This window comes from Enterobacter cloacae complex sp. 2022EL-00788, assembly GCF_026627565.1.
GTDB lineage: Bacteria > Pseudomonadota > Gammaproteobacteria > Enterobacterales > Enterobacteriaceae > Enterobacter > Enterobacter pasteurii.
Genome location: NZ_JAPNMC010000014.1, coordinates 1 through 57671, shown reverse-complemented (window position 1 = coordinate 57671; position 57671 = coordinate 1). Strand labels below are relative to the sequence as shown.

General features: G+C 57.5%; 46 protein-coding genes and 1 pseudogene (1 of these 47 running past the window's edge). 26 read left to right on the top strand and 21 right to left on the bottom strand.

Features of this window, described 5'->3' with window-relative positions:
- The 3 genes in view from OWK27_RS19365 to OWK27_RS19355 are tightly spaced (at most 4 nt apart) and all read right to left on the bottom strand, a layout consistent with a single transcriptional unit that may run on beyond the window.
- A protein-coding gene (locus OWK27_RS19365) for a virulence factor SrfC family protein (RefSeq protein WP_252003779.1) crosses the window boundary here: on the bottom strand, nucleotides 1-1670 show its 5' portion. Its footprint begins 505 nt before the window's first position; only the first 1670 of its 2175 coding nucleotides appear in the window; the start codon lies at nucleotides 1668-1670; its stop codon lies beyond the left edge, outside the window.
- Entirely contained in the window at nucleotides 1667-4648 is a 2982-nt protein-coding gene (locus tag OWK27_RS19360) for a virulence factor SrfB (protein WP_252003778.1), read from the bottom strand. Before OWK27_RS19360 ends, OWK27_RS19365 begins: the two co-directional genes overlap by 4 nt.
- 4 nt (nucleotides 4649-4652) lie before the next feature.
- Nucleotides 4653-5978, bottom strand: coding sequence for an SrfA family protein (locus tag OWK27_RS19355; protein WP_267591013.1), 1326 nt, complete (start codon nucleotides 5976-5978; stop codon nucleotides 4653-4655).
- Nucleotides 5979-6260: 282 nt separating this feature from the next.
- Here OWK27_RS19355 and OWK27_RS19350 point away from each other — a divergent pair, with 282 nt between their 5' ends.
- Both OWK27_RS19350 and OWK27_RS19345 read left to right on the top strand, forming a co-directional pair.
- Entirely contained in the window at nucleotides 6261-7859 is a 1599-nt protein-coding gene (locus OWK27_RS19350) for an ABC transporter substrate-binding protein (protein WP_148419760.1), read from the top strand.
- 50 nt (nucleotides 7860-7909) lie between these two features.
- Nucleotides 7910-8143, top strand: a complete 234-nt coding sequence (locus OWK27_RS19345) for a YdcY family protein (RefSeq protein WP_148419761.1) — start codon at nucleotides 7910-7912, stop codon at nucleotides 8141-8143.
- A gap of 2 nt (nucleotides 8144-8145) precedes the next feature.
- Here the strand turns inward: OWK27_RS19345 and OWK27_RS19340 are convergent, their stop codons facing one another.
- Nucleotides 8146-8595 (bottom strand): DMT family transporter, encoded by a 450-nt coding sequence (locus tag OWK27_RS19340; RefSeq protein ID WP_148419762.1) that lies wholly within the window; start codon nucleotides 8593-8595, stop codon nucleotides 8146-8148.
- A complete protein-coding gene (locus OWK27_RS19335) occupies nucleotides 8592-9110 on the bottom strand; it encodes a GNAT family N-acetyltransferase (RefSeq protein ID WP_267591012.1) in 519 nt (172 codons plus the stop codon). The genes OWK27_RS19340 and OWK27_RS19335 overlap by 4 nt, the downstream gene beginning before the upstream one ends.
- A 150-nt stretch (nucleotides 9111-9260) precedes the next feature.
- Here OWK27_RS19335 and OWK27_RS19330 point away from each other — a divergent pair, with 150 nt between their 5' ends.
- The 3 genes from OWK27_RS19330 to OWK27_RS19320 all read left to right on the top strand — a co-directional run bounded on the left by OWK27_RS19330 (nucleotide 9261) and on the right by OWK27_RS19320 (nucleotide 11865).
- The gene (locus tag OWK27_RS19330) at nucleotides 9261-9836 is read left to right on the top strand and encodes a helix-turn-helix domain-containing protein (protein WP_148419764.1); all 576 of its coding nucleotides are present in this window, start codon (nucleotides 9261-9263) and stop codon (nucleotides 9834-9836) included.
- A gap of 66 nt (nucleotides 9837-9902) precedes the next feature.
- Nucleotides 9903-10937: an NADP-dependent oxidoreductase gene (locus OWK27_RS19325; protein ID WP_267591011.1), complete on the top strand. Its 1035-nt coding sequence runs from the start codon at nucleotides 9903-9905 to the stop codon at nucleotides 10935-10937.
- A 259-nt stretch (nucleotides 10938-11196) separates the two neighbouring features.
- Nucleotides 11197-11865, top strand: a complete 669-nt coding sequence (locus tag OWK27_RS19320; protein WP_267591010.1) for a GntR family transcriptional regulator — start codon at nucleotides 11197-11199, stop codon at nucleotides 11863-11865.
- A gap of 130 nt (nucleotides 11866-11995) precedes the next feature.
- Here OWK27_RS19320 and pqqU read toward each other — a convergent pair whose 3' ends face one another.
- Nucleotides 11996-14113, bottom strand: coding sequence for a TonB-dependent receptor PqqU (pqqU, locus tag OWK27_RS19315; protein ID WP_267591009.1), 2118 nt, complete (start codon nucleotides 14111-14113; stop codon nucleotides 11996-11998).
- 246 nt (nucleotides 14114-14359) lie between these two features.
- Here pqqU and OWK27_RS19310 point away from each other — a divergent pair, with 246 nt between their 5' ends.
- Nucleotides 14360-15421, top strand: coding sequence for a YncE family protein (locus OWK27_RS19310; protein ID WP_148419768.1), 1062 nt, complete (start codon nucleotides 14360-14362; stop codon nucleotides 15419-15421).
- Between the two features lie 85 nt (nucleotides 15422-15506).
- Here OWK27_RS19310 and ansP read toward each other — a convergent pair whose 3' ends face one another.
- Nucleotides 15507-17003 (bottom strand): L-asparagine permease, encoded by a 1497-nt coding sequence (ansP, locus tag OWK27_RS19305; protein WP_176610247.1) that lies wholly within the window; start codon nucleotides 17001-17003, stop codon nucleotides 15507-15509.
- Between the two features lie 497 nt (nucleotides 17004-17500).
- Between ansP and OWK27_RS19300 the strand changes: the two genes are divergently transcribed.
- From OWK27_RS19300 to OWK27_RS19245, 12 genes and pseudogenes are all read left to right on the top strand, one after another.
- Nucleotides 17501-18040: a shikimate kinase gene (locus tag OWK27_RS19300; RefSeq protein WP_267591008.1), complete on the top strand. Its 540-nt coding sequence runs from the start codon at nucleotides 17501-17503 to the stop codon at nucleotides 18038-18040.
- 109 nt (nucleotides 18041-18149) lie between these two features.
- Entirely contained in the window at nucleotides 18150-19151 is a 1002-nt protein-coding gene (locus OWK27_RS19295; protein WP_176610249.1) for an LLM class flavin-dependent oxidoreductase, read from the top strand.
- Nucleotides 19148-20269, top strand: coding sequence for an amidohydrolase (locus OWK27_RS19290; protein WP_267591007.1), 1122 nt, complete (start codon nucleotides 19148-19150; stop codon nucleotides 20267-20269). The genes OWK27_RS19295 and OWK27_RS19290 overlap by 4 nt, the downstream gene beginning before the upstream one ends.
- Nucleotides 20270-20285: 16 nt before the next feature.
- Nucleotides 20286-22549: pseudogene (locus OWK27_RS19285) on the top strand (NtaA/DmoA family FMN-dependent monooxygenase).
- A 9-nt stretch (nucleotides 22550-22558) separates the two neighbouring features.
- A complete protein-coding gene (locus OWK27_RS19280) occupies nucleotides 22559-23068 on the top strand; it encodes a GNAT family N-acetyltransferase (protein ID WP_267591006.1) in 510 nt (169 codons plus the stop codon).
- A gap of 9 nt (nucleotides 23069-23077) precedes the next feature.
- The gene (locus tag OWK27_RS19275) at nucleotides 23078-24004 is read left to right on the top strand and encodes an amino acid ABC transporter permease (RefSeq protein ID WP_267591005.1); all 927 of its coding nucleotides are present in this window, start codon (nucleotides 23078-23080) and stop codon (nucleotides 24002-24004) included.
- Nucleotides 23988-24761, top strand: coding sequence for an amino acid ABC transporter ATP-binding protein (locus tag OWK27_RS19270; RefSeq protein WP_267591004.1), 774 nt, complete (start codon nucleotides 23988-23990; stop codon nucleotides 24759-24761). The genes OWK27_RS19275 and OWK27_RS19270 overlap by 17 nt, the downstream gene beginning before the upstream one ends.
- A 9-nt stretch (nucleotides 24762-24770) precedes the next feature.
- Nucleotides 24771-25658: a transporter substrate-binding domain-containing protein gene (locus tag OWK27_RS19265; protein WP_267591003.1), complete on the top strand. Its 888-nt coding sequence runs from the start codon at nucleotides 24771-24773 to the stop codon at nucleotides 25656-25658.
- A 166-nt stretch (nucleotides 25659-25824) separates the two neighbouring features.
- The gene (locus OWK27_RS19260) at nucleotides 25825-26442 is read left to right on the top strand and encodes a glutathione S-transferase family protein (RefSeq protein WP_267591002.1); all 618 of its coding nucleotides are present in this window, start codon (nucleotides 25825-25827) and stop codon (nucleotides 26440-26442) included.
- A gap of 38 nt (nucleotides 26443-26480) precedes the next feature.
- Nucleotides 26481-26711, top strand: coding sequence for a tautomerase PptA (gene pptA, locus OWK27_RS19255; protein WP_148419782.1), 231 nt, complete (start codon nucleotides 26481-26483; stop codon nucleotides 26709-26711).
- A 183-nt stretch (nucleotides 26712-26894) separates the two neighbouring features.
- Nucleotides 26895-27896 (top strand): Kdo(2)-lipid IV(A) acyltransferase, encoded by a 1002-nt coding sequence (locus tag OWK27_RS19250; RefSeq protein WP_267591001.1) that lies wholly within the window; start codon nucleotides 26895-26897, stop codon nucleotides 27894-27896.
- A gap of 90 nt (nucleotides 27897-27986) precedes the next feature.
- Nucleotides 27987-28622 (top strand): helix-turn-helix domain-containing protein, encoded by a 636-nt coding sequence (locus OWK27_RS19245; RefSeq protein WP_267591000.1) that lies wholly within the window; start codon nucleotides 27987-27989, stop codon nucleotides 28620-28622.
- 139 nt (nucleotides 28623-28761) lie between these two features.
- On the opposite strand, the gene OWK27_RS19240 is transcribed toward OWK27_RS19245, so the two are convergent.
- Nucleotides 28762-29238, bottom strand: coding sequence for a GNAT family N-acetyltransferase (locus OWK27_RS19240; RefSeq protein WP_267590999.1), 477 nt, complete (start codon nucleotides 29236-29238; stop codon nucleotides 28762-28764).
- Between the two features lie 85 nt (nucleotides 29239-29323).
- Here OWK27_RS19240 and OWK27_RS19235 point away from each other — a divergent pair, with 85 nt between their 5' ends.
- The gene (locus OWK27_RS19235; RefSeq protein ID WP_176610260.1) at nucleotides 29324-30256 is read left to right on the top strand and encodes a LysR family transcriptional regulator; all 933 of its coding nucleotides are present in this window, start codon (nucleotides 29324-29326) and stop codon (nucleotides 30254-30256) included.
- On the opposite strand, the gene OWK27_RS19230 is transcribed toward OWK27_RS19235, so the two are convergent.
- Nucleotides 30245-30556 (bottom strand): ArsR/SmtB family transcription factor, encoded by a 312-nt coding sequence (locus tag OWK27_RS19230; protein WP_148419787.1) that lies wholly within the window; start codon nucleotides 30554-30556, stop codon nucleotides 30245-30247. The two genes, OWK27_RS19235 and OWK27_RS19230, sit on opposite strands and share 12 nt — an antisense overlap.
- A 161-nt stretch (nucleotides 30557-30717) precedes the next feature.
- Here OWK27_RS19230 and fusA point away from each other — a divergent pair, with 161 nt between their 5' ends.
- The gene (gene fusA, locus OWK27_RS19225; protein WP_267590998.1) at nucleotides 30718-32817 is read left to right on the top strand and encodes an elongation factor G; all 2100 of its coding nucleotides are present in this window, start codon (nucleotides 30718-30720) and stop codon (nucleotides 32815-32817) included.
- A 50-nt stretch (nucleotides 32818-32867) separates the two neighbouring features.
- On the opposite strand, the gene OWK27_RS19220 is transcribed toward fusA, so the two are convergent.
- Nucleotides 32868-33440 (bottom strand): flavin reductase family protein, encoded by a 573-nt coding sequence (locus tag OWK27_RS19220; RefSeq protein ID WP_267590997.1) that lies wholly within the window; start codon nucleotides 33438-33440, stop codon nucleotides 32868-32870.
- Between the two features lie 108 nt (nucleotides 33441-33548).
- Here OWK27_RS19220 and nhoA point away from each other — a divergent pair, with 108 nt between their 5' ends.
- Nucleotides 33549-34394, top strand: a complete 846-nt coding sequence (nhoA, locus tag OWK27_RS19215; RefSeq protein ID WP_267590996.1) for an N-hydroxyarylamine O-acetyltransferase — start codon at nucleotides 33549-33551, stop codon at nucleotides 34392-34394.
- A gap of 87 nt (nucleotides 34395-34481) precedes the next feature.
- Here nhoA and narI read toward each other — a convergent pair whose 3' ends face one another.
- From narI to OWK27_RS19185, 6 genes are all read right to left on the bottom strand, one after another.
- Nucleotides 34482-35162: a respiratory nitrate reductase subunit gamma gene (narI, locus tag OWK27_RS19210; protein ID WP_148419791.1), complete on the bottom strand. Its 681-nt coding sequence runs from the start codon at nucleotides 35160-35162 to the stop codon at nucleotides 34482-34484.
- Nucleotides 35159-35854 (bottom strand): nitrate reductase molybdenum cofactor assembly chaperone, encoded by a 696-nt coding sequence (narW, locus tag OWK27_RS19205; RefSeq protein ID WP_267590995.1) that lies wholly within the window; start codon nucleotides 35852-35854, stop codon nucleotides 35159-35161. Before narW ends, narI begins: the two co-directional genes overlap by 4 nt.
- A complete protein-coding gene (narH, locus tag OWK27_RS19200; RefSeq protein WP_193355176.1) occupies nucleotides 35854-37398 on the bottom strand; it encodes a nitrate reductase subunit beta in 1545 nt (514 codons plus the stop codon). Before narH ends, narW begins: the two co-directional genes overlap by 1 nt.
- On the bottom strand, nucleotides 37395-41135 hold the full coding sequence (locus tag OWK27_RS19195; RefSeq protein ID WP_267590994.1) for a nitrate reductase subunit alpha: 3741 nt from the start codon (nucleotides 41133-41135) through the stop codon (nucleotides 37395-37397). Before OWK27_RS19195 ends, narH begins: the two co-directional genes overlap by 4 nt.
- 66 nt (nucleotides 41136-41201) lie before the next feature.
- Nucleotides 41202-42587 (bottom strand): NarK family nitrate/nitrite MFS transporter, encoded by a 1386-nt coding sequence (locus OWK27_RS19190; RefSeq protein ID WP_267590993.1) that lies wholly within the window; start codon nucleotides 42585-42587, stop codon nucleotides 41202-41204.
- 210 nt (nucleotides 42588-42797) lie between these two features.
- Complete coding sequence (locus tag OWK27_RS19185) at nucleotides 42798-43373, bottom strand: TetR family transcriptional regulator (RefSeq protein WP_148419796.1); 576 nt, start codon at nucleotides 43371-43373, stop codon at nucleotides 42798-42800.
- Nucleotides 43374-43489: 116 nt separating this feature from the next.
- Between OWK27_RS19185 and OWK27_RS19180 the strand changes: the two genes are divergently transcribed.
- Entirely contained in the window at nucleotides 43490-44977 is a 1488-nt protein-coding gene (locus tag OWK27_RS19180) for an MFS transporter (protein WP_267590992.1), read from the top strand.
- A gap of 46 nt (nucleotides 44978-45023) precedes the next feature.
- Here OWK27_RS19180 and ompC read toward each other — a convergent pair whose 3' ends face one another.
- Together ompC and yddG are read right to left on the bottom strand one after the other, a co-directional pair.
- Complete coding sequence (gene ompC, locus OWK27_RS19175) at nucleotides 45024-46097, bottom strand: porin OmpC (protein ID WP_267590991.1); 1074 nt, start codon at nucleotides 46095-46097, stop codon at nucleotides 45024-45026.
- A 626-nt stretch (nucleotides 46098-46723) separates the two neighbouring features.
- The gene (yddG, locus tag OWK27_RS19170) at nucleotides 46724-47602 is read right to left on the bottom strand and encodes an aromatic amino acid DMT transporter YddG (protein WP_267590990.1); all 879 of its coding nucleotides are present in this window, start codon (nucleotides 47600-47602) and stop codon (nucleotides 46724-46726) included.
- A gap of 220 nt (nucleotides 47603-47822) precedes the next feature.
- Here yddG and fdnG point away from each other — a divergent pair, with 220 nt between their 5' ends.
- The 3 genes from fdnG to fdnI are packed head-to-tail and all read left to right on the top strand — an operon-like array spanning nucleotide 47823 to nucleotide 52415.
- Nucleotides 47823-50870, top strand: a complete 3048-nt coding sequence (fdnG, locus tag OWK27_RS19165) for a formate dehydrogenase-N subunit alpha (protein WP_267590989.1) — start codon at nucleotides 47823-47825, stop codon at nucleotides 50868-50870.
- 11 nt (nucleotides 50871-50881) lie between these two features.
- Nucleotides 50882-51766, top strand: coding sequence for a formate dehydrogenase subunit beta (gene fdxH / locus OWK27_RS19160; RefSeq protein ID WP_148419801.1), 885 nt, complete (start codon nucleotides 50882-50884; stop codon nucleotides 51764-51766).
- The gene (gene fdnI / locus OWK27_RS19155) at nucleotides 51759-52415 is read left to right on the top strand and encodes a formate dehydrogenase-N subunit gamma (RefSeq protein ID WP_176610272.1); all 657 of its coding nucleotides are present in this window, start codon (nucleotides 51759-51761) and stop codon (nucleotides 52413-52415) included. Before fdxH ends, fdnI begins: the two co-directional genes overlap by 8 nt.
- A 69-nt stretch (nucleotides 52416-52484) precedes the next feature.
- On the opposite strand, the gene OWK27_RS19150 is transcribed toward fdnI, so the two are convergent.
- A complete protein-coding gene (locus tag OWK27_RS19150; RefSeq protein WP_267590988.1) occupies nucleotides 52485-52673 on the bottom strand; it encodes a hypothetical protein in 189 nt (62 codons plus the stop codon).
- Nucleotides 52674-53068: 395 nt separating this feature from the next.
- Between OWK27_RS19150 and araJ the strand changes: the two genes are divergently transcribed.
- On the top strand, nucleotides 53069-54244 hold the full coding sequence (gene araJ / locus OWK27_RS19145) for an MFS transporter AraJ (protein ID WP_267590987.1): 1176 nt from the start codon (nucleotides 53069-53071) through the stop codon (nucleotides 54242-54244).
- A 51-nt stretch (nucleotides 54245-54295) separates the two neighbouring features.
- Here the strand turns inward: araJ and adhP are convergent, their stop codons facing one another.
- Together adhP and OWK27_RS19135 are read right to left on the bottom strand one after the other, a co-directional pair.
- Nucleotides 54296-55306, bottom strand: a complete 1011-nt coding sequence (gene adhP, locus OWK27_RS19140) for an alcohol dehydrogenase AdhP (protein WP_267590986.1) — start codon at nucleotides 55304-55306, stop codon at nucleotides 54296-54298.
- Nucleotides 55307-55522: 216 nt separating this feature from the next.
- Entirely contained in the window at nucleotides 55523-57232 is a 1710-nt protein-coding gene (locus OWK27_RS19135) for an ABC-F family ATP-binding cassette domain-containing protein (RefSeq protein WP_267590985.1), read from the bottom strand.
- Between the last annotated feature and the right edge of the window lie 439 nt (nucleotides 57233-57671).

Here is a 57671-nt window from a genome sequence, read left to right as displayed (position 1 = left end):
GTCGCACCCGTGCTTTCGTGCGTCTCTTCTGCGAACAGGTCGATAACATCATTAAACAGGCCGTTGACCTGCTCCTCGCGCGGCTGGTGCACCGTCAGCAGCGTTTCAAATGCCTTTAACGGCGGAAGAAGGCCGTTAAGCAGCTCACCGTGGCGGGCAGCGCTGCCTTGCAGCGTTCGCACCATTTTTTCGGCCTGAGAGCGTCTTTGATCCGGCGTCTGCGTAAGAGGCGCGAGGTACGGCTGCATCAGCGCAGACAGCTCCTGTCGCAGCAGCGCTTTCAGCGCATGGAGTCGCTTCTGCCGCTGCGCCGGCAGGGTAGCCTGCGATAGCCATTCAATCACTCTTTGCATGCTGTGGTTATCCAGCGCCTGCAGCGTCCCCCAGCGCAGTCCCGGCTGACCCAGCAGCTGCTGAACGGCTTCGTCAAGATTCTGCTTTGTGGTGAATCGCGCATCGTGAGGGGTAATGGCCCACACCAGGCCCGGCAGCGCGGACTCCTCGCCAGGCTGCGTCTCTTTTACCCAGTTATGCAGGATCCTGGCCGTCTTCGCCGTCTGCTGATGGCGCGCCGTCGCGTTGCAGATAACCAGGACGTCCGGCTGGAGCTGCTGGCGATAATGCTCCAGCAGCCACAGGGATTTAGCCTGGTGCATCAGCGGCGTGTTGTCGTCAGAAATGGCCGGGATATCAATAATATCCACGCCGTCCAGCACGGTACCCTCAACGGGCAGCACCAGTTCGCGGGTGAGAAACGCCAGCACGTCGACAGGAAGGCTGATGGCATTGAGCATCTCGCCATTTTCCAGCGGGTGAAGGAGCGTTTCCTGCGCTTCCGGTGCGCTAAACGCCCCAGGGGTCAGGAATCCTTCACACGGCAGACCGAAGCTGTCCATCAGCAGACTCAACGGCGCAGCAAGCGTGCCGGCATGGCTGGTTTGATGAAGCACATGGGCGAGCTTAAGCCACTGCTGGGTTAGCTCCTGTTGCTCACCCCACAGCAGAGACCAGACGCTGGCGCGGGTGCTGAGATCGAGCGACGGCACGAGCAGCGCAAACTGATACCACAGGGCATCGTCAATATGCTGTTTTGCACCCGGTACCATGCTCTGCCAGAAACGGGCGACGGCCGCGACGTCCTGCGCCGTCATTCCCGGCACGCTCTGCGGCTGGCGCAGGGCACGCCACTGTTCAAGGCGGGCTTCGATAACGGATTTTTCAACCGGACGGATCTGCGGGTGCAGAGTGGTTCGCGCAATGAAAAGCTGAACCAGCTCGGCTTCCGTCACCAGTGCGATCCGCAGCGGAAACGCCTCATCGACGATCTCACTGGCCGTTCTGCTGAAACGAACGGCCATATTGGTCGGCGCGTTTCCGGGATTAATATGCGAGAAGTAGTCAAACGTGCGTTGACCCGGCATAACGTTCAGCCGTTCGTTGCCGCTGCCGCACAGGGACGCGAGCAGGTGCGCTTTCGCCGCCTGAGAGTGACCGTATAAGCCCACGGTGCTCTGGCTGACAAGCGCGCGATCGAGCGCCTCCTCACGCGCGCGCGCAGCGTTGAGACGCGCAAGCAGGGCATCGGCTTCGTTATCCAGCATCGGGGCGTGCTGTCGCGTCTCATTGATCCACCCGATTAAGGCCTGAGTGGTGGCAGTCGTCGCAGTCATTTCAGGTATACGCTCCCGCTGTCGATCCAGTAGTGGCTGCCGCTGTGTCGGCGGTCGGCCAGAGTATTCAGTTTAAAGGTCAGAGCATCCGGCGGCACCGGCGTACCGTCCTGTAGCCAGGCTTCGCTCAGCTCGAAGGATTCCGGACCTTCCTGCTTGTTACCACCCCGCAGCTTCAGGCGCACGTTCAGCACGCCGTCACCCGCAATGGTTTTCGCCAGCTCGGCCGAGTTAATGCTCAGGGTATAGAGCGGCGTCGCGGGCCAGCGGGCGTTTGCCAGCTGCCGAAAGCCGAGCGTGACGTTGCCGCGCAGCGGGAAGTGCAGGCGGGCATCCAGTTTCGCGCCGGGCTTATCGAGGTCGATATCGTGATACCAGACATTCTCTTCCCGCAGGGTATTAACGGTGTTATCCAGCACCCCCAGATAGCGCACCGTGGAGTACGCGCCGATATCCGCCGCCTTAAAGTTAAAGCGCGGCAGGCGCAGATCCAGCGCAAGGCTACAGAGCATCGCGCCGACGGCGGCAGTCGATTTCGGGTTGCCGATCCGTCCCTGCTGGCTGAACGGATACCATTCATGAACCTGATACTTATCCAGCCAGACGATGCGGTTGACCGGCACCGGCTGCAGATGGCGAATCAGTGCCTGAACGCCCGGCAGGCAGCCCGGGCGTCCGGTGATCAGCAAAATATCGCAACCGTAATGCGAGATGGCCTCACATACCGCATGAAGCGGAGCGGCAAGCGTGAACTGGCCCGCCAGCATGGCATCCTGCATCTCGCGGAAGTTGACGTGCAGCGGCACGCTGAACAGGTCGAATGCTTCCGAGCCAGCCGGCAACGCGTGGTCGATGGCCTGCTGGAGATAATTCATCACGTTACGCGTTGGTTTTTGCGTAAGCAGATCGCCAAAGGTGGCGTGCAGCCCGGCCAGCGGATCGTCAACGTCGCTCGTTTCCCACGCCGCAAGGATCGCGTGACCGATCGGCATAAAGAGCTGAAGCGCGGTTTGCTGACGCAGTACCGCCTGAGTATCGATCCGACCGGAGTCACCGAACAGGGATGCCATCAGCAGAGAGGCGTCGGCTATGCCGGATTTCTGAAGCTGGGTTTGCAAGGCGGGCAGCACGTAGCGCTGGATCACGTCGAGCAGGGTATCGTCACCGGCAACCTTGAATCCTTCGCGGAACAACAGCTGCGGGGTAATTTTGACGTTATTCCCGGAGCCATCGTCCAGCTGATAGTGCGTGATGGCCATATCCGTCGTGCCGCCGCCGATATCAATCGAGGCTACGCGCAGCGCGCGTCCCGGCTGGACCCCCGGCTCTGGCGCGCGGTCCGGACGGGCGAGGGAGGCAAAAAACGCCTCGGTCTGTCCGCCGAAGCGGGAAATGGCTTCGTTATACAGCCACACCAGCTGGCCGCAGCTGGCCTCGTCCCACTCCATCTGGATCTCAGGTACCGGAACCACGCTTTTTTCCTGCTGCCTGCGGCTGGCAAAATCTTCATCCTGCGGATGCCAGCCCATCGCTTTCCAGACGATGGCGATGGCTTCGAACATGCGGCGGCGGAAGATCTCGCGCTCCTGTTTCGGCATCGCCGAAGGCAGGGTCAGGATCAGGGTGCGCAGCTGGCGGGGTGACGCCGGAAAACCGAGCCGCAAACGCGTAGCCACGCTGTTAATCTGCCCCAGCGCCTGAGCCAGCAGCTCGCAGAGCATGTGCGTCATCAGGGTGCTGCGGCTGTACTGCGGCGAGAAGACCGGCAGGCGCTCATCCGGCGGCAGGGTAAAAAGCGGTTCCCCGTCATCGTTCATCAGGTTCATCAGCGGGAACGCGGTGGCCAGCGGTTCGCGCTGGGTTTTGCCGTTCATCTGGCTGAAGCGCCAGTCCTGCACCACCGGGGTCTCATCCCACAGATAACGACGCGGGCTGGAAATTCCGCTGTTGCCTTCGGTGCCCAGACGCTGCATTGCCAGCTTACGCGCCTCATCACCCACGCGGACAATCGACGGCCAGACGAACGCATCCTCCCGGCCGCTTTCCACGGAGTAGTGCTGCTTGCCAAAACGCGCCTCCGAAAATTCGAGGCGGCTGGTAAACAGCGGCTCGTTCAGGAACTGCGGCTCGCTCAGGGAACGTACCTGGAGTTCAGCCGTCTGACGCAGGCCGTCGTTAGCGTCTCCGTGATCTTCAATAATCACGCCGCAGGTATGGGTGTTCCCCACGTCGAGGATCAGATCGACAGGAATGGCCGGGGTGCTCAGGGTGTGCGTGACAAACTTCACCTCCGGCACGGTGAGCTGTTCACCGAGCATGGAGATCAGGTTGAGCCAGTGCGCCTGATACTCGAAGCTGCGCATGGCCTGATGCAGCTCGCGCTCGGCGCGTTTTTCAACCCCGTCAGCATACTGTGTGAAGGCTTCACGCAGCCAGCCGTCAATCCAGGTCTGGTCCAGGAAACTCTCAACTTCACTATCGCGCCAGGCGAGGGCGAAACGCGTGCCGTTCAGGATATCGTTTTCAACCGGCGACAGGGCGGAGGTTGCATGTTCCGCGATCTGGCTGTCGAGCGCGACGGTGACGCGGTGCGTATTGCCTGCGGCGTCGGGCGCGGACAGTTTGCGCACCTGCACGCGGGCCCAGTTATCCGGACCATCTACAAACGTTCTCGGCGGGTTAAAGCGCAGGAAAGGGAGCGGCAGCCAGACGCCGTCCAGCACGGTGAGGGAATCATGCAGCGGAATCGTGCTTTCAGGCTTAACCACTTCCGGCTGTCCGCCATCGGCGGCGGGCAGGGTGTAGCGGCCATTTACCAGATCAAAATTCAGGCGCAGCAGCGGGCCATTTGCCGTTTTACGCACGAACCGCCCGTTGCTGGCGGTGTCCTGCGGGGTCAGGCCAAAATCAAGAAACTGCACGCCGCTGTTAGCGATAAGCGTAACGCTCTGTTTGTAGTCGCAAAGATTAACCAGCATAGGATCAGGCACCTGCTTTCTTAAACGTCAAAGGAACGACGGTGTTGGCATCATAACGTGCCGTGCATTCCGCCACGTCGCTGGTTCCCGCCTTGCAGGCTACTTCCGGCATCGGGTAACGCGAGCCGTCGGTGCAGCGTGCGTTACCGCGCGTTTTGATCAGCAGCTCGCCGTTGCTGTGTAAACCGGAGAAGACCTCTACGCGGCACACGATGTTGTCGCCATGCACCACCCGGGCGAACCCTTTGTTGTTCTGGATCTGGTAGCGCAGCGACGGCGGCTTACCGGTGAGCGGATCCTGCACATCCAGGAACGCGCGCCAGGTGCCGTTCAGGAAGCGCGTTAACCCGGCCTTGACCTGGTTTGCCTCCATTACCATGGCATCTTTCGGGATAGCGGTAATCACCACCGGCTCCGCAGCGGGAGCCGGGGTTTTAACCTTTGGCTCCACCACCTCGGCCTGGTGCAGCGGGAGCGTCAGCTCAAGCGGCTTCACCGTTTTCACGGGCGCTGGCGCAATGGCGACCGGGGCTGGCGCGGGCGCTGCGGTCGGGACCTGTTTCGGCCAGAGCAGCGGGGCGGCAATGGCCGCGATAGCGACGGCAGCAACCGGCAGCAGCCAGAGGGGTGAGCGACGTTTTTTTTGCGCGAGAGCAGGGGCTGGCTCTGGTGGCTCAACGTTCACGCGGGCAGGCTCTGGCGTATACAGATCATCTTCGGTGATACGTACGGCGGTGGCTTGCGCGATAAGCGGCGCATCGGCCTGCTCAAAGGTGACTACCGGCGCAGGCTCGGGTTCCGGCTCCGGCTCCGGTTCCTCGATTATCACCGGTGCAGGTTCAGGGATAAGCGATTCTCGCAGGCAGTCGAGCACGTCGTCTCGGGCGCTCTCGTTGAGGTTCACAAAGCCCCAGAAGCAGATCACCGGCCTGCCGTTCACCAGAAACACGAAGTTTTCACCGGGGAACTGGAAGGCTTTTGAAAGCAGAGAGCCAAACAGCTGCTGGGCGGTTTTAGGCGACTGGAGGCATTTTTTACTCAGCGATTCCACGCTGGCGAGCGTATTTTCAAGGTAGCGCAGGGCACGATAGCGGTCATCTTCGTCCGCGGCCTTCCAGCCTGAAACGGTTCCCTCTATCGGCGAGTACCAGTCAACGCGGTCGCCGCCGTCATTGACCTGCGGGATAGCCAGGCAGTCAACGATGGCCTGCTGTTTGCGTAACCGGAGCGCTTCGCGGATTTGCAGCGCTGATTCAAAAACGGCCTGTCCGCCGCCGCCAACGGCCTGAAAATCATCCAGATTACCGCTGCGTAAAAGTGTTTTTGCCACGATTTGGTCCTGTAGACTTCTTCACGCCGTTACTTTAGCTAAACGAGAAAGCAAACAAACGGCTGAGGAGACGGCAAAAGGGACGATTTCTTGCGGCATTGATCGTGGCGGTTGTGCTTGACGAATAACGAACCTTAAGGCAAATCGCTTTCGTCATGCTGGTGCTAAAACCGGCGAAATGTGCACCTTTAGAATAACCTGATAGTGATTCGTTATTTGTCAGGTTAAAACGGCTGTGCTGTTATTACGGTTCACTATAATAAAACCGAAAGGGTAATAACTATGTCTACAGGGAAAACATTGCTCGCGCTGGCGCTGAGCGCGCTGCTGCCGGCAAGCGCCGCATGGGCTGCAAATAATGACACCATTATCTACTGCTCCGAGGCGTCGCCGGAGTCGTTTAACCCGCAGATCGCCAGCTCAGGCCCGTCGTTTGTCGCCAGCTCGCAAACGCTGTATAACCGCCTGATAAATTTCGATCCGGTGAAAAATACGCCGGTTCCCTCGCTGGCAGAATCATGGACTATTTCACCTGACGGCAAAACCTATACCTTTACGCTGCGTAAAGGGGTGAAGTTCAACAGCAATAAGTACTTTAAGCCTACGCGTGATTTTAATGCTGATGACGTTATTTTCTCCGTTATGCGTCAGAAAGACCCTAAGCATCCGTATCACAATGTTTCGCAGGGCAATTACGAATACTTTAACGACGTGGGCCTCGACAAGCTGATTCAGGAGGTGAAAAAGCTCGATGATTATCACGTCCAGTTCACGCTGAGCGAACCCAATGCGGCTTTCCTGGCCGACTGGGGGATGGACTTCGCCTCGATCCTCTCCGCCGAATACGCGGACGCCATGCTGAAAAAGGGCACGCCTGAAAACGTGGACACCTGGCCAATCGGCACCGGGCCGTACGTGCTTCAGCAATACAAGGTGGACTCGCTGATCCGCTACGTTGCCAACCCGAACTACTGGGACGGTGAGGTGCCGACTAAACACCTTATCTTCTCCATTACCCCTAACGTCGAAACGCGCCTGGCGAAGCTGCAGACTAACGAATGTCAGATTATCCCCGCGCCGTCGCCGGTGCAGTTTGATGTGATTAAGAAAAATAAAGACCTGGCGCTGCACTCGGTGGAGGCGCTGAACGTGGGTTACCTGGCGTTTAATACCGAGAAAAAGCCGTTTGATAACGTGCTTGTGCGCCAGGCGCTGAACTACGCGACCGATAAAAAAGCCATCGTCAATGCGGTCTTTATGGGGTCTGGCACGGTAGCCAAATCGCCGATCCCGCCGAACATGCTCGGCTTCAATAAAGACCTTCAGGATTACGGCTACGATCCCGAGAAAGCAAAAGCGCTGCTGAAGCAGGCTGGGCTTGAAAAGGGCGCAGAAGTGACCCTGTGGTCCATGCCGGTTCAGCGCCCGTATAACCCAAATTCCCGACGCATTGCGGAGATGATCCAGGCCGACTGGGCGAAGGTGGGGGTGAAGGCAAAAATTGTGTCATACGAGTGGGGGGAATACCTCTCCGGCATGCGTAAAGGCGAGCATGACTCCGCGCTGTTCGGCTGGATGTCTGACAACGGCGACCCGGACAACTTCGCCGACGTGCTGCTGGGCTGCAACAGCATAAAAACCGGATCCAACGCCGCACGCTGGTGTGATAAGGGGTATGATGATCTGGTGCAAAAGGCCAAACTGACGAGCTCCGCGGACGAGCGCGCGAAGCTGTACGGTCAGGCCCAGGAAATTTTCTACCAGCAGGCGCCGTGGATCGCGTTAGCTAACGGCAAAACTTTCTACGCGACCCGCAGCAACGTCACGGGCTACAGCGTGAGCCTGATGGGCAGTGATTTCTCAAAGGCGAAGATAAACTGAGGTCTTGCCCGGTGGCGCTACGCTTGCCGGGCATTAACGGAGGAGTGACAATGTCACATTTAAGCGACGTGATGGCCCGCGTTGATGCTGCCATCGAAGAGAGCGTTATCGCGCACATGAATGAACTACTGATTGAACTCAGCGACGATACCGCGCTTAGCCGTGAAGAACGTTACACCCAGCAGCAGCGCCTGCGCACGGCAATTGCGCATCATGGCAGGCAGCATAAAGAAGAGGCGGAAGCGCGCCTTGCCCACCTCACGCAGGGCGGTACTATTCTGTAGGGTTAAAACTGGCGCCGCGCCACCAGCCAGGCGCCGACCACCAGCATCACCGCGCCGCACGCCGGGCCCACCAGCGCCCGCAGCGGTACGCCGCTGCTTCTGAGGACGTCCAGCACCAGGCCACCTATCAGCTGGCTTGCCACCAGCACGGCGATTGTCGTCGCCGCGCCCACGTTCTGGTAGCCGCTAATGCTGGCAAAGACAAAGAACGACCCGAGCAGGCCGGGGATCAGCGTCCACCAGCGCACCGTCGACGCCAGTTCGCTAAACCCCGCCATGCCATTCTTAATCAGCAGAATGCTGACAAACAGCACAATCCCTACCAGCGAGTTAAGCAGCATGGCGATAAGAATGGTGGAGGAGGACTGCGTAATGCGTACCATTAAGGTGTTTTGCACGACCAGCCCGATGCCGGCAGCCACCAGGAACGCCAGGGTCAGCGACTGGTTCATGGGAGCACATCCGGATCGCTGCGCTCGTCGAGCTGAAGCTGCATAAAGGTTAAATCCAGCCAGCGGCCAAATTTGGTGCCCACCTGCGGCATCCTTCCGGTGGTGACGAAGCCCAGGGTTTCATGCAGATGAATCGACGCCTGATTTTGCGCCTCAATACCTGCCACCATCACATGCTTGCCGATCTGACGGGCTTCGTCGATCAGGGCCTTCATCAGCAGCCGCCCAATGCCTTTGCCCTGATGGTCGGGGTGAACGTACACCGAGTGCTCAACCGTATGGCGAAAACCGTCGAACGCCCGCCAGTCGCCGAACGAGGCATAACCCGTCACCACGCCGTCTTCTTCACTGACCAGCACCGGATAGCCCATCAGCTTGCGCGCTTCGAACCAGGCGATACGGTTATCGGTATCAACGGTCGTATCGTTCCAGATGGCGGCAGTATGCAGCACCGCATGGTTGTAAATCTCTCTGATAGCGGCGCAATCTTCTTTTAGGGCATGACGAACGATCATGGCGGGTCCTCTGGCTGTGTTGTTCACTATAGTAGTATGCATTAATTACAATATTACACATTTACCGGATTGCATCGCCATGGCTAAGTCCCTATTTTTTTGTCATTAAAACTGCACCGGAAAACCATTCATACACTATAGTATGACGTCATGAACACGATGACAGACACTATGAATCAACGGATTAGCGCCCGGCTTCGCATTGAGCGTGAATCGCGAGGCTGGTCTTTGAGCGAGCTGGCCGAGCGGGCAGGTATTTCGCGCGCCATGATCCACAAGATTGAACGGGGCGACAGCAGCCCAACCGCAACCCTGCTTGCGCGTTTTTCGGGTGCCTTTGGTATCAGCATGTCGACGCTGATTGCGCGTGCGGAAATGCAGGAGGGGAAACTGCTGCGCCTGGCTAACCAGCCCGTCTGGCGCGATCCGCAAACGCACTATCTGCGCCGGCATGTGTCCCCACGCACCGACCTGCCCATCGATCTCGTTCAGGTGGAGCTGCCCGCGGGCAGCGATGTGCCAATGCCCGCCTCCTCTTATGCCCTGGCGCGCCAGCTTATCTGGCTACAGTCCGGCGAGCTGGTGTTTCAGGAAGGGGATACCCGCCATGAAATGAAGGCCGGAGATTGCCTGGAGCTGGGGCCACCGAATGACTGCCGCTTTATCAACGAAACGGATCGGCCGTGCCTTTATCTGGTCGTACGGCTGAACCAGTCTGCCTCATAATGGTAAGGCGATCCTCAGGATAAAGTGCCAGGCTTGAATGACATTTTCAGCAGTAAGGAGCGATTAATGAGTCAATCTACCACGCAAAACCGACGCTGGGTTCTGGCTTCCCGCCCGCACGGCGCGCCGGTCGCCGATAATTTTCGCCTGGAAGAACAGCCGATCCCGACGCCCGCAGACGGGCAGGTATTGTTACGCACGGTATGGCTTTCGCTGGATCCGTACATGCGGGGGCGTATGAGCGATGCGCCGTCCTACTCTCCACCGGTTGAGATTGGCGCGGTGATGGTAGGCGGTACGGTAAGCCGCGTTGAGACGTCCCGTCATCCTGATTATAAAGAGGGTGAATGGGTATTGGGCTACAGCGGCTGGCAGGAGTATGCGCTGTCCGACGCACAAGGACTGGTGAAGCTGGGCGATAGCCCGTCGCATCCGTCCTGGGCGCTGGGCGTTCTGGGTATGCCTGGCTTTACCGCCTACATGGGGCTGCTTGATATCGGCCAGCCACGGGAGGGGGAAACTCTGGTGGTGGCCGCCGCTACCGGGCCGGTCGGCGCAACGGTCGGGCAAATCGGTAAAATCAAAGGCTGCCGGGTCGTTGGCGTGGCCGGTGGTGAAGAGAAATGCCGTCATGCGGTCGAGGTACTGGGTTTCGACGCCTGTATCGATCACCATGCGGATGATTTTGCTGAACAGCTGGCAAGCGCCTGCCCGCAGGGCATTGACGTCTATTATGAAAACGTCGGCGGCAAGGTTTTTGACGCCGTGCTGCCGCTGCTGAATACCTCCGCACGCGTGCCGGTATGCGGTCTGGTGAGCGGGTACAACGCAACCAACCTGCCGGACGGCCCGGATCGGCTGCCGCTGTTGATGGGCACCATTCTGAAAAAACGCATCCGCATGCAGGGCTTTATCATCGCGCAGGACTACGGGCATCGTATTGACGAGTTCCAGCAGGAGATGGGGCGCTGGGTGAAGGAAGGCAAAATTCACTATCGCGAACAGGTCATCGAAGGGCTGGAAGCGGCTCCGGACGCGCTGATTGGCCTGCTTGAAGGGAAAAACTTCGGCAAGGTCGTAATACGCGTGGCGGCAGACTAAACGGTGCGTCGGTTATGGCGGGCGTGGCCCGCCATAATTATTTGTGAAGATACGATATATTGTCTTTAATTAACCCATAAGCTTTGCGCGCCATCGGCCCAGCTGAGCCAGAAGTGATAAACGCAATTTTAATTGTCCTATTTATATTTTAACGCGCGCCCCTAATACCAGGCATGACGATACAGGATATATCGAACCGGTGCTGTTTTTTTAAACAGGCACTGAGAATGGCATTTTGTTTTGGCTACGGGAATTAAACATGCTTGATTTGGATCATTTAGAAAAAGCACAAAGAATCAGTCTGACTATGCAAGTTGAGATCAGTTTAAAAGGAGCGTTAATCACGGGGTCTTTAAAGCCCGGGGCTCGGCTGATCACCAAAGAGATTGCGGATAAATTAGGTACCAGCATCACACCGGTACGTGAAGCGCTGCTGCGACTGGTTTCTGCAGGAGCGTTGCAGGCCACGCCGGCGCAGGCTTTTCTGGTGCCGGAAGTCACGCTGGAACGCTATAACGAAATTAATGCCATTCGAAAACAGCTTGAACCGATGGCGGTTGCGGCGGCGTGCCAGAATATGACCGAGGCTAAGCTTGACACGCTGCGCGCGCTCTCGGACAACTTCAGCACCGCGATGTATCAGGGTAACGTCCAGAAGGCGCTGCATGCTAACCGCATCTTCCGCTTTACGCTCTATCAGTATGCCGAGATGCCGACCTTAAATTCGCTGATCGAGCAGCTCTGGGTGCGGATTGGCCCGTGCATAAACTATCTGCATGGAGAGATGAAGGAGATGCCGGCTGAGACCTATCATTATGCCGATCTGCTTTCGGCGCTTGAGAACAGGGACGTGGAGGCCAGCCGGGAAGCCATTGACCGGGCAAATGATGAAGCCAACGTCCTGCTGCAACGGCAATACTTTAGTTAAGGACCCCCGCGCGCACTTATTTCTTTATTCGAGCAGTAATATGACAAATAAATTCCCGGCGCATCAGGCAACCGGGAATAGCGTTATTGAGCGCGTTTATTACCGGCAACGCCCGTTGCCGGATAAAGTTTTACTCAAAGCGATAAGAAACTGACAGCCCTACGCCGTAATTACGGCCTGGCGCTGGCTCGTAATAGCGGCTGTAGCCAGCATTAACGATTTCGGACCCCGCGTACGCTTTATCGAACAGGTTATCGACGCGGCCAAAGATATCCATTCCCCATTTGCCATAGTTGAGCTTACAGCCGGTGTTCAGGCCGACCACGGTATAGGAGGGCGCTTTCGCGGTATTGGCATCGTTTGCCATCACATCGCTCATGTAGCGTGCATCCGCGCCGGCATACCAGCCTTCCTCCGGCTCCCAGCCAAGCGACGCGTATCCCATGTTTCGGGCAATGCCCGGCATCCGGTTGCCGCTACAGTCTGCATTGTTACAGACGTTGGTACGGTAGGTCGCGTCAAGGTAGGTCCACGCCATCTTTAGCTTCCAGTTCTCTGCAAACTGCTGGTCGAGCGCGATCTCCACGCCCTGACGGCGCGTTTTACCGGCGTTTTTATAGCTGGTACGGCGTTCATTGTTGGTGTCTACCACAATCTCGTTATCGGTATCCGTGCGGAACAGCGCCGCCGTCAGAATACCGTTGCCGATGCGGGTTTTACTGCCAACCTCGTACGTATTGTTGGTTGACGGTTGCAGGTTAATGTTGAGCCCGCCTTTGTCGTCAGGGCGGTAGGAAAGTTCATTGATCGTCGGGGTCTCGAACCCGCGTCCCGCCGCAGCGTACAGATTCCATGCATCGGTCACGGAGTATTTCACCGCACCCGCCGGAAGCCATTTGTGGTAGCTGGCATCGCCGCTGTCATCGCCATTCTGCGGGGTAATGTAGCGATCGTTAGAATCGAACCAGACGGAGCTGTAACGCACGCCTGCCTCCACGGACAGCTTTTGCGTAAGCTGCCACTGGGTTTGCAGGTAAGGATCGAGGTTCCACATCAGGTTACGCTCGTCACGGCGCTTGTCGCCCTTGACGCCGTAGTCCGGCGCGCCGTTGTTCATTACAAAGTTTTCATACCCGCGGCGATTTTCACTCATGTTTTCGTAGTTCAGGCCGGTGGTGAACGTCACCGGCACCAGCAGCTCGCCGCGGTGGGTCCAGCGCGTATCGATGCCCTGATAGTGGCGCTGCATGTCAATTACACCGCCAGAATGTGCACGATTTACAGTTTGCGCGGTATCAGGAATAGACTGGTACTGGGTCATTTCACGCTCGCCGGCGTACATCATCACGCTGAGGTCGTCCTGCGCACTCAGCTGACGGTCGTAGCGGATACCGGCCTGGGTCTGCTTAATGGTTTTACGCGTGTTGTACTGATCCCCGCGCGGGGACTGGCGCGGGTTGTTCTGCCACTCCTGATAGCTCAGCCCGCCCGGATCGTTGGCTTTCATGTCCACGCTGTTAAAAATCAGCGTCAGCTTGCTGGCATCATCAATGCGCACGCCTAACTTCGCGTTGGCGAGGTTTTTTCTCGCGCCGCTGTGGTCGCGATAGCCATGGGTGGTAAAGCGGGTGGTGGATACCGCATAGTCAACATCTCCCGCCTGCGTACCGTCGCCGACCGCGCCGGTGGCCTTCATGCCGTAACGCCAGGTGCCGTAGCTGCCGTAATAGCTGCTGGCTTCGACGACGGGCGGCTGCTGGCCGGTCTGGGTATTGATGTTAATGACGCCGCCGGAGGCATTGCCGTACAGGGCGGAGAAGGGACCACGCAGCACGTCGATGCTCTCTACGCTGCTGAGATCGATGTTTGACGTCTGCCCCTGGCCGTCGGGCATGGTCGCCGGAATGCCGTCCACGTACATGCGGATCCCGCGTACGCCAAAGGTCGAGCGCGCGCCAAAGCCGCGCACCGACAGCTGCAAATCCTGGGCATAGTTCTGGCGGTTCTGGATTTGCAGGCCAGGCACGCTGCCGAGAGATTCAGAGAGATTGATGCGCGGGGCGGCATGGCGCATATCCTCGCCCCTTACCACGCTGACCGCGGCTGGCGTATCCAGCTCGGAGACGGCCTGCGGCGTAGCGCTGACGATCAGGGTTTGTTCTTCTGCGGCCATCGCGCTCAGCGGGCCAAATACGACGGGAACGAACAGCAGCGGTAGCGATGCCCTGCGGGCAGAAATGATTTTCATGAAGTAACCGATTAAGAAAAGATTCGAACCAAATCAACTGGAACCTGTGTATATATGTTAAATCCTTTGTAAATGTTATGAAAACTATAACCGCACATTTCGTGAATGTAAGGGCCGGAAGGAAAGAAAAACTCCACATTCAACTCAATAATGATTACTATTCTCATTAAAATAACGGCAAAGCGATGACTTTGCCCGCCGGAAGCGATGTCAGCGGTAAATCTCCTCATTTAAAAAGGAATTGTTATGTCTTTACGTCATCTGTGCTCGCCGCGCCTGCGTGGGTCTCTGCTGTTGGGTTCTTTACTGATTGCCGGTACGTTCCAGGCTCATGCTGCTGAAGAGATGCTGCGCAAAGCGGTAGGCAAGGGCGCGTATGAAATGGCCGTCAGCCAGCAGGAAAACGCGCTGTGGGTTGCGACGACTCAAAGCCGCAAAACCGATAAAGGCGGCGTGGTATATCGCCTGGATCCGGTCACGCTGGACGTGACGCAGGCGATTCATAACGATCTCAAGCCGTTTGGCGCAACGATCGATAACGCCACCCAGACGCTGTGGTTTGGAAACACCGTCAACAGCGCGGTAACGGCCATTGACGCGAAAACGGGCGAGGTGAAAGGGCGCCTGGTGCTGGACGATCGCAAGCGTAGCGACACGGTGAAGCCCCTCCAGCCGCGCCAGCTGGTGGCCGATGACGCCACCAATACCGTCTACATTACCGGCATCGGCAAAGAGAGCGTGATTTGGGTGGTTGACGGCGCAACGCTGAAGCTGAAAGACACCATCACGAACACCGGCACGTTCAGTACCGGCCTGGCGCTGGATGCGCAGGCAAAACGCCTGTACACCACCAATGCGGACGGCGAGCTGGTAACCATTGATACCGCAACCAACAAAATCCTCAGCCGTAAGAAGGTGCAGGACGACGGGAAAGAGCACTTCTACCTGAACCTGAGCCTGGACACTGCCGGTCAGCGCGCGTTCCTGACGGATTCTAAACAGCCAGAGGTGCTGGTGGTGAGCCTGAAAGACGGCAGCGTAATCGGGAAAGTTTCTGCGCCGGAATCGCTGGCGGTGCTGTTTAACCCGGCACGCAATGAAGCCTACGTGACGCACCGCGAGGCGGGTAAGGTGAGCGTGATTGACGCCAAAACCTACAAAGTGACCAAAACCTACGATACGCCGGTTTACCCGAACAGCCTGGCGCTGTCAGCGGATGGCAAGACGCTGTACGTGACGGTGAAGCAGAAATCTACCCGTCAGCAGGAAGCGACCCAGCCTGACGACGTCATTCGTATCGCGCTGTAATGTCGTAGCGTGAGCGGCAGGCTGCCGTCCTACGATACAAAATAAAAAGGGAAGGCTAAATGCCTTCCCTTTTTTTGTCGCCGTATTAGCGCGACGTCTCTTCAACCAGCGGAGCGTCCTTTGTTTCATCGTCAGGATGAACCGGCGCGGTGCTGTGAATTTCATACACGCGTTTACGTACGCCAAACCAGCCGGCAATCAGCAACACCGCCAGCAGCGGAATAGTCGCGATGGTGTAGGTACCGTTCGGGTAGTCGAACGCCATCAGCACCAGCACGCTCAGCAGGAACAGCAGGGTGAGCCAGGAGGTCACCGGCGCGCCCGGCAGCTTAAAGCTGACGTCAGCCGCCTTACCTTCTTTGATCGCTTTGCGCAGACGCATCTGGCACACCACGATGAAGGCCCAGGAGGCGATGATGCCAAGCGCCGCCACGTTCAGTACAATCTCAAACACCTGAGACGGCACCAGATAGTTCAGGAATACCCCGAAGACGTACACCACCAGCGTGGCCAGAATACCCGCGTAAGGTACCTGCTGCTTGCTCATCTTCGACATAAACTTCGGTGCCGAGCCGCCCATGGACATGGAACGCAGAATACGACCCGTCGAGTACAGGCCAGAGTTCAGGCTGGAGAGCGCGGCGGTCAATACCACGATGTTCATGATGCTGCCCACGTAAGGCACGCCCAGCTTAGAGAAGAAGGTGACAAACGGGCTTTGACCCGCCTGATAGGCGTTCCACGGCAGCAGCAGCACCAGGAGCACTACGGAGCCCACGTAGAACAGGCCGATACGCCAGATCACGCTGTTAATGGCTTTAGGCACCATGGTCTGCGGATCTTTACATTCACCCGCCGCCGTACCCACCAGTTCGATGGAGGCAAAGGCAAACACCACCCCCTGAACCAGCACCAGCGCTGGCAGCAGGCCGTGCGGGAAGAAGCCGCCGTTATCGGTAATCAGATGGAAGCCCGTCGCATTGCCGTCCAGCGGTTTACCGCTGCCGAGGAAGACGGTACCGACGACCAGGAAGATGACAATGGCCAGCACTTTTACCAGCGCGAACCAGAACTCCATCTCGGCGAACCATTTCACGCCGATCATGTTCATGGTGCCGACGATCGCCAGCGCGCCAAGGGCAAACACCCACTGTGGCACATCGCCAAACGCGCCCCAGTAGTGCATGTACAGCGCGACGGCGGTGATATCAACGATACCGGTCATTGCCCAGTTAACGAAGTACATCCAGCCGGCGACGTAAGCGGCTTTTTCACCGAGAAATTCACGGGCGTAAGAGACAAAGCTGCCGCTGGAGGGACGATGGAGAACCAGCTCGCCCAGGGCACGAAGGATGAAGAAAGAGAAGATCCCGCACACCAGATAGACCAGGGCGAGGGCGGGGCCAGCCATCTGCAGACGCGCGCCTGCACCTAAAAACAGACCAGTACCGATAGCGCCGCCGATGGCGATCATCTGCACCTGACGGTTGCCCATCGCCTTGTGATAGCCCTCTTCGTGAGAGTTCAACCAGCGACGTTTCGCAGCATGATGATCGGCTGCGCTTTTATTGCTTGTTTTCATTGAGTTACCTGTTTGCCTGTCTGAACCATTAACGTGATAGTCCTGCCTGCCCGTCGCCCGACCAAACGATTGCTTCTGCGCAGACACATGCTGCCTTTCCAGTCATTCTGTGTATGGATAAGGCAAAACATGGCGAGGCATCCTACCCGCAATTGATAAGCGACGCAAAATATAACCGTGCCGAAAGTGATGCGCGTCGAAGGAAATCGTGTGGTCAGAGCAGACGGGGATCGCAACGCGCTGAATCGTGGCGTTTTTTTAGGCAAAAAGGCCGCCAAATGCCAGTTTATACATCAGGTTTACTTGATAATTACCGCCAGGTAGAGATTATGAATGCCGCAGGGCTGCAATCAGTAAGGCAAAAGCGGTAGTGTGCTGGCGGCGTAGCTGGAGAAGGTTACCGACGAGCAGTATCCGCATGCGTAGGCTGGCGTTTCGTAAACAAATTTTTAACGCTATGATTCGATCCGTTTACTTCAGCATTTGCAGGTGGAACGGTGAAAATCAATATCATAGGCACCAGCGGAAGTGGGAAAAGTACGCTTGGCAGGCGAATCGCTGAGGCGCTGGCCATCCCTTACATTGAGATGGACAGGCTTTACTGGCGAGCGAACTGGCAGGGAACTCCGGATGATGAGTTTCTCGCAGCGCTGGAAAAGGCGCTCGCCGCCTCGCCTGACTGGGTCCTGGACGGGAATTACAACCGCACGCGCGACGTAAAGTGGTGCGACGTTGATCTGGTGGTGTGGATAGATCGTGGGTTTAGCCGCACGCTCTGGCAGGCGGTGACGCGCGCCTTCAGACGCGCCTGGCACAAACAGGAGCTCTGGCCCGGCACGGGGAACCGCGAAAGCTTTCGTCGATCGTTCTTTAGCAAGGACTCGATTATCATCTGGACGATCAAAACCTGGCGCAGCAACCGCAAACGCTATGAAGCGGATATGCAAAACCCGCAGTACGCGCACATTCGCTTTCTCCGCATTACCCGACGGCGGGAAGCCGAAGCACTCATTACTTCGCTCCTGTCAGGCCGATGACGGATCGGCTATTCCCGTTTTCCGGCAATTCAAATGTAAATTAATTGTTTCTCAGAGGTGAAATCCGCCTTTAATAATGACGACATGTTAAGTCAAACGAGAACGCAACATGTCATGGCGAATCAGCATTCTGGATAAAAGCCCCGTCGCAGAACACGAAACCGCCGCCGATGCGCTGGCGCGTACCTTAACGCTGGCGCAGCTGGCGGAGACTCTGGGTTACCACCGCTTCTGGATTGCCGAACACCACAATACCCCGGCGCTTGCCAGCCCCTCGCCGGAGCTGCTGATTGCCTGGATCCTCGGGCAAACAAAGCGTATTCGCGTGGGCTCAGGCGGCGTCATGCTGCAACATTACAGCCCCTATAAAGTCGCCGAAAATTTTAACGTACTGGCCGCCCTTGCGCCGGGCCGGGTTGATCTGGGGGTTGGTAAAGCGCCCGGCGGTCTGCCGCTCTCAACCCGCGCCTTGCAGCACGGCCTTAATCCGCAGGAGAAAGGCAGCTTCGCGGAACAACTGACGCAGCTCGAACGGTGGATCCGCCCTGAAAATCAGGCAGCGGAGGAGACGGTTCGCGCCACGCCTCTGCCTCCGGTGCCTGCGCAAGGCTTTCTGCTGGGCGCCAGCACCGAAAGCGCGCTGCTGGCGGCCTCGCTCGACTGGCATTTTGTCTTTGCCGCCCACCTGAACGGTGACCCGGAACTGCTGCGCGAGGTCGTCACGGCCTGGCGTCAACACAGCGTCCGGGAGGTGATGGTGGCCGTGCAGGTCATTGTTGCCCCAACCCAGTCAGAGGCCGACGCTCTGGCGCAGAAGGTTGAAGTGTGGGGCGTGGAGCTGGCAAACGGGCAACGCGTCACCGTGGCCAGCGAAGAACAGGCCTACGCCTTTGCGCGGCAGGCGGGCAGCGAACCGGTGCGCATCGCGCGTCGGGCGCAGTCTCTGCTGGCCGGAACGGCGGCATCGGTGCTTGAACGGCTCAACGCGCTGCATCAGCAGTGGGGGATTGACGAATTTATCATCGACACGCCGGTAGCTGATGGCGCAACGCGCGTGCAGTCCCTGCGGCTGCTGGCCGAGGCGCGTCTTAACAGGGAGGTTACCGTATGAGCTTTAGCGAACAGCTGATTGCCTGGCGCCGTGAGCTGCACCAGAACCCTGAACTGTCCGGTCAGGAGGTCGAAACAACGGCTCGCCTGCGCGAGTGGCTGACGGCGGCCGGGATTGCCCCGCTGGATTACGATCTTCAGACCGGGCTGGTTGCGGAGATCGGCACGGGCAATGCACTGGTTGCGCTGCGCGCCGATATCGACGCGTTACCCATCGATGAGCGCAGCGGGGTGCCGTTTACCTCCAGACGTGCGGGAGTGATGCACGCCTGCGGTCACGACGTCCACACCAGCGTAATCCTCGGCGCCGCGTTACGGCTGAAGGAGCGGGAAACCTCGCTCAACGGCCGCGTGCGGATCCTGTTCCAGCCTGCGGAAGAAAATTTCGGCGGAGCGAAAAGCATGGTGCGTGCCGGGGCATTACGCGACGTGCGCGCGATTTTCGGGATGCATAACGAGCCTTCACTGCCGGTTGGTGAATTTGCTACGCGCGGCGGTCCGTTTTATGCCAACGTCGATCGCTTCGTTATTCATATTACCGGTAAAGGCGCGCATGCCGCTCGCCCCCATGAAGGCAACGACGCCATCGTGCTGGCAAGCCAGCTGGTGACCGCGCTGCAAAGCGTGGCCAGCCGTAACGTCAACACGCTGGATTCGGTCGTACTAAGCGTGACGCGCATCGCCGGGGGGAATACCTGGAACGTGCTGCCGGAAAGCGTTGAGCTGGAGGGCACGTTGCGCACGCACCGCACGGAAGTGCAGCAGAACGTGAAGGCGCGCGTCGGTGAAATCGCCGCCGGATTTGCCAGCGCCTTTAGCGCGCAGATCAACATCACCTGGTACGCAGGGCCAGCCGCGCTGGTTAATGACGAGCGCTGGGCCGCGTTTGCCGCCTCGGTCGCGCGCGAGGCGGGGTATGAGACCCGGCATGCTGAACTGCACATGGGTGGAGAAGATTTTGCGGTCTATCTGCAAAACATTCCCGGCGCGTTTGTCAGCATTGGCAGCAACAGCCCGTTTGGTTTACATCATCCGGCATTTAACCCGGACGAAGCACTAATCGAACCCGCTGCCCGCTATTTTGCACAGCTCGCGGAAAAAGCCCTGCAACACGTTTAATTTATTTGAGGTGAATATGTCTGCAAATCGTCAATTGCGGCTGGGTACCATTTTGCATGGAGCATCCGGAAATATGTCCGCCTGGCGTCATCCGGCGGCGGTCGCGGATGCCAGCATTAATTTTGATTTCGTTAAAGAAACGGCATTAAAAGCGGAAGAGGGCAAGCTCGACTTTATTTTTGTGGCCGACGGTCTTTATATTAACGAGAAATCCATTCCGCATTTTTTAAACCGCTTTGAGCCGCTGACGGTTCTGTCCGCGCTGGCAAGCGTCACCACGCGCCTGGGGCTGGTCGGCACGTTGTCCACCTCCTACAGCGAGCCCTTCACCGTGGCGCGCCAGTTTGCCAGCCTCGATCACCTGAGCAACGGCCGCGCGGGCTGGAACGTTGTGACCTCACCGCTGGAAGGGTCAGCGAAAAACTTCTCCCGCGACAAACATCCTGAGCATGCGCTGCGCTACCGCATTGCCGATGAGTATCTCGACGTGGTCAAAGGGTTATGGGATTCCTGGGAAGGGGATGCCTTTATCCGCAATAAAGAGAGCGGACAGTTTTTCGACGCGTCAAAACTGCATACCCTGGATCACCACGGTGATTTCTTCCGGGTTTCCGGCCCGCTGAACATTGGCCGCACGCCGCAGGGGCGTCCGATTGTCTTTCAGGCCGGCGCGTCGGATGACGGTAAAAAGCTGGCTGCGAAACACGCCGACGCCATCTTTACCCACCATGAAACGCTGGAAGAAGCCCGGGCCTTTTACCGCGATGTCAAACAGCAGCTGGAAAGTCACGGTCGCCGCGCAGGGGATTTACATATATTCCAGGGCGTCAGCGTGATTGTCGGAAACGACGCCGATGACGTTGAAAACCAGTATCAAACCACGGCGGCGCTGGTCTCCATTCATGATGCGCTGAACTATCTCGGACGTTATTTCGAGCATCACGACTTCAGCCAGTATCCCCTCGACGCGCCGTTCCCGGATATTGGCGATTTAGGCAAAAACAGCTTCCGCAGCACCACCGATGAAATCAAGCGTAACGCCCGTGAGCGCAACTTAACTCTGCGTCAGGTTGCGCTGGAAGCCGCATCGCCGCGCCCGCGTTTTTCCGGCACGCCGGAGCAGGTGGCCGATGGATTACAGGCCTGGTTCGAGGAGAAGGCGGCTGACGGCTTCATTATTCAGGGCGGTACGCCGGACACCTTTGCGCGCTTTGTCGACCAGGTGGTGCCCGTGTTACAGGCGCGCGGCCTTTTCCGCAGCGAGTATTCCGGCACCACGCTGCGCGAAAGTCTGGGCTTAGACGAACCCAAAAATCAGTTCACACAATAATAAAAGAGAAAAACGCTATGCAGAAATCATCGCTTATTCTGGCGCTTGCGCTGGCCTTTACCCCTGCCGTCTGGGCAGAGAACGTCAATATTAACGGCACCGGCGTGAGCATTGAGGTGAATAAAACGCCGATCCATACCGCTAAAAACAGCGATGCGATCGCGCAGTTGCCGAAAGACTACCGCTTTGCCGTGCCGGGGAAATTTACCGTGGCGGTGGCGGGACTGAATCAGCCGCCGCTGACGGTCTTTTCCGACGACAACAAAACTCTGCTTGGGAGTGAGGTCGATATTGCGCGACTGGTGGCGGACAGCCTCGGGCTCGAGCTCAACGTCGTGCCCACCTCCTGGGAGGACTGGCCGCTGGGGGTTGCATCCGGGAAATACGACGCGGCGATCAGCAATATCACCGTTACCAAAGCGCGCAAGGAGAAGTTCGACTTCGCCACCTACCGCAAGGATTCCCTTGGCTTTTACGTGAAATCCACCAGCCCGATCGCGTCGCTGCAGAAGGCGGAAGATATCGCCGGGCTGCGCATCATCGTCGGCTCCGGCACCAACCAGGAGGCGATCCTGCTGGCGTGGAATGAAGCGAACCTGAAAAAAGGGCTTAAGCCGTTTATCCCGGTCTACACCAAAGACGATGCGGCGCAAACCCTCGCGCTACAGTCAGGCCGCGCTGACGCCTATTTTGGCCCGAACGTGATCGGCGCCTGGAAAGCGGCGCTGAACGGTAAAACCAGGCTGGTCGGCAGCGTCGACGGCGGCTGGCCGAAGGCGGCGCATATCGCAGTGACGCTGAAAAAAGGGAGCGGCCTGGTTGAACCGGTTCAAACGGCGCTTAACGGCGTAATTAAGAACGGAGATTACGACAACGTGCTGAACCGCTGGGGGGAAGGCGTTGAGCGTATTCCCCATTCCGAAGTTAACCCGGCTGGTCTGGGCGATTAAGGAGGCGCTATGCGGGAACAATTTCGTGACGTTTCGCCGGAAGACGCCGATCTTCAGCCCATTATCGTCGGGCTGTTCGGTGAATACGCCGCTCGTTACGGCGACTACTTTTCAAAAGATGCAGAAGTCGAGCTGACGGAGTGGTACCTGGCGCCGCAGGGGCTGTTTATCGTGCTGGAGCGCGATGGCGAAATCATCGCTACCGGCGCTTATAAACCCTTCGACGAACGCACGGCAGAAATCAAGCGTATCTGGACGAATAAAACGCTGCGCCAGCAGGGGCTGGCCGCGCGCGTGGTACAGGAGCTGGAGCGCAGGGCGATACTGGCGGGCTACAGCCACATTTACCTGACTACCGGGTTTCGTCAGCCGGAGGCGGTACGGCTTTATCTGAGTCAGGGGTATCAGCCGCAGTTCGATCTCAACCGCGATCCGGAAGAGTACGGCCAGCCGCCGTTCGATGGTCGGCTGCGCTTCACCAAGACGCTGATCCGCGAAGCGCTCAGCAAAACCGCATAAGGAGCGACGATGAGCAAGGTTGAAACCATAAAAGTGATCCCGGCACGTTATCCGCTGCGCACGGTCGGCGCTGCGGTGGCGCTGTTTGTGCTGGCGGTCGTGATTCAGTCCGTAGCCTTTAATCCACGCTGGGAGTGGGCCGTATTTGCCCGCTGGTTCTTTGACCCGGTGATCCTTGAAGGTGTCGGACAGACGCTGCTGCTCACGTTGATAGGCACCGTGCTGAGCGTGATGATTGGCGGCATGCTGGCGCTGGCGCGGCTCTCGTCATCCTGGCTGTTGAGCAGCCTGGCGTGGGGATATATCTGGCTTTTTCGCTCTCTGCCGCTGATCGTGGTGCTGATCGTTCTTTATAACTTTTCCTATCTCTACGACACGCTCTCTCTCGGCGTGCCTTTTACCGGCATTACCTGGGGCAGCTTTGAAACCATCAACGTTCTCGGGCAATTTTCTACCGCCGTTGTGGGACTGACGCTGGTGCAGAGCGCCTATACGGCGGAAATTATCCGCGGGGGCTTCCTTGGGGTCGATCATGGTCAGTATGAGGCGGCGGCTGCGCTGGGTCTGCCGGCGTGGCGCCGCACCGTGCGGATTATTCTTCCGCAGGCGCTGCGCACCATTTTGCCGTCCGGGTTCAATGAAATCATCAGCCTCGCCAAAGGTACGGCGATGGTTTACGTGCTGGCGATGCCGGAGCTTTTCTACACGATCCAGATGATCTACAACCGCACGCAGGAGGTCATTCCGCTGTTGATGGTGGGTGCCGTCTGGTACCTGGTGATTACCACCGTCCTGTCTGCCATCCAGCACGTCGTTGAGCGCGGGCTCGCCCGCAGCGAGCGCCGCTCCGCCGTAAACCACAACCGGACATCCAGCCGGACGCGTTCCGTTACCACCTCGCCAGCACAGGAGCCTGTTCATGCAAGCCTCTCCTGAAGGACACATTGCTATTACCGGCGTCAGCAAGTTTTTTGGCCGTCATAAAGCGCTCGATAACGTTACGCTTGAGATCCCGCCGGGTTCCGTCACGGTGATCCTCGGCCCATCCGGCTCGGGAAAATCGACGCTGCTGCGCACCATTAACCATCTGGAACGCGTGGATGAAGGCTTTATTCAGATTGACGGAGAGTACATTGGCTACCGCCGCCAGGGCGACAAACTTTACGAGCTAAAGGAGAAAGAGATCCTCAAACAGCGCGTTAACGTGGGCTACGTGTTTCAGAACTTCAACCTTTTTCCGCATCTCACGGTGCTGGAAAACCTGATTGAGGCGCCCATCGCGCACAAGAAGCTCAACAGAAAGGCGGCTATAGCGCGCGCATACGGCCTGCTGGATGTAGTAGGGCTGCGCGATAAGGCCGATGCCTGGTCGCGTCACCTCTCCGGCGGCCAGCAGCAACGCATTGCCATTGCCCGCGCGCGGGCGTTATGCCCCCGCGTGATGCTGTTTGATGAGCCCACCTCGGCGCTTGACCCGGAACTGGTTGGCGAAGTGCTGGACGTGATTAAAAAGCTGGCCCGTTCCGGCACTACGCTGGTGGTGGTCACCCATGAGATCGGCTTCGCCCGGGAAGTGGCGGATCAGGTGGTGTTTATGGTCGACGGAAAAATTGTGGAGCAGGGCAGCAGCGACGAGGTGTTGAACCGTCCGTCGCATCCGCGAACGCGCCAGTTTCTCTCAAAAGTGCTGTAAGGAGCGCAGATGAAATATGGACTTCTGGCGGGGCTGATCTTTACGACGGCGAGCCATGCCAGCATTGATGTAAAAGCCAATGAACAGCCGCTTCCGGTGGCGGTTGATCCGCAGGCGGTGGCGAAAATTCCGGCGAACTATAAATTCGTTGAGCCAGGTACCCTCACGGTGGCAATTTCCGCCCTGAATTCACCGCCGCTGGCGCTGTTGGCCAGCGATAACCGCACCCGGATTGGCAGCGACCCGGATATAGCCCGGTTGCTGGCGGGCAGCCTGGGGCTGAAACTGAAGCTGGTGCCAACGGCGTGGGAAGACTGGCCGCTGGGGATCGCCTCCGGGCGCTATGACGTAGCGTTGGTGAATATCGCAGTCACCGAACAGCGCAAGGAGAAGTTCGATTTTGCGACCTATCGCGTCGATTCGCTGGCTTTTTCGGTGAAATCCACCAGTAACGTACGGTCGATTTCCAGTGCGAAAGATCTGGCCGGTAAAAAGGTGATTGTCGGATCGGGCACCAATCAGGAACGTATTCTGCTCGGCTGGAACGAGGAGAATAAAAAGGCCGGACGCGAGCCTGCATTACCGGTTTATCTGACCGACGATGCCTCAGGCAATCTCTATATTCAGTCCGGCAGGGCGGACGTGTTCTTTGGACCGCAATCCGTATCGGCCTACAAAGCGGCGTTAACCGGCAAAACCCGCGTCGTGGGATTAGGGCCGAAGAAAGCCTACGTCGCTACCACCACCAAAAAAGGGACCGGGCTGGTGTACGCGCTGCAGGCTGCGCTGGACGGTGCGATTAAGCGCGGGGACTATCAAAACGTGCTGGCGCGCTGGGGGGAGGCGGGCGAAGCGGTGACCAGCTCGGAGGTTAACCCGCCCGGGATAAACTACTAATGGTGCTCTATACCCTAAATAATTCGAGTTGCAGGAAGGCGGCAAGGGAACGAATCCCCGGGAGCGTACATAAGTACGTGACTGAGGTGAGTGAATGCAGCCAACGCATCTGCAACTTGAAGTATGACGGGTATACACTTAGGGTTTTCATCCCTGAGGAGGCAACATGATTAAACTCTATGGCGTACCCGGCTGGGGCTCGGCAATCAGTGAAGTGATGCTGACCCTGGCAGACATCCCTTATCAGTTTATCAACGTGGACGGGTTTGACCGGCCCGGCCCGCAGCGCGAGCTGCTGATAAAACTCAACCCGCTGTGCCAGGTGCCGACGCTGGAGCTGGAAAACGGTACGATCGTGACGGAAACCGCGGCGATCGCCCTGATGGTGCTCGACCGATGCCCCGACCTGGCGCCGCCCGTGGGGCAGGCCGAGCGCCAGCAGTTTCAGCGCCTGCTTATCTGGTTTGTTGCCAACGTCTATCCCACGTTTACCTACGCAGATTATCCGGAGCGCTGGGTGCCTGACGCGCCGGAACAGCTGAAGAAAAACTGCATCGAGTACCGCAAATCTCTCTATCTGTGGTTCGACGCTCAGCTCAGCGCCTCGCCCTTTGCCCTTGGCGAACGGCTGACGCTGCTTGACGTGTATATTGCCGTCGCGCGCACCTGGGGGCCGCGTCATGAGTGGTTCGCTGCCAACACGCCCGCTATCACGTCAGTTGCGGATGCGGTCTGTGCGTTACCTCAACTGCACAAGGTGCTAAAAGCTAACGACATTATCTGATAACGTTGAAAGCTCACATCATAAAAGGAAGCCTGCACATGCCACACGTTGATATCAAATGTTTTCCACGCGATCTGAATGACGAACAAAAAACGGCGCTGGCGGCGGATATCGCCGAAGCGATCGCCCGTCATCTGAACAGCAAAGATCGCTCAATCTCCGTGGCGCTTCAGGAAGTTCAGGAAGCTGACTGGAAGGCGCAGGTCTGGGATACCGAGATCGGCCCGAAACTGGATCAACTGATTAAGAAGCCCGGCTATTCTATGTAACTTGATTGCCGGGCGGTTCAATATCACCCGGCGATACCCGCCTTAATTTCCTATCGCAAAAATCGATAATAAAAACCATAACGATTCCGCTACAATCCCCCACCCGAACAATATCCGTTAAATCAGCAGGTAAGCACTGCAACAGCACTACGATAAGTACATTAGTAAAAGGATAATTTTCACATGACAAAATTACCTGAGTTTTCACTCGCCTTTTTGCATCCTCGTTACTGGCTCAGCTGGGCCGGCATTGCAGCGCTCTGGTGCACGGTACAGCTACCGTATCCGCTACTGTTAAAAACGGGTCACGGACTTGGCCGGCTGGCCATGCGCCTGCTTCCACGCCGCGTGGAGATAGCCAGACGTAATCTGGAGCTTTGCTTTCCGGACATGAACGACGAGGCGCGCGCGCGTTTACTTGAGCGTAATTTTGAATCGGTCGGGATGGGCGTCATCGAAACGGGTATCGCCTGGTTCTGGCCAGACCGGCGCGTACGCAAATACTTTAGCGTGACCGGCTACGAGCACATGGAACAGGCGAGGGCGCAAGGCAGGGGCGTGGTGCTTATTGGCATGCATTTTCTGACGCTTGAGCTGGGCGCGCGCATTTTTGGCATGCTCAATGCGGGAATTGGTGTATATCGTCCCAACAATAATGCGCTGCTCGACTGGCTACAGACGCGCGGTCGCCTGCGCTCCAATAAAACCATGCTCGACCGCTACGATCTGAAGGGCATGATCCGCGCGCTTAAGCAAAATGAGATCCTGTGGTATGCCCCGGATCACGACTATGGCAAAACCAACAGCGTGTTCGTGCCGTTTTTTGCCGTCCCGGACGCCGCGACAACCGCCGGTAGCTATATGCTGGTCAAAAGCGCCAGACCGGCCGTGATCCCGTTCGTACCGCGCAGAAAAGCAGATGGCACAGGGTACGAGCTGATTATTCTGGACGATATCAGCGGTGACTTGCAGGGAGGCGATAAGGCGGCCGTGGCTACGCAGATGAACAGGGCGATTGAGCGTGCGGTGATGATGGCGCCCGAGCAATATATGTGGCTGCACCGTCGCTTCAAAACGCGTCCAGAAGGGCAGCCGGACCGGTATGCGCGAAAAAAACAGGTCCAGTCCACAGCCAGAACCTTCTCTGCCGGCGATATGTCGGATCGGTCGAGTATCCAGCAGTAGCAAAGGGGGCGGATGCCGTTGCGCTCCGCCCTTTATAAAACCGGCGGCGCTGGATAGAATTACCGCATCCACCTTGTCGGGATGCAAAATATGACCGGAAGAGTCGACTATCACCTTGAAAAATATCTCCTCACCGAAGCGGCAGAGCCGGAGCGTCTGACCCGCCAGTGGGCGGAAGTGATGCGCGAGTGTCGCGAGCAGAAGTCCGGTGCGGAAGAGCGTTTGCGTCTCGCGCTGCTGAATGTGGATTATGTAACCAGCTTTGAGCTTCCTTTCCGGTTACTCCTCACCCGCGCCCCGCAGCTGATTGACGGGATAAGAAATGAGTTTCAGCTCAGCCAAAAAAATGTCCTGTTCAACGGCAGGCGGTTTGGCTGCGTCTACAGCCTTAAAAAAGACCTTGAAGGCGTTCCTGACGAATTTACCTATCACCTGAAAACGCGGATCCAGCGAAGCGATAGCGCAGGCGGAAGTGAGGTACCTTACCGGCAAATCGCCCAGCAGGTGAAAGCCCCCAGGGAACGACTCAGGCTGGCACTCGAAAATGGGCTATCCGTAACGGCGCTCGACGGGCTTTTCTGGTTTGGCATTCAGCGCATCGCGGCCGACGTGCAGAGGCTAAGGAAAACGGGCGTGAGGATAGTGACGTCGGAGACGGAGGTGTTCGATACGCTGACGATGACAACCCGGCGGATCCCGGTCTATAGTCAGAGTCCTGCGGAATGAGCCTCAGTCGATGACCCGTCGCGGTCCTATGAGAAGACAAAAATAGCGGCAATCTTTTTCTCAGATATACCGTGCTTCAGTAACGCTTTCACTGACATTATGCCCCTAAAAAGAGGGGCGTTTTCATGCGACGACGACGCTATTCAGCAAATGTCCGCAACGCGTCGCCATCAAGACGATAGCGTACCCATTCGGACTGCGGTACAGCGCCGATGCTCAGATAAAAATCAATGGCAGACTGGTTCCAGTCAAGCACGCTCCACTCCAGGCGGCCGCAGTGACGTTCCACCGCGCATTGCGCGATCTTTTTCAGCAGTGCTTTCCCCGCGCCCCTGCTGCGGTATTCCGGAGAGACGTACAAATCTTCCATATAGATGCCGTTACGGCCAAGCCAGGTGGAATAGCTGGTGAAGAAAACGGCATACCCGACGGCGTGTCCTGCGTATTCGGCGATCAGCGCTTCGGTTTTACCGTCCGCGCCAAACAGCGTTTTGCGGATCTCGTCCGGCGTGGTGACAACTTCTTCCGGCGTTTTTTCATAGACCGCGAGTTCGTAAATCATATCGTAAATTGCCGCTGCATCTTCAGGCCGCGCCTGACGGATCGTGACGCTCATTGGTGTCCCTTTATCTTTGTATGTGGTTGATGAGGGTAAGCATAAAGGGTAATGTCAGAAGAATTAAGTGCAATGAAATCAACGAATGATGAATATTATGCATCCGGCCTTACGTCGCCTTGATTTAAACCTCCTGCCGGTTTTTGACGCAATTTATCGCCACAGCTCCGTTCGTCTGGCGGCGGACGAGCTGGCGATGAGCACCTCGGCGCTCAGCCATGCCCTGTCACGGCTGCGCGTTTCACTCAACGATCCGCTGTTCTACCGGGAGGGGCATCGGATGTGTCCCAGCGTCTATGCCACGCAGCTTGCGCCCGTAATTGCATCGGCCCTGAAATATCTCGACCAGGAGCTGTCGCCGCAGCCGGAGTTTGATCCTGCCGTGAGTACGGCGTGTTTACAGATCGCGATAACGGACTTTACCGCGTTCTGCATCTTCCCTGCGCTTATGAATACGCTTCAGCATGCGGCGCCTGGCCTGCGTCTGGAATTACGTTATCTGCCGCACAGCCCGGCGTTGACGGAATTACTGGCAGGAGAGGTGGATCTGGCCCTGGGATTCAGCACCACCGGAGATCTCCGGTATCCGGAGCTGGAAGAGATTAGCTGGTTCGCGGATGAGTATGTCGTGATTAGCAACGCGAGCCGGAGCGCGCTGACGCTGGAGGATTATCTCGCCGCACGGCATCTTGTGGTTACGCCATGGAACGAGAAGCAGGGGGTGCTGGATTTACAGCTTGAACGCATGGGCTATACCCGACACATTGCGATCAAAACCCCGTCCATGCTCAGCGCCCCGTTTGTGATTGCAGAAAGCGATCTGCTGATGGCATTGCCTCGATTCGCCGCTGAAAAGCTGCTGCCAGCGACAAACATCAAGATTTTTCCCTTGCCGTTCCACATCAGCCCGTTTGAAGTGAAGATTTATTCGCACAAGCGCAGCGGTAAGCGAGGCGTCACGAACTGGCTAAAAGCCACGCTGCGCGCGCTGGGCGAAGGACTTCGGTCAGCGCGCTGATGATTCCGACTGTAACAGGATTGCCATCAGCCCCGGAAAGCGGGCATCCAGATCTTCTCTTCGCAGTGAAATCATATTCTCGCGCCCCTGTGGGCGCTGCCAGATCACGCCGCTGTCGCGCAGCACGCGCCAGTGGTGGGTCATGGTGGATTTCACCACATCTTCCGGCCGCAGGGCGTTGCAGCTCAGTTCGCGGCCGTCGGCCAGCCGACGGATAATCGCCAGCCGCAGCGGATTGCCGAGGGCAAACAGCACATTTTCCAGCAGTATTTGTTCAGGTTCGGGGTGGTTTGGAATCATCGTTTTCCTGCGTCTCACGTCAGATTGAGCTATATCAACAATAGGTCAACCGTTAAAAAATAGTTCGATAATACTCGTACAATAGGACTATTATAACAAACGAACGAACACGCGACCATCCCGGTCATCACACATCAGTCATTAAGACTTAAGGAAATATCATGCCCCGACCCATCCCCCTCGAACGTTATCGCAACATCGGTATCTCCGCGCATATCGATGCCGGTAAAACAACCACCACCGAGCGCATCCTGTTTTATACCGGGATGAGCCACAAGCTGGGTGAAGTACACGATGGCGCGGCAACTACCGACTGGATGGCGCAGGAGCAGGAGCGCGGGATCACCATTACGTCGGCAGCGGTGAGCTGTTTCTGGCCCGGCATGGACCGGAGCTTTGAGCCGCACCGGATCAACATCATCGACACCCCGGGCCACGTGGATTTCACCATTGAGGTGGAACGTTCCATGCGCGTGCTCGACGGTGCCGTAATGGTGTATGACTCCGTCGGCGGCGTACAGCCGCAGTCGGAAACCGTCTGGCGCCAGGCGAACAAATACCACGTCCCGCGGCTGGCGTTCGTCAATAAAATGGACCGCCCGGGCGCGGATTTCTTCCGCGTGGTGCGGATGATGCAGGAGCGTCTGAAGGCCAACCCGGTCCCGATTGTGATCCCAGTTGGCGCAGAAGAGCATTTCACCGGCGTGGTGGATCTCATCAAGATGCGCACCATCCTCTGGGACGATGCGACGCAGGGGATGGCGTTTAGCTACGCGCCGGTGCCTGACGACCTGCTGAGTACCGCTCAGGAGTGGCGTGAAAAGATGGTTTCTGCCGCAGCGGAAGCAAGCGACGCGCTGATGGACAAGTACCTTGAGACGGGCGATCTGGACGAGGCTGAAATCATCCAGGGGCTGCGTAGCCGCACCATCTCCGGTGAAATTCAGCCGATGCTGTGCGGCAGCGCCTTTAAGAACAAGGGCGTGCAGCGCATGCTCGACGCGGTTATTGAGCTGATGCCGTCCCCGCTGGACGTGCCCGCCATTGATGGCGTTGATGAAAACGGTCAGCACGCTGAGCGTCACCCCAGCGATGATGAACCGTTCTCGGCGCTGGCCTTCAAGCTGATGAGCGATCCGTACGTCGGCCAGCTGACCTTTATTCGCGTCTACTCCGGCATACTGCGCAAAGGCGACGCGGTCTATAACCCGGTGAAGGGCAAGAAAGAGCGTATCGGGCGCATCGTGCTGATGCATGCCAACGATCGCCACGAGGTGGACGAGCTGCGTACGGGCGATATCGCGGCCTGCGTCGGGCTGAAAGACGTTACCACCGGCGATACGCTCACCGATCCGAATGCGGTAATCACGCTTGAACGCATGGAGTTTCCGGATCCGGTTATTTCGCTGGCGATCGAGCCAAAAACCAAGGCCGACCAGGAGAAAATGGGGATCGCGCTGCAGCGCCTGGCGGCGGAAGATCCGTCGTTCCGCCTGCACACGGACGAGGAGTCCGGCCAGACGATTATCTCCGGCATGGGCGAGCTGCACCTGGAAATCATCGTCGACCGCATGAAGCGGGAGTTTGGCGTCGAGGCGAACATCGGCCGTCCACAGGTCACCTACCGCGAAACCCTGCGTAAGGCGGTGAAGGATATCGAAGGCAAATTTGTCCGGCAGTCCGGCGGTAAAGGGCAGTACGGCCACGTAGTCCTGAGCCTGGAGCCGCTAGCCGCCGGAAGCGGTTTTGTCTTTGAAGACGCCACCAAAGGCGGCGTGGTGCCGCGCGAGTACATCCCCTCCGTGGAAAAAGGGCTGCGCGAGGCCATGAATACCGGGGTGCTGGCGGGTTATCCGGTGGTCGACGTGAAGGCGACCCTGACGTTCGGTTCGTACCATGACGTCGACTCGTCGGAAATGGCCTTCCGCATGGCGGCGATCCTCGGCTTTAAGGAGGGCGCACGGCGCGCGGAACCGGTTATTCTTGAGCCGGTCATGCACGTCGAGGTAGAAACGCCGGAAGAGTATGCCGGTAATATTATGGGCGATCTCTCCTCCCGTCGCGGCATGGTGCAGGGGATGGCAGAGCAGTACGGCAGCCAGATTATCCGTGCTGACGTGCCGCTGGCCGAAATGTTTGGCTACGCCACCACGCTGCGCTCGATGTCCCAGGGGCGCGCGACGTATACGATGGAGTTCCATCATTTCGCAGAAGCTCCGCGGAACGTAGCGGATGAGATCATTGCGAAGCGTGTGAAGTAACAAAAAAGCCCTCTTCCTCAGGAAGGGGGCTTTTCTCTTTTGAGGTTGCGCTACTCCGGCGCCTTAACCATTTTCCCGCTGGCGACAAACGTTCCGGCGCCAAGATGATGCAGCGTATTCAGCCTATCCCCGTCAAACTGCCAGCGTCCGGCAACGAACGCGCGTTCGTCCGCGGCGGCGGAAACGACCTCACCAAACAGGGTGTCATATTTCTCTGCCGCAGAGGTCGCGGGCAATAGCCGGCACTCCATCCACGCCAGACATTTCTCTTCAATGACCGGCAGGCCAAGCTCGGGGCCATGAATAACCGGGATCCCGTAGCAGTTAAATTTATCCTCGTCGCGCCCGCTGACGCTGCCGACGGCGTAGGTCCAGTTCGCTGCCGCCACGCCGGGTATCACAATGCCGAATTTTCCGCTGCGCTCGATCAGCTCCCGTGACCACGCGCTTTTGTCCACCACTATCGCGATACGCGGGGGTTCAAACTCTACCGGCGTAGACCACGCGGCGGCCATGACGTTGCGACGATCGATGACGTCATCCCGGCTGGTGATGAGCACGGTCGGACCGTGATTCAAAAGGCGGCTGGCATGACGTAGTTCAATAGGGCGAAAGTGGCTCATGGTGGCTCCTTGTTTTTAGTGATGAGTATGGCGAAAAAGCACGGAAATCAAAGTGGGTGCGCGAAATTAGTTTATAAACTCAACATCACTCTCAAAGGAAACTGAAGCATGTCCCCATTTCTGACTGCCTACTTCGCCCGCATCGGCTGGACCCTGCCGACGTCTGTTGATATCGACACCCTGCGCGCGCTGCATTTACACCACAACTGCGCGATCCCTTTCGAGAATATCGACGTCGTTTTGCCGCGGGAGATCCATCTGGACGACGGGTGTCTGGTCGACAAACTGGTTACCGCCCGGCGCGGGGGATACTGCTTCGAGCAAAACGGCCTGTTCGAGCGCGTGCTACGCGAAGTGGGGTTTGCGGTACGCAGCGTGCTGGGGCGGGTCGTGCTGGCAAATCCGTCCCAGATGCCGCCGCGCACGCACCGGCTGCTGCTGGTGGAGCTGAACGGCGAGCGCTGGATCGCCGATGTGGGGTTTGGCGGACAAACGCTGACGGCGCCGATTCGGTTACTCGCCAACGAGGAGCAGGAGACCCCGCACGGCATGTACCGCCTGCTGAGCGAGGGCAACGACTGGGTGCTGCAGTTCCGCCATCACGAGCACTGGCAGTCGATGTACCACTTTGACCTGACGACCCAGTATTTCAGTGATTACGTGATGGGAAACTTCTGGTCCGCGCACTGGCCGCAGTCCCATTTCCGCCATCATCTGCTGATGTGCCGCCACCTGCCGGACGGCGGCAAGCTGACGCTGACCAACTTTAACTTTACCCACTGGCAGAACGGCCACGTGGAGGAGCAGATCGCGCTGGCGGATGCGCAAGCACTGTATCAGCTGATGCAGGAACGCTTTGGGCTGGGTGTTGACGATCCGAAGCACGGTTTTTCCCTGGCAGAGTTGACGGCGGTGATGGCGGGGTTTGATACGCATCCGCAGGCCGGGAAATAGGGATTAACGTACCGCGCGCTGAGGGCGAAAGCATAAAAAACGGCAACCAGGGTTGCCGTTCTGCTTTTATCTCGCCAGCCGAGGCACTCAGCGGCGCGATCTCACCACCTGATACCGGCGGGTAAAATACTCAAACGGCGCGCTCCACACGTGTACCAGACGGGTGAACGGGAAGAGCAGGAAGATCGTCATACCCAGCACCAGGTGAACGCGGAAGATAAAGTCCACCCCGTTCAGCATCTCCGAAGAGCCGCCGCGGAAGGTGACGATACCCTGCGCCCAGCCAACCAGCTTCATCATCTCGCTGCCGTCCGGGTAGCGGGCAGAGAAGGGGATTGTGCTCAGGCCAAGGATGCACTGGAATAACAGGATGCTCATAATAATGATATCCGGCGTGGTCGAGGTGGCGCGCACCCGCTGGTTAAACAGGCGGCGATAGAGCAGCATCGCGCCGCCTACCAGCGTCAATATTCCGCAAACGCCACCGAGCACCATCGCCAGCTGCTGCTTAACGGCGATCGGTAAAAACCAGGCGTACATCCAGTGCGGGGTTAACATGCCGAACAGGTGCCCGAAAAAGATCCCCAGAATCCCGACGTGAAACAGGTTTGAGGCCCAGTTCATTCCGCGCTTGCTGAGCATCTGGCTCGATGAGGCGCGCCATGTGTATTGCCCGTAGTCGTAGCGCAGCCAGCTGCCGAGGAAAAACACGGTGGCGCAGATGTACGGATAAATGTCGTAGAAAAACACGTTCAGGTAATGTGTCATTTTGGGCCTCCGGCGCTGACGTCTACGTACTGCGGTGCAACGTCCTGGCTAAAGCGTCGTTGATATTGCTGCATCGGCGAGCTGTCGCACGATGTCGCGTTGTCTTCGATAAACTTCACCTGTTCCTCTTCCCACACGGCGTCCAGCGCCTGACGGGTATCATCCCGTTTTTCACCGGACACCTGTTTTGCCACGCTGTCGCTGGAAAGCCGCGTTCCCGCCAGCGCCAGCAGGGCGTCAAACAGCTGGTAATGCGCGACGTCGCGCTGCTTGAGGCGCCCACCAATCAGCGCCAGGATCGGCGCGACGTTTTGCAGCCCTTCACGCGCCTCGTCGTCGCTGACCAGGCTGAGATACTCCAGGTAGAGGGGCAGGTAGTCCGGCAGCTCGCGGCAGTCCAGCTCCAGCCCGGCTTTCTCATACTGCCCCATGAGATCGACCATTGCCTGACCGCGATCGCGGGACTCGGCGTGAACATGCTCGAATAGCAGCAGCGAGGTCGCGCGGCCGCGTTCAAACACTTCACACCACTCGGCCTGCTTATCCAGCAGCGGGGCGCTCAGGTGCTGCTGCGCAAACGGCAGCAGCACGGGCGCGTCCTGGTCTATCAGGGATAGCGCTTCTTCGCGGTTTTCCCACAGCAGCTCATCGGGATACTCAATCAGCAGCGCGATGATTTTGAGGATCTGCATTACTCACCCTCCCCATGTTCGCGCACCTCGGTGATGTTGATCGCGTCGATGCGGCTGCTGTTGAAGAGGTTGAATTTGGTGTCGGAGCCGTGGCAGCCGTCGCCAAAGGTGAAGCCGCAGCCGTTTTTCTCCGGGAAGGCGTCGCGCGCCATTTCACGGTGGCTGGTCGGGATCACGAAGCGGTCTTCGTAGTTGGCAATGGCCAGATAGCGGTACATCTCCTCGACCTGCGCTTCGGTCAGGCCCACCTCTTCGATGGCGCGGGTATCGGTTACGCCTTCTACGGTCTGGGAGCGCTTGTAGTGGCGCATCGCCATCATGCGCTTCAGGGCGCGCAGCACCGGGCCGGTATCGCCGGCGCTGAGCATGTTCGCCAGGTACTGCACCGGGATGCGCAGGCTTTCAACCGCAGGCAGAACGCCGTCGCTCTGGGGCAGGCCGCCCGCGTCCGCGTAAGACTGAATCGGCGACAGCGGCGGCACGTACCAGACCATCGGCAGGGTGCGGTATTCCGGGTGCAGCGGCAGGGCGAGCTTCCAGTCCATCGCCATCTTGTAGACCGGAGATCGCTGGGCGGCGTCGATTACGTTTTGCGGAATGCCCTGCTTCAGCGCTTCTTCAATCACCGCCGGATCGTTCGGGTTGAGGAACACGTCGCACTGGCGCTCGTACAGATCGGTTTCATGCTCGGTGCTGGCCGCTTCTTCTATACGGTCAGCGTCATACAGAAGCACGCCGAGATAGCGGATGCGCCCGACGCAGGTTTCCGAGCACACGGTCGGCTGGCCGGACTCGATGCGCGGATAGCAGAAGATGCATTTTTCTGACTTGCCGCTTTTCCAGTTGAAGTAGATTTTCTTGTACGGGCAGCCGCTGATGCACAGACGCCAGCCGCGGCATTTGTCCTGGTCAATCAGCACAATGCCGTCCTCTTCGCGCTTGTATATCGCACCGCTCGGGCAGGTGGCGACGCAGCTCGGGTTCAGGCAGTGCTCGCACAGGCGCGGCAGGTACATCATGAAGGTGTTTTCAAACTGGCCGTACATCTCTTTCTGGATCTTCTGGAAGTTGCGGTCGCGGGCGCGTTTTTCGAACTCGCCGCCCAGCAGCTCCTCCCAGTTTGGACCCCAGACGATCTTGTCCATCCGCTTGCCGTCAATCAGCGAGCGGGGGCGGGCGGTAGGGAGGTGATCCCCCTCCGGCGCGCGGTGCAGATCCTGATAATCAAAGGTAAAAGGTTCATAATAATCATCAATCTGCGGCAGGACGGGGTTAGAAAATATTTTCGACAGCACCCCCATTTTGCCGCCGAGGCGCGGCGTCAGCTTGCCGTGAATGCCGCGGATCCAGCCGCCTTGCCACTCCTCCTGATCTTCCCAGTTTTTGGGATAGCCGATGCCCGGTTTGGTCTCCACGTTGTTAAACCACGCATATTCCATCCCTTCGCGCCCGGTCCAGACGTTCTTGCAGGTGACCGAGCAGGTGTGGCAGCCGATGCATTTATCGAGATTCAGTACCATGCCAACCTGTGAGCGTATTTTCATTTTTTCGCCTCCTGTACCTGATCCCGACCTTCGCCGTCCAGCCAGTTAATGTTTTTCATTTTGCGGATCATGATGAACTCGTCGCGGTTCGAGCCGACGGTGCCGTAATAGTTGAAGCCGTACGCCAGCTGCGCGTAGCCGCCAATCATGTGGGTCGGTTTCGGGCAGACGCGGGTTACCGAGTTGTGGATCCCGCCGCGCCGTCCGGTCACTTCCGAGCCCGGAATGTTCAGAATGCGCTCCTGGGCGTGGTACATCATGGTCATACCCGGCGGCACGCGCTGGCTGACCACCGCGCGGGCGGTGAGGGCGCCGTTGGCGTTGAAGGCTTCGATCCAGTCGTTGTCTTCAATGCCCAGCTCGCGGGCATCGGTTTCGCTGATCCAGACGATTGGCCCCCCGCGCGACAGGGTCTGCATCAGCAGGTTTTCGCTGTAGGTGGAGTGAATGCCCCATTTCTGGTGCGGCGTAAGGAAGTTCAGCGCTTTTTCCGGGAAGCCGTTCGGCGGGATCTCGCGCATATGGGTGACGCTGCGGGTGTCAATCGGCGGACGATAGGCCACCAGGCTCTCCCCGAAGGCGCGCATCCAGGCATGGTCCTGATACAGCTGCTGGCGGCCCGAAATCGTGCGCCACGGGATCAGCTCGTGAACGTTGGTATAGCCCGCGTTATACGACACGTGCTCGCTCTCAAGGCCGGACCACGTCGGGCTGGAGATAATTTTACGCGGCTGCGCCTGGATGTCGCGGAAGCGAATTTTCTCGTCTTCCTTATTCAGCGCAAGATGGGTGTGATCGCGCCCGGTCAGTTCGCCCAGCGCTTCCCACGCTTTTACCGCTACCTGACCGTTGGTTTCCGGCGCGAGGGAGAGGATCACCTCAGAAGCGTCAATGGCGGTTTCAATGCGCGGACGGCCTTTTGCCGGGCCGTCGAGCTTGACGTAATTGAGCTTGCCGAGGAAATCGACCTCCTTCTGTGTGTTCCAGGAAATGCCTTTCCCGCCGTTGCCGAGCTTGTCCAGCAGCGGCCCAAGCGCCGTAAAGCGCTCGTAGGTTTCCGGATAGTTGCGCTCGACGACCGCAATGGTTGGCGCGGTTTTGCCGGGGATCAAATCGCATTCGCCTTTGCGCCAGTCGAGAATATCGAACGGCTGCGACAGTTCCCCCGGCGAGTCGTGCTGTAGCGGCTGTAGCACCACGTCGGTTTCGGTCCCCAGGTGGCCGACGCAGACCTCGGAAAAGACTTTGGCGATGCCCTTGTAGATCTCCCAGTCGCTGCGGGACTCCCACGCCGGATCAACGGCGGCGGAAAGCGGATGAATAAACGGATGCATGTCCGAGGTGTTCATGTCGTCTTTTTCATACCAGGTGGCGGTCGGCAGCACGATGTCGGAGAACAGGCAGGTGCTGGACATGCGGAAATCGAGCGTCACCAGCAGGTCGAGCTTGCCCTCGATGGCGGCGGTCTGCCACTCCACTTCCTCTGGCTTCACGTCGTCCGTTGAGCCTAAATCTTCACCCTGAATACCGCTCTCGGTGCCGAGCAGATATTTCAGCATGTACTCATGGCCTTTACCGGACGAGCCGAGCAGGTTAGAGCGCCAGACGAACAGGTTGCGCGGGTGGTTCTTGCCGCTGTCGGGCTGTTCGCAGGCGAAGCGGATATCGCCCGATTTTAACGCCTGAACGGTGTAATCCTGCGGCGACATCCCGGCGGCGTCGGCGCGCGCCTTCACGTGCAGCGGGTTAAGGTTGAGCTGAGGCGCGGACGGCAGCCAGCCCATGCGCTCGGCGCGAACGTTAAAATCAATCAGGTGGCCGGTGAACTTCGACGCGTCCGCCAGCGGTGAGAGCAGCTCCTGCGCGGTCAGCTTCTCATAGCGCCACTGGCTGGCGTGATTATAGAAGTACGAGGTGCTGTTCATCTGGCGCGGCGGGCGGTTCCAGTCCAGCGCGAAGGCCAGCGGCAGCCAGCCGGTTTGCGGGCGCAGCTTTTCCTGCCCGACATAGTGCGACCAGCCGCCGCCGCTCTGCCCGACGCAGCCGCAGAAGACCAGCATGTTGATCATCCCGCGGTAGTTCATGTCCATGTGGTACCAGTGGTTCACACCGGCACCGAGGATGATCATCGAACGGCCGTGGGTTTTATGCGCGGTGTCGGCAAACTCGCGGGCGATTTTTTCGATGAGGTATGCGGGTACGCCGGTAATTTGCTCGCCCCAGGCTGGAGTGTAGGCTTTAACCTCGGCGTAGCTGGTTGCCGCGTTGCCGTCTTCGAGGCCGCGATCGAGGCCGTAGTTCGCCAGCACCAGATCGTAAACGCTGACCACGCGTTTCTCGCTGCCGTCGGCGAGCGTGAGGGTTTTACTCGGCACGCGGCGCGTCAGCACCGGTTCCTGCTTCACGCTGCGAAAATGCGGGTTCTCGTTGCCGCCAAAGTACGGGAAGGCGACGTCGGCCACGCTGTCGTGGGTGATGAGCAGCGAAAGGGTCAGCTCGGTTTCCTGACACGCGGCAAGCGATTCCAGGTTCCATTTGCCTTTTTCGCCCCAGCGGAAGCCAATGGAGCCGTTCGGCACCACCAGATTCCCGGCGACGTCAAAGGCAACGGTTTTCCACTCCGGATTGTTGGCTTCTCCCAGCCCCTCGGCCAGATCCGACGCGCGCAGCATGCGGCCCGGCACCACGCGACCGTCTGCCTGCTCGTCGAGCAGCACCAGCATTGGCATATCGGTATAGCGGCGGCAGTAGTTGAGGAAGTAGTCGCTTGGGTTATCAAGGTGGAACTCTTTGAGGATCACATGGCCCATCGCCATGGCGAGCGCGCTGTCGGTACCCTGTTTTGGTGCCAGCCACTGGTCGCTCAGCTTTGCCACTTCCGAGAAGTCCGGGGTGATGGCGACGGTCTTGGTGCCTTTGTAACGCACCTCGGTGAAGAAGTGGGCATCAGGAGTACGCGTCTGCGGCACGTTTGAGCCCCAGGCGATGATATAGCTTGAGTTATACCAGTCGGCGGATTCCGGCACGTCGGTCTGTTCGCCCCAGGTCATCGGCGACGCGGGCGGCAGGTCACAGTACCAGTCGTAGAAGCTGAGGCAGGTGCCGCCGATCAGGGAGAGGTAGCGCGTGCCGGCGGCGTAAGAGACCATCGACATCGCCGGGATAGGCGAGAAGCCGGCCACGCGGTCCGGGCCATAGTGCTTGATGGTCCAGACGTTGGCGGCGGCGATCAGCTGGTTCAGCTCTTTCCAGTTCGAGCGGATAAACCCCCCGCGTCCACGCGCCTGCCTGTAGCTCTGCGCCTTTTGCGGATCGTTCTGGATGGCATCCCAGGCCAGCACCGGATCGCTATGCTGTGCCAGCGCCTCGCGCCAGAGTTCAATCAGCCTGCGGCGCACCAGCGGGTATTTAAGACGGTTGGCGCTGTACAGATACCACGAGTAGCTCGCGCCACGCGGGCAGCCGCGCGGCTCATGGTTAGGCAGGTCAGGGCGGGTACGCGGATAGTCGGTCTGCTGGGTTTCCCAGGTCACCAGGCCGTTTTTAACGTAGATTTTCCAGCTACAGGAGCCGGTACAGTTAACGCCGTGGGTGGAGCGCACAATTTTGTCGAACTGCCAGCGCTGACGGTAGCTGTCCTCCCAGTCGCGGTTGGTGTGATACACCTGCCCGTGCCCATCGGCGAAACTGTCGCCTTTTGTCTTGAAGTAACGGAAGCGGTCCAACAGTTTGCTCATGACATTTCTCCTGCTTCGATAGCATTGCCGGAGGGCGTGGCGCACGCTCCGGCGAAGATATAGTTATTATTTTTGTGAGGATTTGCGGCCATACACCAGCCAGGTGACGAACACGCAGACGATGTAAAACACGAGGAATACCTTCATGGCGCCCACCGGCGAGCCGGTCATCGCCAGCGACGTGCCAAAGGCTTTAGGAATAAAGAAGCCGCCGACCGCACCGATGGCAGAGATAAAGCCCAGCGCGGCGGCGGTTTCGGTCACCGCCTCATGCTGCGCCTGCTCGTCGGTGCCGCCCTGCTTTTTCACCCGGTCGATGGTGATTTGGCGGAAAATAATCGCGATCATCTGGAAGGTCGACCCGCTGCCGAGACCGGCGGTAAGGAACAGCCCCATGAAGACCAGATAGAACGCCATAAAGCTGCCTGAACCCGAGCCGGGAAGCGTCAGGAAAATCAGGGCGCTAAAGACGGCCATAAAGACAAAGTTGAAAAGCGTCACCCGCACGCCGCCCAGTTTGTCCGAGATCATCCCACCCGCAGAACGCGCCAGGGCACCAATCAGCGGGCCGAAGAAGGCGAGGTGCAGGATATTCACGTCCGGGAACTGGGTCTTCGACAGCATGGCAAAGCCCGCCGAGAAACCGATGAACGAGCCGAAGGTGGCGAGATAAAGCAGGCTCAGCAGCCAGAGGTGAAAACGCTTAAGCACCGGAAGCTGGCTGGCAATAGACGCTTTCGAGCTGGCGATATCGTTCATGCCGAAGAAGGCGGCAAGCGTGGCCAGAATCAGCAGCGGCGCCCAGATCCAGGCCGCGTTAGCCAGCCACATTGTCGAGCCGTCCTCCTGCGGTACGCCGTGTACGCCGAAGAAGGTGAACATTGGCAGGAAAATCACCAGCGGCGCGACCAGCTGCATCACGCTGACGCCCAGATTGCCCAGCCCGCCGTTAATGCCCAGCGCGCTGCCCTGCCTGGCCTTCGGGAAGAAGAAGCTGATATTACCCATGCTGGAAGCGAAGTTAGCACCGGCAAAACCGCACAGCAGCGCAATGATGATAAAGACCCAGTATGGGGTAGCGGTGTTTTGTACGGCGATCCCCAGCCAGACGCAGGGCACGACGAGGATAACGGTACTTAACACGGTCCAGTACCGCCCGCCAAATATCGGCACCATAAAAGAGTAGGGGACACGCAATATTGCGCCGGAGAGAGAAGGTAGCGCCGTTAGCATAAAAAGCTGGTCGGTGCTGAAATTAAATCCGACTTTATTAAGATTTACCGCAATAGCGCTAAATAACATCCACACGCAAAACGCCAGCAGCAAACAAGCCACAGAAATCCATAGATTTCTTCGAGCGATATGTTTCCCTTTATTCTCCCAAAATTGCGCGTTTTCCGGTTTCCAGTTACTCAACAAATGTTGATTACTCTTCTCACTTTGATGTGACATATCGCCCTCTTGCTTAACCAAATGGAGAGAAAAAACAAGTAAAAACAGAAGGATGCCTGTTGGTTGCTTGTGAAAATTATTGGATTTTATGGGATACATCTGAAAGGATAGATAAAAAAGCGAATCCCTGAGTTTGGAAAGGGAATCAGGGTTCGCATTATGTGTTACTAATTGTAACTTTTGGAGGGAATTAATACCCCAATGGGAGTATTAAAACAATTCGAGGGAGATCAGTTTATCCAGATGCTTATTAAATGCCGCGTCGTCTATCTCGGGCATATTTAAGACGTAAATTCCGTCCAGCCCGCATACCAGGCCGATTAATCGCCATGCAATATTTTCCGGCAGGTCATTAAGGATAAAGGCATTAGCCTGCGCGCCGGCACGAATAATCGCGACCGTCTCCTGGTGCCACATTTCCATGGTCAGCACGTAAGCGCCTTTGACGTCGTTATCCCGGCTGGCAAGAATTTGCGCCTCACGCCACAGGCGAATGTAGGGCTCAAAACCGCCATCATCGCTGCCGAGCATGGCGTGCAGCCGCTCCCGCCAGCTGGCATTTTCACCCACCACTTCAGCATCCAGCAAATCGCGGATCAGGCGGACAAACGCCAGCGATTTTAGCTCGCCAGCCGAAGCAAAATGGTGATGAACCTGCCCGGTGGCTACGCCCGCTTCGGTGGCGATGCGGCGAACGGTCATCGCGGCCAGCCCTTCGGTCAGCGCCACGCGCATAGCGGCCTGTAAGATCTCTTCCCGACGCTCGTCCTTGCTCAGATAACGCATAATATCTCACTCTCAATGGGAACGAAACGAGTGTAACAAAAAGCTGGACAAGTGTTCAACTTTACGTAGGATCGCAATCTGGACATGTGTCCAGTTTTTATCTGATAAGGAAATTTATGTTTCGTCAGTGGTTAGCGTTGGTGATTATCGTGCTGGTGTATATCCCGGTGGCGATTGACGCGACGGTGCTGCACGTGGCCGCACCGACATTGAGCATGACGCTGGGGGCCAGCGGAAATGAATTGCTGTGGATTATCGATATTTATTCGCTGGTCATGGCGGGAATGGTGCTGCCGATGGGCGCGCTGGGCGATCGCATAGGCTTTAAGCGCCTGCTGATGATCGGCAGCACGCTGTTTGGCCTGTCGTCTCTGGCGGCGGCCTTTGCACCGTCGGCGGGCTGGCTAATTGCTGCCCGCGCGTCGCTGGCTATTGGCGCGGCGATGATCATTCCGGCCACGCTTGCCGGGATCCGCACGCTGTTTATCGACGCGCGGCACCGTAATATCGCTCTTGGCGTCTGGGCCGCCGTCGGCTCGGGCGGGGCGGCGTTTGGCCCTCTGATTGGCGGTATGCTGCTGGAGCATTTTTACTGGGGATCGGTATTCCTGATTAACGTGCCGATCGTGCTGGTCGTGGTCTCGCTCGCTGCGCGGTTCGTGCCCGCTCAGCAGGGACGGCCTGAACAGCCGCTCAATATCAGCCACGCCATCATGCTGATTGTGGCCATTTTGCTGCTGGTATATAGCGCTAAAACCGCGCTGAAAGGCGTGCTGTCTCCGTGGCTGGTGCTCGGTACCTTACTCACCGGGGCGGTGATGCTGTTTATCTTCGTCCGCATTCAGCTGCGGGCGCGCGTGCCGATGATTGACATGCGCCTGTTTTGCCACCGCATTATTTTAAGCGGCGTGGTGATGGCGATGACCGCCATGATCGCGCTGGTGGGCTTTGAGCTGCTGATGGCGCAGGAGCTGCAGTTCGTTCATGGCTTTACGCCGTTCGAAGCGGGGATGTTTATGCTGCCGGTGATGGTGGCGAGTGGATTTAGCGGGCCTATCGCCGGGGTGCTGGTCGGTCGCCTGGGGCTGCGCATCGTCGCGGCCGGGGGCATGGGGCTCAGCGCGGTCAGCTTTATCGGCCTGTCGATGCTCGACTTCAGCACGCAGCAGTGGCAGGCGTGGAGCCTGATGGTGCTGCTGGGCTTCAGTGCCGCCAGCGCGCTGCTGGCATCCACCTCTGCGATCATGGCCGCGGCGCCGAAAGAGAAGGCCGCTGCCGCAGGGGCGATCGAGACCATGTCCTATGAGCTGGGCGCGGGTCTGGGAATTGCCATTTTCGGACTGCTGCTGACCCGCAGCTTCTCGGCGTCGATTGCGCTGCCGCAGGGGCTGAACGCGGCCCTCAGCGAGAAAGCGTCGTCGTCGATCGGTGAAGCGATGAGCGTCGCGCAGGATCTGACGCCTGCCCTGGCCGAGTCGGTGATGTCGGCGGCGAAATCCGCGTTTATCACCTCGCACAGCGTGGCGTTAGGCAGTGCGGGAGGCATGCTGCTGGTTCTGGCGGTGGGGATCTGGTTTAGCCTGGCGAAAGCGCCGCAGCAGTAATAAAAAAGGCCAGCCGCGAGGGCTGGCCTTTCTGCACTAACGCATCTTAGAACTGGTAGGTCAGACCTACAGCCACGATGTTGTCGGTTGCAATTTTTGCATCACTGGTGAACTTGCTGTCGTCGAGCAGGTTGATTTTGTAATCAACGTAGGTAGACATGTTTTTGTTGAAGTAGTAGCTCGCGCCAACGTCAACGTATTCAACCAGGTCCTGGTCGCCGTAAGAGCCGATGTCTTTACCTTTGGATTTCAGGTAAGCGATGGACGGACGCAGGCCGAAGTCGAACTGATACTGAGCAACAACTTCGAAGTTCTGCGCTTTGTTGGCGATGTGGCCGTTACCGAACGCGGTCATGTTGCGGGTTTCAGAGTAGGTGGTTGCCAGGTAGATGTTGTTCGCATCGTACTTCAGGCCGGCAGCCCAGACTTCCGCATTTTCACCGCCTGCGTTCAGGTCGCTTGCAGCATTAACCTGACGGTCGGTACGGTCAGATTTTGCGTAAGTTGCGCCCGCCGCGAAACCGTCGAACTCATAGGTAGAGGACAGACCCCAGCCGTCACCGTTAGATTCGGTGATGTCTTTACGGTCGTTTTTACCCTGGTACTGGGCAGCAACGTTCAGGCCGTCAACCAGACCGAAGAAGTCGGTGTTACGGTAGGTTGCAACGCCGGTAGTACGGCCAGTCATGAAGCCGTCGGTCTGGGTCCAGGTATCGCCACCGAATTCTGGCAGAACGTCAGTCCATGCGCCGATGTCGTAAGCAACGCCGTAGTTACGACCGTAGTCGAAGGAACCAAACTCGTTGAATTTCAGGCCAGCAAATGCCAGACGGGTTTTGTTGCCGTCGGAACCCTGATCTTCAGAGCGGTTGCCCTTGAACTCATATTCCCACTGGCCGTAACCGGTCATCTGGTCGTTGATCTGCGTTTCACCTTTGAAACCCAGACGAACGTAAGTTTTGTCGCCGTCGTTATCCGTATCATCAGAGAAATAGTGCAGACCCGTAACTTTGCCGTACAGGTCCAGTTTGTTACCGTCTTTGTTAAAAACTTCAGCTGCGTTAACAACGCCTGCTGCCAACATGGAAGTGACTGCCACTGCAACTAATTTAAGTTTCATCTTAAATAATCCTTATAATTTTATTTAGGTGTTTCCTAAGCCAGCTGGACGATTTTTAAACGAGGCAGATCGTCAATGGCAGACTATTTTTGAAATTCCGTAGTCTGGTTTCAATAATAAGTTTCAAAATATTAAAGATAATTTCAATTAGTGTGATCATGATCTGAAAAATTGCGGTCGAACCGCCTGATTCGATGAATAAATATACATAAAGCGATTATTAACTAATCAGGATAATATGCACCCAAATAGTTTTTGAGCGTTTATGTTTTTTACGTCAGCGAGTTCAATAGGCGAGCGGAAATAAATATCTTTGAAGTTTTTCTATCGTAGAAACAGGTGGTTATGAGGATTTGCTTAAGTGGTTGCTTAATTTTCATCAGAAACACCCAGAAATAAACTATTGCACATTGTGCTATTTAGGGGGCAAATATTAAGCCTGCATTAATTTCGCGCATTGTCAGTTTGTGTCAATTTAGTGCCAGAATATCGATGAGTTTTAGCACTATAAACAGAATGTCCTGTGCGCTCTAATGTTATGAATAATATCCTGATGTGTGATCACATTTTAAATTATTGTTAATTTTTTGCCGGGCAACGCGCGTACCCGGCAAAAGCGTGCAGGGTTATTTACGTGTGGCGTACCAGCACAGCAGTGAACCGGCGCAAACCAGCAGTGCGCCTTGCCAGAACGAGAATGAAAGGGGAGAGCTGAGCAAAATAGCCGCGAGCGCGGCGGAAAGTACCGGCGTAAAATAAGATACCGCCGCAAGCATCGTCACGTTCCCGTGAAGAATGCCTATATTCCAGGCCGCATAGCCGAAGCCGAGCGCAACGCCGCACATTAACAACTTCACCACCACCGGTACGCTGAACGCCATGTCAGGCTGATCGCTTAAGGCATATTTGACCCACAGGCTTATGGCGGTCAGCAGGACGAAAAGGGTGATGCCGTTTTGCCCCTTCGCGTACTTGCTGGTGACGGTGCAGTAGGCGGCCCAGATAAAGGCGCCTGCAAACGCCAGCCCGTAGCTTAGCGGGCTGGAGACGACGTTGCGCATAATGTCATCCACGTGCAGGCCGCTTTCGCCGCCTAAAACCCAGCACACGCCCAACAGCGAGACGAGAAGCCCAGGCACCACCCACAGGGTAGATTTTTGCCCGTTGAACAGAATGGCGAACACGATCGTCAGGCTCGGCCAGAGGTAGTTGACCATGCCTACCTCAATGGCCTGCGAGCGCGTCGCGGCATAGCCCAGCGACAGGGCAAGGCACATCTCATAGCTGACAAACAGGACGCTGCCCGCTATGAGATAGCGCGTGGAAAAACGCCGCAGATCCGGAAAGCCCACCGTCACCAGGCACAGTAATCCGCTGACGGTGTAGATCATCGCCGCGCCGCCCACCGGGCCGAGCCCCTCACTTACGCTGCGGATAAGTCCTACCATCGTGCTCCACAGCAGTATGGCCGCCAGACCAATCAGCGTTGCTCTTTTTCTGTCCATTACCCAGCCAGTCCCATAAAAATCAAAGGGAAAACTTATAGCATCTATCCGCTTCTTCTGGCGAATTTTCTCAGATCCGGTTAACCCATAAGGGTTAAAAAAACGTACCGGCGGTGACTATTAAGGGGGCGAACTTTGACGACCTTGATTTGACGCAAAAAAAACAGGGGCTTTGCTGTTAGTTTGCGGCGCGAAGTCTTATCAGATAACGAGGACAGCAATGGACGTCAGCCGCAGACAATTCTTTAAAATCTGCGCGGGCGGTATGGCCGGAACAACAGCCGCTATGCTGGGATTCGCTCCCAAAATGGCGCTGGCTCAGGCACGCAACTATAAACTGCTGCGTGCGAAAGAGATCCGTAACACCTGCACATACTGCTCCGTGGGTTGTGGGCTATTGATGTATAGCCTGGGTGATGGCGCGAAGAACGCCAAAGAAGCGATTTATCATATTGAAGGGGATCCGGATCATCCGGTGAGCCGCGGGGCGCTTTGCCCGAAAGGGGCGGGGCTGCTGGACTACGTTCACAGTGAAAACCGCCTGCGCTATCCCGAGTATCGTGCGCCGGGTTCCGACAAGTGGCAGCGCATCTCCTGGGACGACGCATTCTCCCGTATCGCAAAACTGATGAAAGCGGACCGGGACGCCAACTTTATTGAAAAGAACGAGCAGGGCGTCACGGTTAACCGCTGGACCTCCACCGGGATGCTGTGCGCGTCTGCGGCGAGCAATGAAACCGGCATGCTGACGCAAAAATTTGTGCGCTCCCTCGGCATGCTGGCGGTTGATAACCAGGCGCGCGTCTGACACGGACCAACGGTAGCAAGTCTTGCTCCAACATTTGGTCGCGGTGCGATGACCAACCACTGGGTTGATATCAAAAACGCAAACGTCGTGGTGGTGATGGGCGGTAACGCCGCAGAAGCCCATCCGGTGGGATTCCGCTGGGCGATGGAAGCGAAAAACAACAACGATGCGACGCTGATCGTCGTCGATCCGCGCTTTACGCGTACGGCATCGGTGGCCGATATTTATGCGCCGATCCGCTCCGGTACGGACATTACGTTCCTCTCCGGCGTGCTGTTGTACCTGATCGAAAACAACAAAATTAACGCGGAATACGTTAAGCATTACACCAACGCCGGCCTGCTGGTGCGGGAAGATTTTGCCTTTGAAGATGGCCTGTTCAGCGGCTATGACGCAGAGAAGCGTCAGTACGATAAATCTTCCTGGAACTATCAGTTCGACGAAAATGGCTACGCGAAACGGGACGATACCCTGACCGATCCGCGCTGCGTGTGGAATCTGCTGAAACAGCACGTTTCTCGCTATACGCCGGACGTGGTGGAGAATATCTGCGGTACGCCAAAAGCGGACTTCCTGAAAGTGTGTGAAGTTCTGGCCTCCACCAGTGCCGCCGACAGAACCACCACGTTCCTGTACGCGCTGGGCTGGACGCAGCACACCGTCGGCGCGCAGAACATCCGCACCATGGCAATGATCCAGCTGCTGCTCGGCAACATGGGGATGGCCGGCGGCGGCGTGAACGCGTTGCGCGGCCACTCCAACATTCAGGGCTTAACCGACCTCGGCCTGCTGTCCACCAGCCTGCCAGGCTACCTGACGCTGCCGTCCGAAAAGCAGAGCGACTGGCAAAGCTGGCTTGACGCCAACACGCCAAAAGCAACGCGACCGGACCAGGTGAACTACTGGAGCAACTATCCGAAGTTTGCCGTGAGCCTGATGAAATCTTTCTACGGCGACGCGGCGCAGAAAGAGAATGACTGGGGCTTTGAGTGGTTGCCGAAATGGGACCAGGCGTACGACGTCATCAAGTATTTCAACATGATGGATAAGGGTGACGTCACCGGCTATATCTGCCAGGGCTTTAACCCGGTTGCCTCATTCCCGGATAAAAACAAAGTCGTCCGCAGCCTGAGCAAGCTGAAGTACATGGTGGTTATCGATCCGCTGGTCACCGAAACGTCAACCTTCTGGCAGAACCACGGTGAATCAAACGATGTCGATCCGGCAGCGATTCAGACCGAAGTGTTCCGCCTGCCGTCCACCTGCTTTGCGGAAGAAGATGGCTCCATCGCTAACTCTGGCCGCTGGCTTCAGTGGCACTGGAAAGGCCAGGATGCGCCGGGCGAGGCGCGTAATGACGGTGAAATTCTGGCCGGCATTTACCATCGCCTGCGCGATCTGTACCGCACCGAAGGCGGTAAAGGCGCTGAACCGCTGCTGAAGATGAGCTGGAACTATAAGCAGCCGGATCGTCCCGAGTCCGAAGAGGTGGCCAAAGAGAATAACGGCGTGGCGCTGGCGGATCTGTACGACGCCAGCGGCAACCTGGTGGCGAAGAAAGGCCAGCTGCTGAACAGCTTTGCGCTGCTGCGCGACGATGGTACCACCGCCTCTTCCTGCTGGATCTACACCGGCAGCTGGACGGAGCAGGGTAACCAGATGGCGAACCGCGATAACGCCGATCCGTCAGGCCTGGGCAACACGCTGGGCTGGGCATGGGCGTGGCCGCTGAACCGTCGCGTGCTGTACAACCGTGCATCCGCAGACGTGAACGGCAAGCCCTGGGATCCGAAGCGCATGCTGATCGAGTGGAACGGCACGAAGTGGGCGGGGAACGATATCCCGGACTTCAACACCGCCGCACCGGGCAGCAACACCGGGCCGTTTATCATGCAGCCGGAAGGGCTGGGACGCCTGTTCGCCATCGACAAGCTGGCGGAAGGGCCGTTCCCGGAACACTACGAGCCGATGGAAACGCCGCTCGGTACCAACCCGCTGCACCCGAACGTGGTGTCGAGTCCGGTGGTGCGCATCTATGAAGACGACGTGCTGCGCCTGGGCAAAAAGGACAAGTTCCCGTATGTCGGAACGACCTACCGCCTGACCGAGCATTTCCACACCTGGACCAAGCACGCGCGGCTCAACGCCATCGCGCAGCCGGAACAGTTCGTGGAGATCAGCGAAACGCTGGCGAAAGCGAAAGGGATCGCCAATGGCGATCGCGTGAAGGTGAGCAGCAAGCGCGGCTTTATTCGTGCCGTCGCGGTGGTTACCCGTCGTTTGCAGTCCCTGAACGTTCACGGTCAGCAGGTGGAAACGGTCGGTATTCCGCTGCACTGGGGCTTTGAGGGCGTGGCGCAGAAAGGCTATATCGCCAATACCCTGACGCCAAACGTCGGCGATTCCAACTCGCAAACGCCGGAGTACAAAGCGTTTCTGGTCAACATCGAGAAAGCGTAAGGAGCGATTAAATGGCGATGGAAACACAAGACATTATTAAACGCTCCGCGACCAACCCGATAACCCCCGCGCCTCGCGCGCGGGATTACAAGGCTGAAGTCGCCAAGCTTATCGATGTCTCATCCTGCGTGGGCTGTAAGGCCTGCCAGGTGGCCTGCTCGGAGTGGAACGATATTCGCGACGAGGTGGGGCACTGCGTTGGGGTTTACGATAACCCGGCGGATCTGAGCGCCAAATCCTGGACGGTGATGCGCTTTAGCGAAACCGAACAGAACGGCAAGCTGGAGTGGCTCATCCGTAAAGATGGCTGCATGCACTGTGAAGATCCGGGCTGTCTGAAGGCGTGTCCGTCGGCGGGTGCAATCATTCAGTATGCCAACGGGATCGTCGACTTCCAGCAGGATAACTGCATCGGCTGCGGTTACTGCATTGCGGGCTGCCCGTTTAATATCCCGCGCCTCAATAAAGAAGATAACCGGGTATACAAATGCACGCTGTGCGTGGACCGCGTTAGCGTGGGTCAGGAGCCTGCCTGCGTCAAGACCTGCCCAACCGGCGCGATCCACTTCGGCACCAAAAAAGAGATGCTCGAGGTGGCGCAGCAGCGGGTGGACAAGCTGAAAGCGCGCGGCTACGACAAGGCGGGTATTTACAACCCGCAGGGCGTGGGCGGAACCCACGTGATGTATGTCCTGCATCACAATGACCAGCCGGAGCTGTATCACAACCTGCCGAAGGATCCGGCCATCGATACCTCCATCAACCTGTGGAAAGGGGCGCTTAAGCCGCTCTCGGCGGCGGGCTTTATCGCCACCTTTGCCGGGCTGATTTATCACTACATCGGTATTGGGCCGAATAAAGAGGTGGATGACGACGAGGAGGAGCATCATGAGTAAGTCGAAAATGATAGTGCGCACCAAATTTGTCGATCGCGCCTGTCACTGGACGGTGGTCATCTGCTTCTTCCTGGTGGCGGTCTCCGGCATCTCGTTCTTCTTCCCGACGCTGCAGTGGCTGACGGAAACCTTCGGGACACCGCAGATGGGGCGTATTCTTCACCCGTTCTTCGGCGTGCTGATTTTCGTGGTGCTGATGTTTATGTTCGTGCGTTTCGTCCATCACAATATCCCGGATAAGCAGGATATTCCGTGGGTGAAAGGCATCGTTGAAGTTCTGAAAGGCAACGAGCATAAAGTCGCGAAGGTAGGCAAATATAACGCCGGGCAGAAAATGATGTTCTGGACCATCATGAGCATGATTTTTGTGCTGCTGGTGACCGGGGTCATCATCTGGCGTCCGTATTTCGCCCACTACTTCCCGATTCAGGTAGTGCGCTACGCGCTGCTAATCCACGCGACGTCGGCCATTATTCTGATCCACGCCATCCTGATCCATATGTATATGGCATTCTGGGTGAAAGGGTCGATTAAGGGCATGATTGAAGGGAAGGTGAGCCGCCGCTGGGCGCAGAAACACCATCCTCGATGGTATCGGGACGTTGAGCGTCTTGAAGCGCAAAAAGAGAGTTCGGAAGGGTTGAAGTAAGCCTTGCGCCGTCGGCTTTGTCCGGCGGCGCTGCGCTTGCGCGGGCCTGAACATTGAATTGTCGCAGCATTAAAGCACCCTGAAAAACTCATCATCAGTTATTGTTCCGTACTTTTCTACAAGCTCATTCATTACTCGAATAAATGCACGATACGCTTCCGATACCTGGCGTTTTGCCGTCCTGCCTGGCGTCGAATGTCTCAGGGGCTTAGTTGGTGTCATACTTCTTGATGAACCGTACTCTGGTGTTTGTTTCATTTTTTTCCCCCTTGGTTGGTGCGGCCATTATCGGCAGAAGGCAATAAAAAAAATACCGTTTCCCCTGGTAATATAAATTATGCGAACCGCCTTCCAGTATAATTAACCTCGATCTGCAAGATGCCTGAAGGAATATTTTCGGTTTATTTTGTAAGCTCTGCGTTTCGATAATTCAACCTTATCTGCATGCCGTCCTTTATATGTACTCTGTGAAATCGTTCGAGAAAGCGGCGCTACCCTCTGCGGCCCGTATCCGGTCGCGGAATCGAGGCCGTGGCCTGGGTGTAATCGACCTGAATAAATGGATTAATGTGTCAGAAAGCTGGTTTGAGCTGGCTCACCATACAAGTTTAATCAATAATGCACCCTGCATATTTTTCAAACGTGGCTGTAGTATGAAAAAGACAATTTTTTCGTTGGCGCTTGGCACCTTTGGCCTGGGGATGGCTGAATTTGGCATCATGGGCGTGCTGACAGAGCTTGCACATGACACGGGAATTTCTATTCCCTCCGCCGGGAATATGATTTCGTTTTACGCCTTTGGCGTGGTCATCGGCGCGCCGATTGTGGCGCTGTTCTCCGGCAAATTCTCCCTTAAAATAACGCTGCTGTTTCTGATGACGATGTGCGTCGTTGGTAATGCTCTGTTTACTTTCTCAACGTCCTATGTCGGGCTGGCGGCGGGGCGGTTAATCTCTGGCTTCCCTCATGGCGCGATTTTCGGCGTGGGGGCGATCGTCCTGTCGAAGATCGCACCGCCGGGAAAGGTGACGGTTGCCGTCGCCGGGATGATCGCCGGGATGACCGTAGCCAATCTGCTGGGCGTACCGCTGGGTACCTGGCTTGGGCACGAGTTTAGCTGGCGTTACACCTTCTTTTTAATTGCGGTGTTTGACGCGCTGGTGATCCTGTCGGTCCTGCTGTGGGTGCCAGATATACGCGACACGACAGCCACCCGGCTGACGGAACAATTTCGCTTCCTGAAGAAACCGGAGCCGTGGCTCATTTTTGCCGCCACGATGTTCGGCAACGCCGGCGTGTTTGCCTGGTTTAGCTTCGTGAAGCCGTTTATGGTCAACGTGTCAGGCTTCTCCGAGGGGCTGATGACCGCGATCATGATGCTGATGGGGCTTGGCATGGTGCTGGGTAATATGCTCAGCGGAAAATTATCCGCGCGCTTTAGCCCCCTGCGCATTGCGGCCACCACCGACCTGGTGATTGTGGCCTCGCTGCTGGCATTGTTCGCTTTTGGCGAACTGAAAACCGCTTCGCTGGTGATGGGATTCGTCTGCTGCGCCGGGCTGTTTGCGCTCTCTGCGCCGCTGCAAATTCTGCTGCTGCAAAATGCGAAAGGGGGCGAGATGCTGGGGGCGGCAGGCGGGCAGATGGCGTTCAATCTCGGCAGTGCAATTGGCGCGTATTTTGGCGGAATGACGATCGTTCTCGGCTTCAGCTGGAGCTACGTCACGCTTCCGGCGGCGATCTTGTCCTTCTCGGCAATGACCTCGCTGCTGTTGTATGGCCATTTATGTGCCAAAAAGCGCCAGGCCAACGCCCGGGCGCTGGCCTGATTTTACTCAGTTGAGATCTCCTCACCCTAGGGTGGGGAGACCAAGCCTGAATTACGAGCGTAAATCAATTACCATGCGGCCACGGATCTGGCCCTGTTCCATCTCTTTGAAGATGGCGTTGATATCTTCCAGCGGACGCATCGTGACCTTCGGCACGACCTTGCCTTCCGCCGCAAACTGGAAGGCTTCGAGCAGATCCTGACGGGTACCCACCAGTGAGCCCACCACCTGAATGCCGTCCAGTACCAGACGGGGAATATCCAGGCTCATCGCTTCCGGCGGCAGGCCAACGGCCACCACGCGGCCCCCGGCACGCACCGCATCAACGGCGGAGTTGAAGGCCGCTTTCGCCACTGCCGTCACCACGGCTGCGTGTGCGCCGCCCGTTTTTTCCTGAATCACTTTTGCCGCCTCTTCGCTGCGGGAGTTCACGGTCAAGTCCGCGCCCATGCTGGCGGCGAGCTTCAGCTGTTCGTCGTTCACATCGATTGCGATGACTTTTGCATTAAAGACATTTTTAGCGTACTGCAGCGCGAGGTTGCCCAGGCCACCCAGTCCGTAAATCGCAATCCACTGTCCGGGTTTGATGTCAGAGACCTTCACGGCCTTGTAGGTGGTTACGCCGGCGCAGGTAATGCTGCTCGCCGCCGCGGAGTCCAGCCCGTCCGGGACTTTTACGGCGTAATCAGCGGTCACGATACACTCTTCAGCCATGCCGCCGTCAACGGAATAACCCGCGTTTTTCACGGCGCGGCACAGGGTCTCGTTGCCTGTATTACAATATTCACAGTGACCACAGCCTTCAAAGAACCACGCCACGCTCGCACGGTCGCCCACTTTTAACGACGTTACGCCCGGGCCGATCTCTTTGACGATACCAATCCCTTCGTGGCCGAGGATCACCCCGGTTTTGTCACCAAAATCGCCGTTCTTAACATGAAGATCGGTGTGACAAACCCCGCAGCACTCCATTTTCAGCAGCGCTTCACCGTGCCTGAGCGAGCGTAAGGTTTTATCCGTGACGTTAACCTGATGATCCTGAGTGACAACAGCAGCCTTCATGTGTTTCTCCTTTTCATGATGAGTATCTGCATAGCAGGTGTAATACCTCCTAAGGATTAATACGTTGGCGCTGTAATGCAAGGCATCCGCAACATAATGTCATTATTTAGTGCAATTTCAGATTAAGAATACGGCGATCCTCTAATAATCGGTAGGGGAATACGCCGTCTGGAAAAGGGTAAAAATGACCCGGCGTAACGACCACCGGGTACTGAGTTACAGCCGGGCTTCTATTTCCTCAATCTCTTTACGCCACTGCGCCTGGAGCTGCGGCTTCTGATGTTTTGGCTTTCGCGCCAGGTCCTCTTCCAGCAGCGCTTCAAGCGCGACCAGGCGTTCGAGCAGATCGTCAGGTTGAGAAGGTTGCGCCCTGGACGCGGCCGTCGACGCCGCTTGTGCAACCGGCTCAGTGCCTTCACGCAGCCGGTCGAACACCGCCTCCGCGTCGTGCCATTCGCTCAGCCTGCCGTCCTCAATCAGCCAGAAACGGTTACAGCTTCGGCTAATCAGATGACGGTCGTGGCTTACCAGCAGAACGCCGCCTTCAAACCGTTGCAGGGTTTCGGCCAGAGCGTCTTTGCCTTCCATATCCAGATGGTTTGTTGGCTCATCCAGCATCAGCAGGCTATAGCGGGCAAGCGTCAGGCCGACAAACAGCAGGCGTGAACGCTCGCCACCGCTCAGCGTACTGACTTTCTGCCCGTGACGCGCCCACGGGAAACCGGCGCTGATAAGCGCCATTTTGCGGGTCTGCGGATCGGGCGAGAAAGGTTCCAGCGCATCAAGCAGCGCCGCATCGTCCGGCAGCTGGTGCAGCGTCTGGTCGTAGTAGCCGGGCGAGACGCGCGGATGACGCTTAAGCCCGTCATCTGAGATGTCGTCACGAAAATGTCGCCAGATAAGCTTCATCAGCGACGATTTACCGCAGCCGTTACGACCCACAACTGCAATGCGGTCGCCGCTTTTCAGGCGCGCGCTGTCAATCGTAAACAGATCCGGCAGGCCCGGCGCAGGGGGCACGCCGAGGTTGGTGATTTCAAGCAGGCGGTCTGCCCGCAGCGCGTCCCCGCGCAGGGTTAAGGTCCACTGGCTGCCCTCCGTCAGTTCCGTCTGATTATCCTTCAGCCGTTCGACCTGTTTTTCCATCTGCTTCGCCTTACGGGCGAGATCTTCGTTGTCGTAGACCTTGCCCCAGGTCGCCAGCCGCTTCGCGCTGGCCGTTACGCGGTCGATTTCCTTTTGCTCCGCCTTATGGCGCTGCGCGTCGCTTTCATCTTTAGCTTCAAGCGCCTTGCGTGCCGCCGTGCAGGGAAGGGCAAAGTAGTGCAGCGTCTTATCGCGCAGGATCCAGCTGCCGTTGGTCACCGCGTCCAGCAGCTGCCGGTCGTGTGAGACAAGAACAAAGCTGCCGGACCAGTTCTGTAAAAACTGCTCCAGCCAGAGCAGGGTTGGCAGGTCAAGGTGGTTGCTCGGTTCGTCCAGCAGCAGCAGATCCGGATCGCCAATCAGCGCTCGCGCCAGCAGTAAACGCGTGTGCTGGCCGCCGCTCAGCGTAGCGGATTGCAGCGCCGTTTCCTGCGGCGTGAAGCCCATACTGGCAAGCAGCGTTTCCGCTTTCCAGCGCAGGCTGTCGCGCTCGCCGGTCGGCAGCTGAGCCAGCACCGCATCCAGCATGGTCAGGGGATAAATAGCCTCCGGCAGGTGCTGTTCCACGCGCGCCATCAGACAATGACCCGCAAGAGAAACCGTTCCGGCCGCAGGAAGTTGCGTTCCGTCGAGGACTTTAAGCAGCGTGCTTTTGCCGCAGCCGTTATCGCCCAGCAGACCAAGGCGGTCGCCTTTTTTTAGCGTAAAGGAGAGAGAGTCGAAGAGCGTGCCAAACGCTGTATCAACGCGTAATGAATGTGCAGTGAGTAAAGTGCTCATTGTTGCTTACCCAAGAGTTACAGGCATGGTTATGCCTCGTCAAACATCGCTGACGATAACTCAGTAAGCCCGAGAGAAGGGATTTCAGGGGTTGGTGGCTTCGCTCAAGCAGAAGTTATCGCAGCACGATACCGATAACGCTTGAGCTGGTGCGATCGCCAAGAGTATGTGAAAAATTAAAAATTTCACAATACAGCATAATTGGCCTCCTTATATATTCAGTGGGTTGATGGATGAAGGGAGTGTAGCGGGGGAATGTGGGTTTGGCTAGCGGGGAGTGCCGTATATTCCCCTCACCCTAACCCTCTCCCCGTGTACGGTCCGGGGACATGGTAGACAGGTGTTCGGGGACATGGTGAACACTTTTTAACATCCTTTACCCATGGTGATCGACTTTTTCTTCAGGTCGATCACCCCCACTTTCGTGCTGTACCACCAC

Excerpts from the sequence above, each read along its gene's own strand:
- ansP (WP_176610247.1), bottom strand. The coding sequence starts at position 17,003 with ATGAAAACAAGCAATAAAAGCGCAGCCGATCATCATGCTGCGAAACGT.
- nhoA (WP_267590996.1), top strand. The coding sequence starts at position 33,549 with ATGTCCCCATTTCTGACTGCCTACTTCGCCCGCATCGGCTGGACCCTG.
- OWK27_RS19335 (WP_267591012.1), bottom strand. The coding sequence starts at position 9,110 with ATGATCGTTCGTCATGCCCTAAAAGAAGATTGCGCCGCTATCAGAGAG.
- araJ (WP_267590987.1), top strand. The coding sequence starts at position 53,069 with ATGAAAAAGACAATTTTTTCGTTGGCGCTTGGCACCTTTGGCCTGGGG.
- pptA (WP_148419782.1), top strand. The coding sequence starts at position 26,481 with ATGCCACACGTTGATATCAAATGTTTTCCACGCGATCTGAATGACGAA.
- adhP (WP_267590986.1), bottom strand. The coding sequence starts at position 55,306 with ATGAAGGCTGCTGTTGTCACTCAGGATCATCAGGTTAACGTCACGGAT.
- OWK27_RS19220 (WP_267590997.1), bottom strand. The coding sequence starts at position 33,440 with ATGAGCCACTTTCGCCCTATTGAACTACGTCATGCCAGCCGCCTTTTG.
- OWK27_RS19270 (WP_267591004.1), top strand. The coding sequence starts at position 23,988 with ATGCAAGCCTCTCCTGAAGGACACATTGCTATTACCGGCGTCAGCAAG.
- OWK27_RS19195 (WP_267590994.1), bottom strand. The coding sequence starts at position 41,135 with ATGAGCAAACTGTTGGACCGCTTCCGTTACTTCAAGACAAAAGGCGAC.
- OWK27_RS19310 (WP_148419768.1), top strand. The coding sequence starts at position 14,360 with ATGTCTTTACGTCATCTGTGCTCGCCGCGCCTGCGTGGGTCTCTGCTG.
- fdnI (WP_176610272.1), top strand. The coding sequence starts at position 51,759 with ATGAGTAAGTCGAAAATGATAGTGCGCACCAAATTTGTCGATCGCGCC.
- fdxH (WP_148419801.1), top strand. The coding sequence starts at position 50,882 with ATGGCGATGGAAACACAAGACATTATTAAACGCTCCGCGACCAACCCG.
- OWK27_RS19180 (WP_267590992.1), top strand. The coding sequence starts at position 43,490 with ATGTTTCGTCAGTGGTTAGCGTTGGTGATTATCGTGCTGGTGTATATC.
- OWK27_RS19260 (WP_267591002.1), top strand. The coding sequence starts at position 25,825 with ATGATTAAACTCTATGGCGTACCCGGCTGGGGCTCGGCAATCAGTGAA.
- yddG (WP_267590990.1), bottom strand. The coding sequence starts at position 47,602 with ATGGACAGAAAAAGAGCAACGCTGATTGGTCTGGCGGCCATACTGCTG.
- OWK27_RS19230 (WP_148419787.1), bottom strand. The coding sequence starts at position 30,556 with ATGATTCCAAACCACCCCGAACCTGAACAAATACTGCTGGAAAATGTG.
- OWK27_RS19340 (WP_148419762.1), bottom strand. The coding sequence starts at position 8,595 with ATGAACCAGTCGCTGACCCTGGCGTTCCTGGTGGCTGCCGGCATCGGG.
- OWK27_RS19135 (WP_267590985.1), bottom strand. The coding sequence starts at position 57,232 with ATGAGCACTTTACTCACTGCACATTCATTACGCGTTGATACAGCGTTT.
- OWK27_RS19345 (WP_148419761.1), top strand. The coding sequence starts at position 7,910 with ATGTCACATTTAAGCGACGTGATGGCCCGCGTTGATGCTGCCATCGAA.
- ompC (WP_267590991.1), bottom strand. The coding sequence starts at position 46,097 with ATGAAACTTAAATTAGTTGCAGTGGCAGTCACTTCCATGTTGGCAGCA.
- OWK27_RS19325 (WP_267591011.1), top strand. The coding sequence starts at position 9,903 with ATGAGTCAATCTACCACGCAAAACCGACGCTGGGTTCTGGCTTCCCGC.
- pqqU (WP_267591009.1), bottom strand. The coding sequence starts at position 14,113 with ATGAAAATCATTTCTGCCCGCAGGGCATCGCTACCGCTGCTGTTCGTT.
- OWK27_RS19290 (WP_267591007.1), top strand. The coding sequence starts at position 19,148 with ATGAGCTTTAGCGAACAGCTGATTGCCTGGCGCCGTGAGCTGCACCAG.
- narH (WP_193355176.1), bottom strand. The coding sequence starts at position 37,398 with ATGAAAATACGCTCACAGGTTGGCATGGTACTGAATCTCGATAAATGC.
- OWK27_RS19235 (WP_176610260.1), top strand. The coding sequence starts at position 29,324 with ATGATGAATATTATGCATCCGGCCTTACGTCGCCTTGATTTAAACCTC.
- narI (WP_148419791.1), bottom strand. The coding sequence starts at position 35,162 with ATGACACATTACCTGAACGTGTTTTTCTACGACATTTATCCGTACATC.
- narW (WP_267590995.1), bottom strand. The coding sequence starts at position 35,854 with ATGCAGATCCTCAAAATCATCGCGCTGCTGATTGAGTATCCCGATGAG.
- OWK27_RS19320 (WP_267591010.1), top strand. The coding sequence starts at position 11,197 with ATGCTTGATTTGGATCATTTAGAAAAAGCACAAAGAATCAGTCTGACT.
- OWK27_RS19275 (WP_267591005.1), top strand. The coding sequence starts at position 23,078 with ATGAGCAAGGTTGAAACCATAAAAGTGATCCCGGCACGTTATCCGCTG.
- OWK27_RS19150 (WP_267590988.1), bottom strand. The coding sequence starts at position 52,673 with ATGAAACAAACACCAGAGTACGGTTCATCAAGAAGTATGACACCAACT.
- OWK27_RS19245 (WP_267591000.1), top strand. The coding sequence starts at position 27,987 with ATGACCGGAAGAGTCGACTATCACCTTGAAAAATATCTCCTCACCGAA.
- OWK27_RS19360 (WP_252003778.1), bottom strand. The coding sequence starts at position 4,648 with ATGCTGGTTAATCTTTGCGACTACAAACAGAGCGTTACGCTTATCGCT.
- OWK27_RS19265 (WP_267591003.1), top strand. The coding sequence starts at position 24,771 with ATGAAATATGGACTTCTGGCGGGGCTGATCTTTACGACGGCGAGCCAT.
- OWK27_RS19330 (WP_148419764.1), top strand. The coding sequence starts at position 9,261 with ATGAACACGATGACAGACACTATGAATCAACGGATTAGCGCCCGGCTT.
- OWK27_RS19190 (WP_267590993.1), bottom strand. The coding sequence starts at position 42,587 with ATGTCACATCAAAGTGAGAAGAGTAATCAACATTTGTTGAGTAACTGG.
- OWK27_RS19280 (WP_267591006.1), top strand. The coding sequence starts at position 22,559 with ATGCGGGAACAATTTCGTGACGTTTCGCCGGAAGACGCCGATCTTCAG.
- OWK27_RS19250 (WP_267591001.1), top strand. The coding sequence starts at position 26,895 with ATGACAAAATTACCTGAGTTTTCACTCGCCTTTTTGCATCCTCGTTAC.
- OWK27_RS19185 (WP_148419796.1), bottom strand. The coding sequence starts at position 43,373 with ATGCGTTATCTGAGCAAGGACGAGCGTCGGGAAGAGATCTTACAGGCC.
- OWK27_RS19240 (WP_267590999.1), bottom strand. The coding sequence starts at position 29,238 with ATGAGCGTCACGATCCGTCAGGCGCGGCCTGAAGATGCAGCGGCAATT.
- OWK27_RS19350 (WP_148419760.1), top strand. The coding sequence starts at position 6,261 with ATGTCTACAGGGAAAACATTGCTCGCGCTGGCGCTGAGCGCGCTGCTG.
- OWK27_RS19295 (WP_176610249.1), top strand. The coding sequence starts at position 18,150 with ATGTCATGGCGAATCAGCATTCTGGATAAAAGCCCCGTCGCAGAACAC.
- fusA (WP_267590998.1), top strand. The coding sequence starts at position 30,718 with ATGCCCCGACCCATCCCCCTCGAACGTTATCGCAACATCGGTATCTCC.